Source organism: Candidatus Ishikawaella capsulata Mpkobe (assembly GCF_000828515.1).
In the GTDB taxonomy this organism is placed as follows: Bacteria; Pseudomonadota; Gammaproteobacteria; order Enterobacterales; family Enterobacteriaceae; genus Ishikawella; species Ishikawella capsulata.
The window spans coordinates 554,043-611,713 of the sequence record NZ_AP010872.1 but is presented as its reverse complement, the minus strand read 5'-3'; the positions used below and the strand labels follow the sequence as shown (position 1 = coordinate 611,713).

Here is a 57,671-nt window from a genome sequence, read left to right as displayed (position 1 = left end):
ATAAATAATTTGGTGTTTCCATGTCTCTATAGAAGTATCCTTGTTAACTCCTTACTCTAAAAATTAATAGGAGATAATATTGCTTATAAACAGTGTTACTCATAATTTCAAAAAATTATTTTTAAAGCACTGATCAATTATTTGTTAAGGCCTTACACATAAGGTATTATGCTATATTGCAACAAAATAATGGATACTATTGTAAATAGTTATCTACTATAGAAATAAATATTGAAAAATATGCAATAACATTAAGATTACACATATCTAATGTACCTATAGTCTAAGAAAACACAGTAATATTGAATTTTTTGCATTATTTAATATTTATGTGAAAAATATTAAATATGCTATCAGTAATTTATACGGAGGATCAAAAGTGCAGGATCAATCTGCTGAAAATAATCAGCAATATTTAAAAAAATATACCATAGATCTAACCGAACAGGCAGAACAAGGAAAACTAGATCCAGTAATAGGCAGAGATGAAGAAATCCGTCGTACTATTCAAGTTTTACAAAGACGGACTAAAAATAATCCCGTATTAATTGGTGAGCCAGGAGTAGGTAAAACTGCTATAGTAGAAGGTTTAGCACAACGAATCATTAATAATGAAGTACCAGAAGGATTAAAAAATAATCGAGTATTATCATTGGATTTAGCAAGTTTAGTAGCTGGTGCAAAATTTCGTGGTGAATTTGAAGAACGGTTAAAAAATCTTCTTAATGATTTATCGAAACAAGATGGAAACGTCATTTTGTTTGTAGATGAGTTACATAATATGGTTGGCACAGGCAAAGTAGATGGGTCAATGGATGCTGGAAATATGTTAAAACCAGCTTTAGCACGGGGTGAATTACATTGTATTGGTGCAACCACACTAGATGAATATAGAAATTATATTGAAAAAGATGCTGCCTTAGAACGCCGGTTTCAAAAAGTAATAATAGCAGAACCTAATATAGAAGATACTATAGCCATTTTAAGAGGTTTAAAAGAAAGATATGAAATACACCATCATGTGCAGATTACGGATCCGGCTATCGTAGCAGCCGCAACTTTATCGCATCGTTATATTACTGATCGTCAACTACCTGATAAAGCAATTGATTTAATTGATGAAGCAGCATCTAATATTAGGTTACAAATTGATTCAAAACCAGAATTTTTAGATCGTCTTGAACGCCGTATTATTCAACTAAAAATAGAACATCAAGCGTTGCAAAAAGAATCTGACGAAGCTAGTGTTAAACGATTTACGATGCTAGAATCGGAACTGAAAAAAAAAGAACAGGAATATAAAAAACTTGTACAGGAGTGGCAAACAGAGAAAGAATCTCTTGATCGTGCGCAACATATTAAAGCTAAATTAGAACAAGCCCGTATATCTTTAGAACAAGCACGTCGCGTTGGCGATTTAGCAAAAATGTCCGAGTTACAGTATGGTACGATACCAACTATAAAAAAAGAGCTCGCAAGAGCAACACAAGGAAATACTATAAAGCTATTACGTAATCGTGTGACTGACGTAGAAATTGCTGAAGTATTAGCGAAATCTACAGGAATTCCCGTAGCCAGAATGATGGAAGAAGAGAAAAATAAGTTACTACGTATGGAGCAAGTATTGCATACTCGTGTGATAGGTCAAAATGGAGCAGTAGAAGCCATTTCTAATGCTATACGTCGAAGTCGTACTGGATTAGCTGATCCTAAGCGTCCCGTAGGGTCATTTTTATTTTTAGGTCCTACTGGGGTAGGTAAAACAGAACTTTGCAAAGCTTTAGCCAATTTTCTCTTTGATAATGATGATGCTATGGTACGTATTGATATGTCAGAATTTATGGAAAAGCATTCTGTGGCGCGCTTAATAGGAGCCCCTCCCGGATATATTGGCTATGAAAAAGGAGGTTACTTAACTGAAGCTATCCGTCGTCATCCTTATTCCGTCGTATTATTAGATGAAATTGAAAAAGCACATTTCGATGTATTTAATATCTTATTACAAGTGTTAGATGACGGTAGATTGACAGACAGTCATGGTAGAACTATAGATTTCCGTAATACAGTTGTTATAATGACTTCTAATATTGGTTCAGAAGTTATAAGAGATAAATTCAATAAATTACATTATGAAGAAATTAAAAAATTAATAATGGATATGTTAAAAAATTTTTTTCGTCCAGAATTTATTAATCGGGTTGATGAAGTTATTGTATTTCATCCATTAAGTGAGCAGCATATCAAGGATATTGTTAAGATACAATTACAAAAATTGTCCAAAAGATTAGAAAAAAGTGGCTATAAAATACATATTTTTGACAACGTAATAGAATTTTTAGCCAAACAAGGTTACGATCCTATATATGGTGCACGTCCTCTCAAAAGAATTATACAGCAAAAAATAGAGAATCTACTATCAACAAAAATTCTTTCAGGTATTGTTTTACCTCAAGCAACTATTGAAATTAAAGAAGAAAGAGGCAATATTATTATTAGTACATAAACAAGATGTAGGTATCAAGCAATATATCTATCAAATAACAAATAATGGTATAAATTTTTACAGCTAACTTTTATGGTTATGCATAAAATATCCTCAACTTAAAGCAAAGATTATAGATAATTATGCTCAATAAAATAATCTTACTGAGCACTTATAACAGATAACTATATATGTATGCTAAAGTGTTTACTTATAATATTAAAATTACTATTTTAATAACATATCTTGTTAAGAAAATAGTTTTTATCTATTAAATCAGTATTTTATTTAGAAGCAGAACTATTCATAATCTCTAAATATTAGAGTTATTAATAATTGTGTCTAGGAATTTGTGCTACCTATATATTTCTGATATTAATGGGTCCGTTGAGGTTATAGAATGTTCACTTTTTCTTTAAAAGATTTTAATACATTTAAATTGAATATTTTTGCAGAATTATTAATTCTAGCTAAAACTCCAGAAATAGTTTTAAATGCTTGGCAATTCAGTCAGTTAACCAATAAGCCATTTTTATTATTAGGTAATGGGAGCAATATTTTATTTTTAAATAATTTTTCTGGTACCGTTGTTATTAATAGGATTAAGGGGATAGAATACAAAGAAACATTAGAATATTGGTATATTCACGTTGGGGCTGGAGAAAATTGGCATGAGTTAATTAAACAAACATTAAGAAAAGGTATTTTTGGGCTAGAAAATCTCGCAATGATTCCAGGTCTTACAGGAGCAGCACCTATACAAAATATTGGAGCTTATGGATTAGAATTCCAGGATGTATGTAACTATGTCGATCTTTTAAATCTTCAAAGAGGCAAAATTAAGCGAATATATTGTAATGAATGTGACTTTCATTATCGTTCTAGTATTTTTAAAAACATCTGTAAAAAAAATTTTTTAGTGACATCTGTTGGTTTAAAATTAAAAAAAAAATGGAAACCTATTTTATCCTATGAAAGCTTGAATTATCTTTGTAGTAAAACTGTAACAGCTCATGATATATATCAAAAAATATGTCAAATAAGAAATAAGAAACTACCAGATTACCGGTTCATAGGTAATGTAGGTAGTTTTTTTAAAAATCCTTTAGTAAACACAGATACATTTAAGTCTTTATCTGCCTTATGGCCTGAAATTCCTTATTGGTTGATCAGGGATAATTTTGCCAAAATTAAGATTAGTGCTGCTTGGCTAATTGAACAATGCAATCTTAAAGGCTTTAGTTATGGTGATGCAGAAGTTTATAAACATCAAGCTTTAGTATTGATTAATAAAAATAATGCGACACCTAAAGATATTATTAAATTAGCACAACATGTGCGTCAGACTGTAGGTAATAGATTCAATATATGGTTAGAACCAGAAGTAACCTTCATCGGTATGAAAGGTGAAGTAAACGCACTTGAGGTACTTTGTGATAGATTGTAGCATCAAACTTAAATTAATTACTTTTCTATCTGATGGAAATATGTATTCTGGAGAAAAATTAGGCAGAATATTAGGTATAAGTCGAGCGGCCGTCAATAAGCATATTTCTCAATTAAAAGAATGGGGTTTAAATATTCATAGTATGCCTAGTCAAGGGTATATTTTATTAACTCCTATACAATTACTTGATTCTGTTATGATTTTATCTAAATTAAATAACCCGAGTATATCAATTATTAATATTGTCGATTCTACAAATCAATATTTATTAGAAAGAATAGATATTCTTCAGTCCGGAGATACTTGTATAGCTGAATACCAACAAGCAGGGCGGGGGCGGAGAGGTAGACAATGGTTTTCACCATTTGGCGCTAATTTATATCTTTCCATGTACTGGCGCCTAGATCAAGGACCAGAATCTGTTGTAGGATTAAGTTTGGTTGTTAGTGTTATTTTAGCAGAGGTTTTATGGAAAATAGGAATAACAGATATCAGAGTAAAATGGCCAAATGACATTTATTTATATGATCGTAAAGTAGGAGGTATTTTAGTTGAGCTTATAGGAGCAACAGGAGATACAGCTAAAATTGTTATTGGCATAGGTATTAATATTTCAATGTATACTTCAAATAACTTACTTATTAATCAAAATTGGATCAATCTAGATGCAGCGGGTATTCAGATTAATCGTAATGAACTAGCGGCCCAGCTAATTAATCATTTACGTTATTCATTGTATCAATTTGAACAGCAAGGTTTTAACGCGTTTATTAAACGTTGGTTGAAATTAGATAATTTTATTAACAGACCTGTTAAATTATTGTTAGCTAATCAAGAAGTATATGGAATATCACGTGGTATCGATAGGCAAGGACGTCTATTGTTAGAACAGGCAAATGGAAAGATTAAATCTTGGGTTAGTGGTGATATTTCATTACGTATACAACAAAAAGATTAAATAAGAATAAGATTGAGCTTACTGAAAATATTTAACCTTAATTATTAATTTATTAGAAATAAATAGTTTTATCTCGACAAAGTTTATATTTTGTGCTTCAATTTTGTTATAATGATGATCTTTCCAAGAAAGATGCAAAAATTATCAATTACTAATTAAATGGACATACTTAATACTATTTATTTTTAATATTTTGAAATAAAATAATTTGTTGTATTTTCATTTGATATGGAAGCAAAAAGTAATTAATGATACCTAGGATTGAGTAGGAAATGTTTTTATTATTTTATTTTCACTAAAAGCCGACTTAGCTCAGTTGGTAGAGCGACTGACTTGTAATCAGTAGGTCACCAGTTCGATTCCGGTAGTCGGCATCAGGTGGGATTCCCGAGTGGTTAAAGGGAGCAGACTGTAAATCTGTCGTCATAGACTTCGAAGGTTCGAATCCTTCTCCCACCACCATCTCTGTTATTCTATTGTTATAAAGTTAGGTAAAACCTGTTCTTATAAAAGAAAAAATTTCTTTTATAAGAAATTGGTAACGATTAGACAATTTATAAATTTATTAAAACTATGCACAAGACAAGTAGCCAATTCCTCAGATGCGAGCATCGTATAATGGTTATTACCTCAGCCTTCCAAGCTGATGATACGGGTTCGATTCCCGTTGTTCGCTCCATACCTGCTGATATAGCTCAGTAGGTAGAGCACACCCTTGGTAAGGGTGAGGTCCTCAGTTCAATTCTGGGTATCAGCATCATTGTTCTTGTCTTAGAGGGACAAACGATGGCGAAAGAGCAATTTAAACGTAAAAAACTGCATGTAAATGTGGGTACTATAGGGCACGTGGACCACGGTAAAACCACATTAACTGCAGCAATAACAACTGTTCTATCCAAAAAATTTGGTGGGCAGGCGCGTGCATTCGATCAAATTGATAACACCCCTGAAGAAAAAGCTCGTGGTATCACTATTAATACTTCTCATGTAGAATATGAAACATCTATTCGTCATTATGCCCATGTTGATTGCCCAGGACACGCTGATTATGTAAAAAATATGATTACTGGTGCAGCACAAATGGATGGTGCTATATTAGTTGTTGCTGCAACTGATGGTCCAATGCCGCAAACCCGCGAACATATATTACTAGCAAGACAAGTAGGTGTACCTCATATTATAGTCTATTTAAATAAATGTGATTTAGTAGATGATGAGGAATTACTGGAGTTAGTGGAAATGGAGGTGCGTGATTTATTATCACAGTATGATTTCCCTGGAGATACAGCTCCAATTATACGGGGTTCTGCTTTGAAAGCTTTAGAAGGTAATGTAGAGTGGGAAGAAAAAATACTTGAATTAGCTAATTACTTAGACACTTACATTCCAGATCCTCTAAGAGCAATTGAAAAACCTTTCTTATTGCCTATTGAAGATGTTTTTTCAATATCAGGTCGTGGTACTGTAGTTACAGGTCGTGTGGAGCGTGGCATTATTAAAGTAGGTGATGAAGTTGAAATAGTAGGTATAAAAGATACTGTAAAATCTACTTGTACCGGAGTGGAAATGTTTCGTAAACTGCTTGATCAGGGACAAGCAGGAGAGAATGTAGGTATCTTACTGCGGGGGGTTAGAAGAGAAGACATTGAACGCGGTCAAGTATTAGCTAAACCAGGCTCTATTAAACCACATACAAAATTTGAATCAGAAGTTTATGTTCTTTCCAAAGAAGAAGGTGGACGTCATACACCCTTTTTTAAAGGTTATAGACCTCAATTTTATTTTAGAACTACAGATGTAACGGGTACAATTGAGCTTCCAGAAGGGATTGAAATGGTGATGCCGGGAGATAATATTAAAATAGTTGTTACTCTTATTAATCCAATTGCTATGGATGAGGGATTACATTTCGCGATTCGTGAAGGTGGTCGCACTGTAGGAGCAGGTGTTGTTTCTAAAATTATTGCTTAATAAGGATATGTTTAGATGTCATATTAAAAGGGCATTATTTAATGCAGTGCCCTTTGACGATATCGTAACGTAAATATTGTTCTTTTTTCATCTTAAATAGATACCACATTTTAGGTGGAATGGAAATTCAGCGTAGCATATAACAAAATTATTGCTTAATTATTATTAATAAATAAAATAATATTGATACACTAGGTGTGTTTATGAATGCTAATTCTGAAAATCAAGCAAAAGGAAATAAATTATGGTTAGAAAGAATAAAATGGATTAGTGTAGTTGGACTATTTCTTCTCGCAGTCGGAAGTAAGTATTATTTACATATTACTCATATGAGTATACTAATAACATTGTTGCTAATAATAGCAACATGTGTAATGTTATTCTTAACAACCAAAGGCAAAGCACTTTTGTTATTTGCTAATGAAGCACAAAATGAAATAGGTAAAGTCGTGTGGCCTACCTGTCAAGAAAGCATTCAAACTACATTCATTATTCTGGCGGTCACAATAGTAATGTCAATTATTATATGGGGGTTAGATAGGATGCTAGTTCGTATTTTATCTTTTATTACTGAGTTATAATTAAGGTTATAAAAATGTTGGCAAGTTCTCAAAAAAGATGGTATGTTGTACAAGCATTTTCTGGATTTGAAGGTCACATAGTTCAATCATTGCGGGAACATATAAAACTCCATAAGATGGAACAGTTTTTTGGTGAAGTTATAGTCCCCACCGAAGAAATTATTGAAATACGTAGTGGTCACCGTCGCAAAACTGAAAGGAAGTTTTTCCCAGGATACGTTTTGGTACAAATGATAATGAATGAGGATAGTTGGCATTTAGTTCGTCATGTACCACGTGTTCTAGGTTTTATTGGGGGTAGTCCTGATAAACCATTACCTCTTAGTGATAAAGAAGCAAATGTGATTCTAACTCGTCTACAAAAAATAGCTGAGAAACCTAGGCCAAAAACTATATTTGAACCAGGAGAAGTAGTTCGTGTTAAAGAAGGCCCTTTTTCGGATTTTAATGGAGTAGTAGAAGAAGTAGATTATGAAAAAAGTCGTTTAAAGCTTGCTGTATCTATTTTTGGACGTACCACACCTTTTGAATTAAATTTTTCTCAAGTAGAAAAATTTAATTAATGATTTATTTTCATGAATATCTAATTTTAAATATTTGCCTTAGAAGAAGGAAATTGAATGGCTAAAAAAGTACAAGCTTGTGTCAAACTGCAAGTTGCAGCAGGAATGGCTAACCCTAGTCCACCTGTAGGTCCAGCTTTAGGACAACAAGGCGTTAATATTATGGAATTTTGCAAGGCATTTAATGCGCAAACTGCTGTTTTAGAAAAAGGCCTGCCTATTCCGGTGATTATAACTGTGTATTCTGACCGCTCATTTACATTTGTGACAAAGACGCCCCCCGCAGCGGTTTTATTGAAAAAAGCTGCCGGTATTAATACTGGATCTAGCCAGCCGAACAAAGATAAAGTTGGTACAATAACTAGTATTCAATTGCGTGAAATTGCACAAACTAAATCAGCCGATATGACAGGTGCAAATATTGAAGCTATGATAAAATCGATAGAAGGTACAGCTCGTTCTATAGGCTTAATGGTAGAGGGTTGAATATGTCTAAATTAAGTAAGCGTAGGCGTGCTATGCGTAGTAAAATTGACGTTACTAAAGCATATGATGTAAATGAAGCTATTATTCTATTAAAAGAACTGAAAAGTCCCAATTTTATAGAAAGTATAGATGTATCGGTAAATCTTGGTATTAACCCTAAGAAATCTGATCAAAATATTCGTGGAGCGACTATTTTACCCCATGGTACGGGAAAATTAACACGTATAGCAGTGTTCGCTCAGGGAATTAGTGCCCGAGAAGCTGAAGATGCTGGTGCTGATTTGGTAGGGATGGATGATTTAGTAGAAAAAATTAAGCAAGGTGAAATAAACTTTGATGTTGCAATTGCTGCTCCAGATGCTATGACCATTGTAAGCCAAATTGGTCAAATTTTAGGACCCCGGGGATTAATGCCAAATCCTAAAATGGGTACTATAACATCTAATATTGCTGAAGCAGTTAGAAAGGCAAAATCAGGTCAAGTGCGTTATCGTAATGATAAAAATGGAATAATTCATACAAGTATTGGTAAAGTAAATTTTGAAGTTATACAATTAATAGAAAATTTAGATGCCTTATTAAAAAATTTACAAACAGTAAAACCTGTGCACACAAAAGGGATATACTTTAAAAAAGTTAGTCTGTCAACTACTATGGGTCCTGCTATTAACATTGATAGAACTAGCTTAAATGTATTATCAAATTAAATATTCTTGAAAATAGTAAATATTATATTTAAACTATAGCTATTTGTATAGCTTAACAAATAAGTGCACAAGTGAAATGTGCTACTACGCATATAAAAAAAACAAAATATTCAAAATTTTTATATTCAGATAAAGTAATAATATAAATTAATATTTTGAGCAAGCTTTTTACTTATTCAAAAGTAATTTTAAAAATTAGTTGGCAAATAAAATTTAATTTTGGAGATACATATTCTAATAAGTAATAAGATTCCAGGAGCAAAAGCTAATGGTATTAAATCTTAAAGAGAAACAATCTATTGTTGCTGAAGTTAGCGAAGTAGTTAAAACAGCACTATCTGCTGTTATTATAGATAGCAAAGGTGTTACTTCAGATAAGATGACTGAACTACGTCAATTAGCCCGGAATGTAGGTGTTTACATGAAAGTAGTACGTAATACATTATTACGTCAAGCTATTATGGGTTCTCAATTTGAATGCTTAAAAGATATATTTATTGGACCAAGTTTAATTGCATGCTCTATGGAACATCCAGGGGCTGCTGCTCGTCTTTTTAAAGAATTTTCTCAAAAAAATCCAAATTTAAAAATTAAGGCAGCAGCGTTTGAAGGTAACTTAATCTCAGCTACACAAATTGATTTTTTAGCAAATTTACCGACTTATAAAGAAGCTCTAGCACGTTTAATTGCGACTCTGAAAGAGGCCATCGCAGGCAGAATGGTCCGTACTTTAAGTGCTATTCGTGATGCAAAAGCAATGGTATCAACTTGATATTATAGTTTTATCATGTATTTTTTTTGATTCTTAGGGATAATTTCATGTCTATCACTAAAGACAATATTTTAGAAGCTATTGCTAATATGTCCGTTATGCAAGTAGCAGAATTAATTTCGGCTATGGAAGAAAAATTTGGCGTTTCTGCTGCTGTTGCTGTAGCTAGTGCTCCAGATGCTGAAGTTGTTGAAGAAAAAACAGAATTTGATGTTATACTCAAGTCCATTGGTCCGAACAAAGTAGCTGTAATTAAAGCTGTACGTAGTGCAATTGGATTAGGACTAAAAGAAGCTAAAGATCTAGTTGAATCTGCTCCAGTTGTCATTAAAGAAGGCATTAGTAAAACAGATGCCTCAGCTTTAGAAGCAACTATAAAAGATACTGGCGCGGAGGTAGAAGTTAAATAAAATTTATTTTGCTGTTCATAAATAATTGTGGGCTGGTGGGTGAAATATCCATCGGTCTACTTATGTAAGATAAGATAATATGAAATTTATTATTTACGATGTTTTTATTTGCATATATTTTATAAAAGGGTAATTAAATTGTTAGTATTTAATTACTTAATGAGTAAGTATTAAATAATTTTTTAGAGAAAATTTATATAATTAAGCATTATTTTTAAGAAAAATTAAAAATAGATCTACTTGTCAGCCAGCTGAGGAACCCTATGGTTTACTCCTATACCGAAAAACAACGTATCCGTAAATCTTTTGGTAAGCGTCCGAAGGTATTAGATGTACCTTATCTACTTTCTGTACCACTTGATTCATTTCAAAAATTTATTGAACACGATCCAAAAGGTCAATATGGTTTGGAAGCTGCTTTGCGGTCCATATTTCCTATAAAAAGTTACAACGATAACGCTGAACTACAATATGTAAGTTATCGCTTGGGTGAAGCCTTATTTGATGTACAAGAATGCCATATGCGAGGAATAACCTATTCTGTTCCCCTTCGTGTGAAATTGCGTTTGGTAATTTACGATCCAGATGCATTAGAAATTACTGTAAAACATATTAAAGAACAAGAAGTATATATGGGTGAAATACCTCTTATGACAGAACACGGCACTTTTATCATTAATGGTATTGAACGTGTTATAGTGTCTCAGTTACATCGTAGTCCTGGTGTATTTTTTGATAGTGATAAAGGAAAAACTCATGCTTCAGGCAAAGTACTTTACCATGCACGTATAATTCCTTATAGAGGTTCATGGCTTGATTTTGAATTTGATTCTAAAGATCATCTTTTTGTTCGTATAGATCGTCGTCGCAAGCTACCAGCTACTATTCTTCTCAGAGCATTAAATTATTCTGTAAAGCAAATTTTAAATATTTTTTTTGAAAAAGTCTGTTTTAAGAGATATGAAAATAAATTCAAAATGGAGCTCATACCTGAACGTCTAAGAGGAGAAACGGCTTCTTTTGATATTGAATATAATGGTACTACATATATATCACAAGGCCAACGTATAACCAGTAGACATATACGTCAATTAGAACAAAATAATATCCAATATATTGAAGTACCAAATGAATATTTGTTAGGTAAAGTGGTAGCTAAAGACTACATAGCGAATGGTGAATGTCTAGTAGCAGCTAACATGCCATTATCATCAGAGATATTAGATAATCTAAAAAGATATGGATTCAATACTATTGAAACCATATTTACTAACGATCTTGATAATGGTCCTTATATTTCAGAAACCTTAAGTATTGATCCAAGTCATGATAGATTGAGTGCTATAGTAGAAATTTATCGCATAATGCGTCCTGGAGAACCACCTACTCGTGAAGCAGCTGAACAGCTATTCGAAAATATCTTTTCCTTAGAAGAAAGATATGATCTTTCAGTAGTTGGTCGTATGAAATTAAATAAATCACTACTTCGTGATGAAGTGGATGGTCCTTCCACCTTAAGCAAAAATGATATTATAAGTGTAATGAAAAAACTTATTGATATCCGGAATGGTAAAGCAGAAATTGACGATATTGACCATCTGGGTAACCGTCGTATACGTTCTGTTGGGGAAATGACTGAAAATCAATTACGACTTGGTTTGATTCGTGTGGAGCGTGCGGTAAAAGAACGTTTATCATTGGGTGAATTAGATAACATTATGCCTCAAGATATGATTAATGCTAAACCTATTTCAGCCGCAATAAAAGAATTTTTTAGTTCTAGTCCACTTTCACAATTTATGGATCAAAATAATCCTCTCTCTGAAATTACACATAAACGTCGTATTTCTGCTTTAGGACCTGGTGGATTAACTCGAGAAAGAGCTGGATTTGAAGTAAGAGATGTTCATCCGACTCATTATGGAAGAGTGTGTCCTATTGAAACACCAGAAGGTCCTAATATTGGTTTAATAAATTCTTTATCTGTGTATGCGCGTACTAATGAGTATGGATTTTTAGAAACTCCTTATCGTCTGGTTGTTAATGGTGTCGTTTCTGCTGAAGACATTCATTATCTTTCTGCTATTGAAGAGAGTAATTACGTTATAGCTCAAGCTAATGCCCAAGTAGACGATAACGGACATTTTCTAGATGATTTAATAACTTGTAGAAATAAAGGTGAATCTAGTTTATTTCCTCCTGAACAAATTCATTACATGGATGTATCTACTCAGCAAATAGTTTCTGTAGGTGCTTCTTTAATTCCTTTTTTAGAACATGATGATGCTAATCGTGCCCTAATGGGCGCAAATATGCAACGTCAAGCCATACCAACTTTACGTGCTGATAAGCCATTAGTAGGAACCGGTATGGAAAGGGTTGTAGCAATTGATTCTGGAGTAACTGTGATTGCAAAACGTAGTGGTTTAGTTGAGTATGTCGATGCAGCACGTATTGTTGTTAAAGCAAATGAAAAGGAACGATTTTTAGGAGAAGCAGGTATTGATATTTATAATTTAACTAAATATATTCGTTCGAATCAAAATACTTGTATTAATCAAATGCCCTGTGTTCGTTTAGGAGAAATCATTGAGAGAGGTGATGTTTTAGCAGATGGATCCTCTACTGATCTTGGTGAATTAGCCTTAGGACAAAATATGCGAGTTGCTTTTATGCCTTGGAATGGTTACAATTTTGAAGATTCTATCTTAATTTCTGAAAGAGTAGTACAAGAAGATAGGTTTACTACTATTCATATCCAAGAATTGTCTTGCTTGTCTAGGGATACTAAATTAGGAGCAGAAGAAATTACTGCTGACATTCCTAATATAGGAGAAGCAGCTCTTGCGAAATTAGATGAATCTGGCATTGTGTATATCGGAGCGGAAGTTACTGAGGGAGATATATTAGTCGGTAAAGTAACTCCAAAAGGTGAAACTCAACTAACACCCGAGGAGAAACTTTTAAGAGCCATTTTCGGTGAAAAAGCTTCAGATGTAAAAGATTCATCTCTTCGAGTACCAAATGGATTATCTGGAACTGTTATTGATGTTCAAATGTTTACGAGAGATGGTATAGAAAAAGATCAACGTGGACTTGCAATGGGAACCATGCAAGTTAAACCAAACAAAGATTTATTTGAAGAATTTAACATTATGGAGGCTGGGTTACTTCGTCGTATTAAAGATATTCTAATTGTTAATAAAATAGAAATTAATAAAATAGAAAGTTTATCGCCGGAAAAGTTGATGAAATTCAAATTAACGGATAAAGATAAGCAAAATGAATTATCACAATTAGTTACACAATATAAGTTATTAAAAAATGAATTTGATAAAAAGACTAAGACTAATACTAAACAATATAAAATAACTCAAGGTGATGAGTTAGCTCCTGGAGTAATGAAAGTTGTTAAGGTTTATTTAGCCGTTAAAAGGCAGATACAAACTGGTGATAAAATGGCTGGACGTCACGGAAATAAAGGAGTGATATCTAAGATAAATCCTATTGAAGATATGCCTTATGATGAGCATGGCGTACCTGTAGATATTGTGTTAAATCCTTTAGGTGTTCCATCGCGCATGAACATAGGTCAAATATTAGAAACTCATTTAGGAATGGCAGCCAAGGGCATTGGTAACAAAATTAATGAGATGTTAAAAAAACAAGAAAAAGTTTCTAAATTACGAGAATTCATGCAGAAGGCTTACAATATCGGTAATAATATCCAACAAAAAGTAGATTTAAGTAATTTTTCTGATAATGAAATATTACGTTTGGCAAAAAATTTAAAAGCAGGAATGCCAATTGCTACACCTGTATTTGATGGTGCAGAAGAAGAAGAAATTAAAAATTTGCTTGAATTAGGTGATTTGCCTCAGTCTGGTCAAATAAAACTTTTTGATGGGCAAACTGGTGAACAATTTGAACGACCTGTTACTGTTGGTTATATGTATATGTTAAAACTCAATCATTTAGTAGATGATAAAATGCATGCCCGTTCTACAGGATCTTATAGTCTTGTTACCCAGCAACCATTAGGTGGTAAAGCTCAATTTGGAGGACAGCGTTTTGGAGAGATGGAAGTATGGGCACTAGAAGCTTATGGTGCATCTTACACTTTACAAGAAATGCTGACTGTGAAATCTGATGATGTAAATGGACGGACTACAATGTATAAGAATATTGTTGATGGGAATCATCGGATGGACCCTGGAATGCCTGAATCATTCAATGTATTATTGAAAGAAATAAGATCATTAGGTATCAATATAGAACTAGAAGAGCAAGAAAATCTTGTTACTTAATAAGAGTACTTATATCCTGAATACTGGCATATTTTCGGTGCAAGTCGCTTATGTATGTTAAAAGCAATAGTTTGGGAATACTAACTCCGATGGGAGCTCATCTGTGAATGATATACTTGATTTTTTTAAAAAAAACAACAAAATACAAGAATTTGATAATATTAAAATATCTTTAGCTTCACCAGAAATTATTCGTTCTTGGTCTTTTGGAGAAGTAAAAAAACCAGAAACGATTAACTACCGTACTTTTAAACCTGAACGTGATGGTTTGTTTTGTTCACGTATTTTTGGTCCGGTAAAAGATTATGAATGTTTATGTGGTAAATATAAGCGTTTAAAACACCGTGGAGTGATTTGTGAAAAATGTGGTGTCGAAGTCACTCAAACTAAAGTACGTCGTGAACGTATGGGACATATTGAATTAGCCTCACCAATTGCACATATTTGGTTTCTAAAATCATTACCTTCTCGTATAAGTTTATTATTAGATATACCGTTAAGAGATATAGAGCGCATATTGTATTTTGAGTGTTATGTGGTTATTGAAGCAGGTATGACTAATCTGGAAAGATGCCAAATTTTAACTGAAGATCAGTATTTAGATTCTTTAGAAGAATTTGGTGATGAATTTGAGGCCAAAATGGGAGCTGAAGCGATTCAAGATTTACTAAAAAGTATGGATTTATCTAAGGAATTTTCTCAATTACATGAAGATTTAAATGACACTAATTCTGAAACTAAACGTAAAAAAATTAGTAAGCGCATCAAATTAGTAGAATCTTTTGTTCATTCTGGTAATAAACCAGAATGGATGATCTTAAATGTTCTTCCGGTACTCCCACCAGATTTGCGTCCTCTGGTGCCACTAGAAGGTGGTCGATTTGCTACTTCTGATCTAAATGATCTTTACCGTCGAGTAATTAATCGTAATAATCGTTTAAAAAGATTATTAGATTTATCTGCTCCTGATATTATTATACGTAACGAAAAACGTATGCTTCAAGAAGCAGTTGATGCACTGTTAGATAATGGGCGTCGTGGTCGTGCCGTTACAGGATCAAATAAACGTCCGTTAAAATCACTAGCAGATATGATAAAGGGTAAACAAGGAAGATTCCGTCAAAATCTATTAGGTAAGCGAGTTGATTATTCAGGTCGCTCTGTCATTACTGTAGGTCCATACTTACGTTTACACCAATGTGGACTACCTAAAAAAATGGCTATAGAATTATTTAAACCTTTTATTTATGGTAAGCTTGAATTACAGGGTTTAGCTACTACAATTAAAGCAGCTAAAAAACTGGTAGAAGATGAAGAATCAATAGTATGGGATATACTTGATGAAGTAATTCGTGAACACCCTATTTTATTAAATCGTGCCCCAACTTTACATCGTTTAGGTATTCAAGCATTTGAACCGATTTTAATTGAAGGAAAGGCAATTCAGTTACATCCATTAGTATGTGCAGCCTATAATGCAGATTTTGATGGTGATCAAATGGCGGTTCATATACCATTAACATTAGAAGCACAATTAGAAGCACGTGCGTTAATGATGTCTACTAATAATATCCTCTCTCCTGCAAATGGCGAACCCATAATTGTTCCTTCTCAAGATGTTGTGCTCGGTCTTTATTACATGACCAGAGATAAGATTAATGCACAAGGAGAAGGCATGATATTAAAAGATGCAAAAGAAGCAGAAAATTTATATCATTCTGGTTTAGCTGCCTTACATGCTCGCATTAAAGTTCGTATTACCGAGTATACTAAAATTAACGAAGAAGAATTTACTCAAAAGACTAGTATAATTGATACTACAATTGGTCGTGCCATCTTATGGACAATAGTACCTAAAGGTTTACCTTATTCAATAGTTAATAATGTTATAGGGAAAAGATCTATTTCTACCATGCTGAATAGATGCTATAGACTCTTAGGCTTGAGATCCACTGTTATTTTTGCTGACAAAATTATGTATACTGGATTTGCTTATGCAGCACGTTCAGGTGCCTCAGTTGGTATTGATGATATGGTGATTCCCCCGAAAAAATACGATATTATTTCCGAAGCTGAATCAGAGGTTTCATATATTCAGGAACAGTTTCAGTCAGGTTTAGTTACTGCTGGAGAACGTTACAACAAAGTTATTGATATATGGGCCGCAGCCAATGAAAGAATTGCCAAAGCTATGATGGAAAATCTTTCTCTTGATACGGTTATTAATCGGGAAGGCAATCAAGAGCAACAAATATCATTTAACAGTATTTTTATGATGGCGGATTCGGGTGCACGGGGTTCAGCCGCTCAAATTCGTCAATTAGCTGGTATGCGTGGTCTTATGGCAAAACCAGACGGTTCAATTATTGAAACCCCTATAACGGCAAATTTTCGTGAAGGTCTAAATGTACTTCAATATTTTATTTCCACTCATGGAGCACGTAAAGGTCTAGCTGATACTGCATTAAAAACAGCAAATTCTGGCTATTTAACCCGTCGTTTAGTTGATGTAGCTCAAGATTTAGTGGTAATTGAATACGATTGTAATACCAAAGAAGGTCTTTTGATGACTTCTGTCATGGAAGGGGGGGATATCAAAGAACCATTATGTGAACGTGTATTAGGTAGAGTTACAGCTCAAGATATATTAAAACCAGGTACTAATGAAGTTTTAATACCTCAAAATACTCTTTTAGATGAATCTTTGTGTTCTATTTTAGAAGAACATTCTGTTGATACATTAAAAGTACGTTCGGTAGTAACATGTGAAACAAACTTCGGTGTTTGTGCTCGATGCTATGGAAGAGATTTAGCTCGGGGTCACCTTATCAATAAAGGTGAAGCGATTGGAGTAATAGCGGCACAATCTATTGGTGAACCCGGAACGCAATTAACTATGCGGACGTTTCATATAGGTGGAGCAGCATCGCGTATGGCAACTGAATCGAGTATTCAGATCAAAAATCCCGGTAAAATCAAATTAGAGAATGCTAAATTAGTAGTAAATTATGCTAATAAAAAAATAATTATTTCTCGCAATGTAGAATTGAAAATAATTGATAATTTTGGTCGTATACAAGAAAACCATAAAGTTCCTTATGGGGCTATTCTAGCTAAAAGTGACAATGAACAAGTAAATGCTGGAGAAGTAGTAGCACATTGGGATCCCCATACTATACCTATAATAACTGAAGTAAAAGGTTGTATTCGTTTTGTAGATATGGTTGAGGGACAAACAATTACACGTCAAACAGATGAGTTAACCGGTATTTCTTCTATAATAGTTCTAGATAGTTCAGAACGTACGACAATAGGCAAAGATTTACGTCCTACATTAAAAATAGTTGATATGTATGGTCATGATGTATTAGTTCCTGGCACTGAGATACCAGCTCAATATTTTTTACCTGGAGGTGCTATTCTTCAATTAGAAGATGGAGTTAACATTAATTCAGGTGACATATTAGCACGTGTTCCCCAGGAATCTGGGGGTACCAAAGATATTACAGGAGGTTTACCACGAGTAGCTGATTTATTCGAAGCTAGGTGTCCAAAAGAAGCTGCTATTCTAGCAGAGATGAGTGGTATTGTTGCTTTTGGTAAAGAAACTAAAGGAAAACGGCGTTTGCTGATTACCCCTATTAATGATGCTAATAATCCGTATGAAGACATGATTCCTAAATGCAGGCAGTTGAATATTTTTGAAGGTGAATATGTTGAAAAAGGTGATGTTATATCGGATGGACCTGAATCACCACATGATATTTTGCGTTTACGTGGTATTCAGGAGGTAACACATTATATAGTTAATGAAGTACAAGGTGTCTATCGTTTACAGGGTGTAAAAATTAATGATAAACACATTGAAATTATTATTCGCCAAATGTTACGTAAAGCTACTATTTTAACACCAGGCGATTCAAACTTTCTGGAAGGAGAACAAGTAGAATACTCTCGTATCAAAATATCTAATAGTAAACTAAAAGCTAATGGTAAGGTTGGAGCTACTTACAGAAGAGATTTACTCGGGATTACTAAAGCATCTTTGGCTACCGAATCGTTTATTTCTGCAGCTTCTTTTCAAGAAACCACACGTGTATTAACAGAAGCCTCAGTTGCAGGAAAATACGATGAGTTACGTGGTCTGAAAGAAAACGTTATTGTAGGTCGTTTAATTCCTGCGGGTACTGGTTATTCTTATCATCAATCCCGTATAATGCGTAAACGTAAAAAAGCATTATCTAGGTCTAGGTTAATAACTACAGGGTCAGGGTCGATAACTGCAAATGAAGCTTCAGCTAATTTAACAGCATTATTAAATGCTAATGTTGATGATAAAAATATTAAATAATTATATATAAATATAATATACCGTTATTAATATACATTCCAATATTTATTGGATATTTGTCTATACAAGTTAACATAATGTATCAATTAAAAAATTGTCGTTATTTACATGCTCTATTGCGTCTACCAGTAGATGTTACTCCTGTATGGATAATGAGACAAGCTGGACGTTATTTACCTGAATATAAAAATATAAGAAAAAAAGCTGGTGGTTTTATGTCACTTTATAAAAATTCAGATTTAGCAAGTGAAGTATCACTTCAACCACTTCGACGCTATCCTTTAGATGCAGCTATTATATTTAGTGATATTTTAACTATTCCAGATGCAATGGGATTAGGACTATCTTATCAAGATAACTCTGGTCCCTACTTTAACTATCCAATTACTTGTCAAGCAGATGTAGACAACTTGATAATTCCTGATCCTGAAGAAGATATTGGTTATGTAATAAACACTGTACGTACCACTAATAGGGCATTAGCCGGTGAAGTACCGTTGATTGGTTTTTCTGGTAGTCCATGGACATTAGCTACTTATATGGTAGAAGGAAGAAGTAGTAGGGTATTTACTAAAATAAAAAAAATGATATACACTGTTCCACAAACTTTACATAAAATGCTACATAAGCTTACACAGGCTATTATACTTTATTTAAATGCCCAAATTTATGCTGGAGTAAATGCAGTAATAATATTTGATACGTTAGGAGGAATCCTAAGTGATTCTGATTATCCGATATTTTCATTATTTTATCTGAATCAGATTCTAGATGGTCTGTTACGTAAAATTAATGGTTATCGTATTCCAATTACTTTGTTTACTAAAGGCGGCGGCCGTTGGTTAGAGAAAATGGTAGATACTGGCTGTGATGCGTTAGGATTAGATTATACTACTAATCTAGGAGAGGCACGTAAGCGTGTCGGAAGTAAAGTTGCATTGCAAGGAAATATGGACCCATCTATCCTTTATGGAAGTCCTGATCGCATTAAACAAGAAGTAAATAATATTTTATGTGATTATGGTCAAGGAAGTGGCCACATATTTAATTTAGGTGACGGTATTTATCAAGATATTGCTCCAGAAAATGTTGGTGTGTTGATTGAATCTGTCCATAAACAATCAATTTCGTATCATGCAAAATGCAACTTACATTTTTAAAAATATGTAAAGGTCCAATTTAATTTTTATCAAAAGTATCTTGTAGTTAATTAAATTAATATTTAAAGGTAATTATTATGAATAAAACTCAACTAATCAATGTTATTGCAGAAAAATCTGGTTTATCAAAAATTAAAGCTAAAGCCGCTCTAGAATCGACTTTATCAGCTATTACAGCATCTTTAAAAGCAGGTGAGACAGTACAATTGATTGGTTTTGGTACTTTTAAAATTAATCATCGTAATGAGCGTAATGGACGTAATCCGCAAAATGGTCAAATTATTAAAATTGCAGCAGTAAATGTTCCAGCATTTATATCTGGTAAATCTTTAAAAGAAGCTGTTAATTAATTTCCCCTTATGCCAGCCAGGGAGCTGTTTGCTTCTTGGCTATGATTTTTATCAAACGTAATTTAATGGCGGAAATGTCTCATCTTTGTAAATATCATGCTAATTTTATGTTCATTAGCAGCATCAATAACCTGATTATCGCGAATAGAACCACCTGGTTGCACTATACAAGTTATACCTAGAGCAGCAGCAGCATCTACACTATCTCTAAAAGGAAAAAAAGCATCTGAAGCCATCACAGCACCTTCAACTACTAGACCTGCATCAGCAGCTTTTAAAGCAGCTATTTTTGCCGAAAATATTCTACTCATTTGACCAGCACCTATTCCAATGGTAGTTTTTTTGCGAGCATATACAATAGCATTAGATTTTACAAATTTCGTTATTTTCCAGCAAAAGATAGCATCGTCAAGTTCTTGTTGAGTTGGTTTACGTTGGCTGACAACGTGACACTGTTGTAATTTTATTACACTCATATCCTTTTCTTGTACTAATAAACCACCAATTACTGTTTTAAAGTCTAATTTATAAATACATTTCAATTGCTTATATTCATCACTCACTATTAAAACACGTATATTAGGTTTTTTATGAAGAATATTTAAAACAGAATCACTAGCAGATGGTATTACAATAACTTCAATGAATTGATGAGATATAATATATCTTGCGGTTTCGGAATTTAAATCACGATTAAGAGCAATAACACCTCCAAATGCTGAAACCGGATCACTATTATAAGCTTTTATATAAGCATCAAGGGTATTCTTACATAGAGAAACACCACATGGATTACCATGTTTTACAATTACACACGCCGGTTCATCAAATTGATTAATACAGTTTATAGCTGTATCAACATCTAGTATGTTATTATAAGAAAGTAATTTTCCTTGTACTTGATTTGATATATCAAGTAAATTTTGTTTACTGTTTTCTTCTATATAAAAAGCAGCTTGTTGATGATTATTTTCACCATACCTTAGATCTTGTCTTTTTATGAAATTAATTTCAAGTTTTTTGGGAAGAAAAATATCTTCTACCTTATGATCTTGATCATGAAGGTACGACTTGCTAAATAAATAACTGCTAATTAAATTATCGTATTTTGCAGTATACTTAAATGCCTTAATAGCCAATGCAAATCTTGTCTTTTGTGTTAATGAATTTTTATTCAGATCCATCTCTTTAATAATATTATTATAGTCAGTATGATATACTACAATTGCTACATTTGTATAATTCTTCGCTGCAGCACGTATCATAGCTGGTCCACCAATATCTATATTTTCAATTGCATCATCTAGTAAACAATCCTTATTAGCTATAGTTTTAGCAAAAGGGTAAAGATTAACTACAACTATATCAATAAACTCTATTGAATATTTTGACATTATAGTGTCATCTTCTCCACGACATCCCAAAATACCGCCATGTATTTTAGGATGTAATGTCTTAACACGACCTTTCAGAATTTCCGGAAAGCAAGTATAATCAGATACTTTTATTGCTGATAACCCAGCGTCAGCAAGTAAATTAGCAGTACCACCAGTAGAAATTATCTCAAAATTTCTCTTAGAAAGTTCACTAGCAAATTCAACAATGCCTAATTTGTCAGAAACACTAATTAATGCACGACGTACCTGACTAATTTTTAACATATCATATTTATCCTATTATTTTTATATAAAATTGTTTATACCATATGTATATAAATTTTTATTATTATTTAAGTTATAATAAAATAGTGAGAACCATACCTAACTATTAAAATGATCTTTTAAGTATCGCAAATGAGCAAATGTTGTAATTTCATCTTCATACTTTATAAAGAGAGTATTTAATCTAATGTCCTTGATACGGAAGAAGATATTTATTTTCTTTTCTTGATATAATCTTGTGGGTACACTCTTAGCACCCTTAGCTATTAATTTACTGACTTGTTCATAATATTTAATAAGTTCTTGATCTTGAGGGAGAATACCCATAGCGAATTCTATGTTAGATAGAGTATACTCATGAGCGCAATATAATAATGTTTCATCAGGTAACTGACGTATTTTTTCTAAAGATTTGTACATTTCTTGTACTGTGCCTTCACAAATACGCCCACAACCTCCGGAAAATATTGTATCCCCACAAAAAAGAAAAGGATGACTATAATATGATATATGTCCTAACGTATGACCAGGAGTTAAAAGCACCGTAAATTCGTATCCTAAAATTTGTAATTTTCTTCCTTCAGTAACGATGTTAATAGATTTATTGCTTTTTTGTGTTTCTTGGGGTCCATAAACTATGATATTTGGATAAATTTTACAAATTTTTTTTACACCACCTACATGATCTTGATGATGGTGAGTTAAAAAAATAGCTTTTGGTTTCCAATAATACTGTTTTATTTGTTCTAAAACTGGTTGTGATTCACCAGGATCCACAATAATACAATTATTGTATTTATCTATAATAAACCAAATATAATTATCATTTAAAGCGCTAATACCAGTTACTTTCATAAATTTGACTTTTAAATAAAATTTAATTCACATTAAATTAAAACTTTTAAGTATTTTTTAATGATATATTTCGTAATAGGAATAATATAAATCCACTTGAATGATTACCAGATTATTATACTGATATTTGATATAAATAAAGATATACTTAACATTGATTTGCTAGATTATTCTGATAATATAAAATATATTGTAACTACAAAATATTTGTAATATCTATATATTACATTATTTATAACCCTTATCTTCAAAGGTTGGATGTGTAGCAGCAAAACGTGCTAATTTATCACAACGTTCATTTTCTGGATGACCAATATGACTTTTTATCCATTGCCAAATTATTTGATGTTGATGAATATTTTTATCTAGGCGTTGCCACAAATCCATATTTTTAATGGGTTTTTTATTAGCTTTCTGCCATCCAGATTTCTTCCAGATATGGATCCAAGATTTAATACCTTGAAGTAGATACTTACTATCTGTTCTTAATATAATTTTGCAAGGTTGATTTAATGATTCTAAACCTGTTATAGCGGCCATCAATTCCATGCGATTGTTAGTAGTTAAATAATATCCAGCACTCAGTTCTTTTTCATGAGAATGATAACGAACGATAGTACTGTAGCCTCCGGGCCCAGGATTACCAATACAAGAACCATCAGTAAATATTTCTACCAGTTTATTATTATACATTATATTTTTGGTAGACTTGTAATTTAACATATTTTAATAATAGATTCATTGTATGAGTACTTTAGATAATCGTCAAATTATTCTTGATACTGAAACCACTGGTATAAATACCATGGGTATTCATTATGAAGGTCATCGTATCATTGAAATAGCTGCGGTTGAAATAATTAATAGAAAAATAACAGGCAATAGCTTTCATACCTATGTAAATCCCAATAGATCTGTAGATAGTGAAGCTTTTCACATACACGGAATTTCGGATAAATTTCTAGCTGATAAACCAACTTTTAGCGAAATAGCTGATAAATTTATTAAATATATTAAAGGAACAGAGTTAATCATTCATAATGCCTCCTTTGATATTGGATTTATAAACAATGAATTTACAATTTTGAATCTGGCGGTAGGTAAGATAGAAAATCTTTGTAAAATAATTGATAGTTTAATCTTAGCAAGAAAGATATTTCCAGGGAAACGTAATAGTTTAGATGCGTTATGTTCTCGCTATAAAATAGATAATAAACAACGAGAACTACATGGAGCACTCATAGATGCTAAAATACTTGCAAAAGTTTACTTAGCTATGACTAGTGGACAAACATTAATAGATTTTTCTTCACACAATGAATTAAATTCATTTACAAATAATAATAAAACCATTATTCCTCAATTATCATCCTTAATTGTAATTAAAGCTAATGAAAAAGAACTTTTAGCTCATGAATCTCAACTAGATATTATTACTCAAAGCAGTGGTAATTGCCTTTGGCGAAAATAAGGATTAAAATGCATTTAATACAAGTAATTAACCCCAATACAAGTGTAAATATTACAAATGTTATTCAAAAAGCTGCTTGTGCTGTTGCGTTTGCAGGCACAAAAATTATTGCGGTATCACCATGTCAAGGTATTTCGTCTATTGAAGGTCATTTCGATGAAGCGATCGCGACTATGTGCGTGTTGGAACAAATAAAACAGGGAAAAGAAAGAGGTGTTCATGGTCATATTATCGCTTGTTTTGGAGATCCTGGGCTTTTAGCTGCGCGTGAATTTGCTGATGGGCCAGTTATTGGCATTGCTGAAGCAGCTATGCATATAGCAAGTTTAATTGCTACAAGATTTTCTATTATTACTACACTTCCTCGTACGTTTAATATCATTCGCAATTTATTACAAAGATATGGTTTTATTTCTCAATGTGTAGCATTACACGCTATTAATATGCCAGTATTATCATTAGAGGATGATTCAGTATATCAAAAAGTTTATGAACTCTGCCTAAAAGTAAAACAAAAAGATGGTAGTGGTGCAATAGTACTTGGTTGCAGTGGAATGGCAAATTTAGCAAGCAAATTAACAAAAGTACTAGGAGTACCAGTAATTGATGGTGTTAGTTCTGCCGTAAAATTAGTAGAATCTGTGTTATCTCTTGGTATTAGTACAAGTAAACATGGTGATTTAGCATATCCATTGCCAAAAAAAATAACAGGTTATTTTGAAGCTCTTAATTAATAAATGTAAAAAAATAAATGAACAAAATAAAATATAATGAAACATATTCGCGAGATATGGTTGGATATAGTAAAAATCCACCACATGCTTCTTGGCCTAATAATGCAAATGTAGCTTTACAATTTGTATTAAATTATGAAGAAGGCGCTGAAAGTAATATACTACATGGGGATACTGGTTCAGAACATTTTCTTTCAGAAATTATTAATTGCATGAGCTATGCGGATAGACACATGTCTATGGAATCAATTTATGAATATGGTTCTAGAGTGGGATTTTGGCGAATTTATAAAGAATTTTATAAACGACAATTACCTTTAACTATATTTGGAGTAGCAATGGCTTTAGCACGTAATCGTGACATTGTAGATGCCATCAAAGAAGCTAAATATGATGTAGTAAGTCATGGATGGCGATGGATTAATTATCAAAAAGTCGATGTAGTAACAGAAAAGCAGCATATAGATCAGGCTGTTAATGTACTTACCGAACTGTTTGGTAAAGTTCCTACTGGTTGGTATACGGGACGAGATAGTCCAAATACTCGTCGCCTAATAGTAGAACAGGGTAATTTCTTATATGATAGCGATTATTATGGAGACGATTTGCCTTTTTGGATGAAAGTAGCATGTCATGACAACACAGAAAAACTACATCTAATTATTCCTTATACATTAGAATGTAATGATATGAGATTTGTAACATCATCTGGTTTTAATACATCTGAACAATTCTTCAACTATCTGCGGGATACTTTTGATGTATTTTATGCAGAAGGTGAAACATGTCCCAAAATGATGTCAATAGGAATGCATTGTAGGTTGCTTGGAAGACCAGGACGCTTCCGTGCTTTACAACGTTTCTTGGATTATATTCAGAAGTATGACAAAATTTGGGTTTGTACTAGACAACAAATAGCAGATCATTGGATGTGCATGCATCCTTATAATATTAACTAAAAAGTAGTGATTATTTTTATTGCGGATTTTTAATTTTTTCTTTTATATTCATGGGTGCTAAAGTTAGTCCTTGATCTTCAAGGATTCGAGAAGCTCTTAATACAAGATCTTCTCTAAAATGTTTTCCTATTAATTGGATCCCTATAGGTAAACCAATAGGAGTATTAAATGGTACAATACACACTGGTAAGCCTATAAATGATATTGGTTGAGTTAGCATTCCCATACTTACTCTGGGAGAGATTTCATATCCATTAATAGATATTTTAGTCTGACCAATAGTTGTAGCACAGCAAGGAGTAGCAGGAGCGATTAATATATCAAATTTTTTCATTAAACACGATACACGTTGGTAAAAATAGCGACGAAAACGTTGAGCTTGTAAATACCATCTAGTAGGTATCATAGCTCCTGCTAGTAATCTTTCTCGTGAAAGCGGTTCAAAATATTCTGGAGACTTACATAAGTCAGGTAGATAATGATGACCTCCTTCCGTAGCAGTTATAATAAAAGCTGCTGAACGTGCTAAACCTGCTTCAGGTATGATAATTTCTTCTTCGGTATTTAAACTATTAGCAGCTTTAAATAGAGTGTTACGAGTTAGATGATCACACCAATCAGTGAAAAAACCAGTTAGCAATGCACAACGAAGTTTGTTATAATTTTTATTAATTATAGGAAATGTAGGCTTATTAATACGATTAATCTGAAAAATATCCTTGCTATCTCGTCCTTGCAAAACATCATATACTAAAGCTAAATCTTCCGTATTACGAGCAAAATGTCCTACATGATCGAGACTGGTTACAAAAGGATAAACACCTCTTCTTGATAAACGACCGAAAGTGGGTTTTAATGCAAAAGTTCCGCATAGTGATGCTGGTACCCTAATAGATCCATTAGTATCAGTTCCCAAAGAAAAATGAACTAAACCTGAAGCTACCGCTGCTGCAGATCCTCCTGAAGAACCTCCAGCTATACGTGATATATCATGGGGATTATGTGTAGCTCCATAATAACTATTCTCCGTTGTGAAACCATAAGCATAAGCATCCATATTAAGCATACCAGACAGAATGGCACCTGCTCTCTTCAATTTATGAATTACCCAAGCATCTTGATATGCAACAGGACGGTTAGCAAATAATTTAGAACCTACTAAAGTAGTGTGACCAGATACATCAAATAAATTTTTTACTGCATATGGAATACCTGCTAAAATAGGTAGAGTCTCTTTATTACGATATTTTTGATCTATTTTTTCAGCTTCTGTTATCATGCGTTGATAAGTTACTTCCGTCCAAGCATTTAATATCGGATTATAATATGCAATATCTTGCAAAGTCTGTTTTGCTATGTCAAGTGCGCTGATTTTACCTGTTATAATTAACTTTCTAAGTTGATTTATACTTAAGGTAGAAAATGTCATTATCCATTACCTTATAAATAATTTTCTAAAGGAAAATTTATTAGTGGTTCAGCTATTTCTGCTATATACATGAACTGTTCAACTAATTGAGAAAAGCGTTTTTCATCTACTTCTACATTAAATAATTTATTCATTTGTCTTAGATAATTTTGATATTCTATTTGATTTTTCATGGTTTCCTTAAAACCCTGCAGCACTACCGTTGCTACGTGGATCATATGCTCCTTCAATCATGCCATTAACATGACGAACAATAGCTCCAGCATGACCAACTAGTTCACTAAAATTCGGTAATATTTCGATACTATGTCCAAGTTTACGTAAAATGTCTATAGTTCCAGTGGTAAAACGTCCTTCTAACTTCAAAGTATTAGAAGATTTTCCCCAATGGCGTCCTATCAACCATCTGGGCGCGCTTATTGCTTCTTGTAATGACATTTTTTGAATAACATATCGATTAAAAATAGCTGCTTGTGTTTGTGGTTGCCCATCACCACCCATAGAACCATAAACCAGAACACGTCCATCTTTTAAACAGGCTAAGGCTGGATTAAGAGTATGAAACGGTTTTTTCCGCGGAGCAAGAGTCAGCAAATTGTTATGCCGTAAATTAAAAGAAGCACCACGATTATGCCAAATAATTCCTGTCTCAGGAATTACTACACCACTACCAAATTCATGATAAATACTTTGAATAAAAGAAATCGCCATACCAGTTTTATCTATGATACCCATCCAAACAGTGTCTCCACTTTTACACATAGTATTTACTGAAGTAGCAAATTGATCACTGATTTTTTTAGCAATATTTTTCATGTAATTGCTAAGTAGTAATTTTTGTAAATTTTCAGTCATATATTGATTATCAATAATATATTTGTCTCTTACCGCAAAAGCTTCTTTAGTAGCCTCAACTATACGATGTATAGTTTGTATCTCATTAGCATGTACCATATCCAAATTATCAATAATACTGAGTATTGCTAATGATACTATTCCTTGCGTAGGAGGTGCCATATTCCATATATCGCCTTGACTATGTTTTAAATGAAGAGGGTCAGAGCAACGTGCATAATGTGTTTGCAAATCTTGTATAGTTAAGGGAATACCAATTTTTTTTATATTTTTAATCAATTTCTGAGAGAAATTTCCTCTATAAAAACTATCTAATCCTTCTTCTGCTAGTTGTTTTAAAGTATTGGCTAAATCCTTTTGTATAAAACGATCTCCTGGACACGGGATATTACCATCTGGTATAAATGTAGCAGCAAAACCAGGTAAGGAAACGAGCTCATGCAATTTAGATTTAATCGCTGATACTTGAGAAACTGTCACAGGAATGCCATCAGTAGCATATTGAATAGCATCTCTCAGTAGACGTGATAGGGGAATAGATTTTTTGTGGACTATTTCTTTGGATATCTGCAATGCTTCAATCCATCCACTAACTGTACCTGCTACAGTTATAGCGGATTTATTACCACGATAAGGAATATGACTATTACCATGATAATAATTAATACATGCTAAAGAACCGGAAGCACCACTAGCATCAATTGCAATAGGCTTACAATCTGTAGGTAATAATATCAGCCAAAAACCATCGCCTCCTAAACCACTCATATGAGGATATACTACACTAATAGTAGCTGCTGCTGAAATCATTGCTTCTATAGCATTACCACCTTCACGTAATATTGCTAATGCACTTTCAGTAGCAAGATGATGAGGAGTAACGACCATACTAGATGGTGCTATATTGCTATATATCATTATATGCTCATATTTTTTATATATTAATATAAATAAAACTTGAATTTTAATAAAATCGATTTTTATAATAACAATCAATTATCTTGAAATCAATAATTATTTATTATACTTAGGATAAAGTATATATAATGAAATTGTTTTTAATGTTACATTAATAGTTACATTATGTTACCTAAAATTGCACATAGCAGAAACTACTAATCCATCTTTAATAAACAGGAATAATATCATAAGGATATGTTTTAATGGATATTAATCGATACTCACAAATTAATCCTCCTCAACGTTTGTTAATGGGACCTGGACCTATTAATGCTGATCCTCGAGTACTTCGCGCTATGTCGACACAGCTGATTGGCCAATATGATCCAGTAATGACACATTATATGAATGAGGTAATGGAATTATATCGCAAAATTTTTTGTACAGATAATTATTGGACCATGCTCATTAATGGTACTTCAAGAGCAGGTATTGAGGCTATATTATTATCAGCTATTTGTCCAGGAGATAAGGTACTAGTTCCTGTATTTGGAAGATTTGGATACTTATTGTGTGAAATTGCACACCGTTGTCGAGCAAAAGTAAATTTACTGGAAACTCAATGGGGCACTGTATTTACACCTGATCAAATAGAAGATGAAATAAAAAAAATAAAACCAAAATTTTTACTAATTGTACATGGTGATACTTCTACTACTATGATACAACCTTTAAAAGATATTGGAGAAATTTGTAAAAAATACCATGTAATTTTTTATACCGATGCTACAGCTTCTATAGGTGGTAACGAATTAGAAACTGATCTCTGGGGACTAGATGCAGTATCTGCTGGAATGCAAAAATGTTTAGGTGGCCCTTCGGGTACAGCGCCAATTACTATTAGTCATCAAATGAAAGAAATAATCAGACACCGTAAATGTGTAGAAAAGGGAATTCGTACGGTAGAGCATAAAGATGGTGATGGAGAAATAATTTATTCTAATTACTTTGATATTAGCATGATTATGGATTATTGGGGTCCAGAGCGCTTAAATCATCATACTGAAGCTACAACAGCTTTATTTGGGGCTCGTGAATGTGCACGTGTGATTTTAAAAGATGGTCTTAAAAAAAATATTGCACGTCATAAATTACATGGTGATGCAATGTTAAAAGGCATTCAGGGAATGGGATTAAAATTATTTGGTAATATTGAGCACAAAATGCACAATATACTTGGTGTGATAATTCCTAAGGGGGTTAATGGAGAGCAAGTACGAAAATTCATGTTAGAAGATTTTGGTATCGAAATTGGTACTTCTTTTGGACCTTTACATGGAAAAATATGGCGTATTGGTACTATGGGATATAATGCACGTAAAGATTGTGTATTACAAACTTTAGCTTGCTTAGAACAAGTACTTAATTTAGTTGGCTTCCCAATGATTCCTGGTGCTGCAGTAGAATCTGCTTTAGAGCATTATTCTTTGGAAAACATTCATGTATAAATGTTTGATGACTATTGAAGAAGCGCAAATAGCTGCATCTCGTGTCATGCAACGTTGTAATGAATTAGCAAAGATTAGTGAAATAGATAATGGTATAACACGAGTTTATTTGTCAGCAGAGCATTTACGTGCTAACACTTTAGTTGGAGAGTGGATGGTAGTAGCTGGACTGCAAATTTGGCAAGATGCAGTTGGCAATATATGTGGACGCTATGAAGGAGAGAAGGTAGCAGCATCAGCTATTTTGCTGGGTTCTCATCTTGATACAGTTCATAATGCTGGGCGGTATGATGGTATACTTGGTGTATTAAGTGCTATTGAAATAGTTTCTTGGTTAAATAAACATAAATTGCATTTACCTTTAGCAATAGAGGTTATTGGTTTTTGTGATGAAGAAGGTATAAGATTTAGTATTACTTTACTAGGCAGTCGTGCACTGACAGGAACTTGGGAGGAAAGTTGGATTACATGTAAAGATAGTTCTGGTATTACAATCGCAGAAGCCATGAAAAATGTAGGTTTAGATGCAAGTAACATTAGTGCAGCTAAACGCAATATTAAAGATATTACGGCATATTTAGAACTGCATATAGAACAAGGACCTTGTCTGTATAAAGAAAATATTGCACTTGGTGTAGTAACGGGAATAAATGGAGCTCGTCGTTTAAACTGTTCTTTTATTGGTAAATCTGGACATGCTGGAACATTACCGATGCATTATAGAAAAGATGCCTTATCGGCCGCTGCCGAATGGATTGTATTCGTGGAACATACCACTAAAAGGTATAATTCTTACTTGGTAGCTACAGTAGGAAAATTGCATTGTTCTCCTGGCTCAGTTAACGTAATACCTGGAGAAGTACATTTAACTTTAGATATACGTGGTCCCGAAGATGTATTGATAGAAAAATTGTTATCTATATTATTAGATCAAGCACATATAATATCACTAAATAGAGGATTACGTTTTTATTCAAATCAATATTATCGTATTGACTCTACAGTTTGTGATGATAACCTAAAACGGATTATTGAACATTCTGTAAAATTTGTACAAAATCGTAGTATAACTTTATCTAGTGGTGCTGGTCATGATGCTGTAGCTATAGCAGAACGCTGGCCAGTAGCTATGCTATTTGTACGTTGCGATCGTGGTATTAGTCATCACCCCAAAGAATTAGTAACAGAAAATGATGTAGCATTAGGCATACAAGCATATATGCAAGCTATTTATTGGATTGCTAAAAAAAAATAATTTGAGAAGCTTTATTAGCTAAAATGATTTTTTATCAATAAATTTTTATTTCCTCCGTACACGAACATTTTGGAAATAAAAAAATTATATTTTTTTTAAATCATGCTGGACAAATGTTACAGTAACTGCTGTACTATTCATCGACACATTTCAGTGTTTATTTTCATGTAAAAATAATAGGTAATATAGATGTCTTCTTCTAAGAAAAAAGGTAATGTTAAGTGGTTTAATGAATCTAAAGGATTCGGTTTTATTACACCTGAAGATGGTAGTAAAGATGTTTTCGTACATTTTTCTGCTATTCAAGGTCAAGGATTTAAAACTCTTGCTGAGGGTCAGTCAGTAGAGTTTGAAATTACCGAAGGTGCCAAAGGTCCTTCTGCTGCTAATGTTACCAGCCTGAATTAATAATCAGGCAGAAAAACCCGCTGAAAGCGGGTTTTTTGTTTTCTATATTCAACTTGATATTTATTACTTTACTTCTAAGCCCATAGCTTGAAGATTTGCATGGTAGGAAGAGCGAACAAGAGGACCACAAGCCACATGAGTAAATCCTAATTTTAATGCGGTTTCTTTAATAATTTGGAATTCTACTGGACTAACATAACGTTTAACTGGCAAATGATAACGACTAGGTTGTAAATATTGACCTAATGTCAACATGGTAACATTATGATCACGTAGATCTTGTATAACAGAAAAAACTTCTTGATTGTTTTCTCCTAAACCTAACATCAAACCAGATTTTGTAGGAACATTGGGATTCATTTGATTAAAATTTTTTAATAATTTAAGAGAATTTTTATAATTAGCACCAGGACGTATTGTTTTATAAAGTCGCGGAACATTTTCCAAATTATGATTAAAAATATCCGGTGTTGTCTTAGTAAAGATACTCAGTGCTTGATCCATACATCCACGAAAATCTGGTACTAAAATTTCTATTTTTATATTAATATTTTTTTCACGAATAGCCTTGATACATTGTACAAAGTGTTGTGCACCTCCATCGTGTAAATCGTCGCGGTTTACTGATGTGATCACTACATAATTTAATGCTAATTCATGAATAGTTGCCGCAAGATTAAGTGGTTCTTTTATATTAGGTCTATATGGACGACCATATGCTACATTACAAAATGGACAACGCCGTGTACAAATATCTCCTAATATCATAAAAGTAGCGGTACCATTGTTAAAACATTCTGTTAAATTCGGACAAGCTGCTTCTTCACAAACAGAGTAAAGACCATTGTTGCGAATGATATTTTTAATATTTTTCACACGACTATTATCTGCAGGTAGTTTAATCCTTACCCATGGGGGTTTACATATTGGTTTTTGATTGTCATGAAATATTTCTTTAGTAGGGATGATATTTTTAATCTTTTCATTGCCACGATATTTAGCATGGCTTATTATTTGACTAGATTTGCTCATAAAATTACATGCTCAAATAGATTTTTTTATAAGAATATGGTATATTGATATGATCAATAATAACTATTATTGATCATATCAATATACCTACGTCTATTTAATTTTAAGTTAAATAAGTAATTTTTTCATATCCTGCAAGGCGAGCAAAAACATCAGCTAATTTAAACCCTACTTCTTTCACAGTAATTTCAGGTTTAAATTCACTTAATTGTGTCATTTGCATACCTACATAACCACAAGGATTAATCGATAAAAAGGGATTTAAGTCCATTGCTACATTTACCGCCAAACCATGCAAGGAACAACCTTTTTGGATACGCAAACCAAGAGAACAAATTTTTTTTTTGTTAACATAAACTCCAGGTGCTTCAGGATAAGAGTAAGAGTTTATTCCATAATATTGTAAAGTAGTAATTACTGTTTTTTCCAGTAATAAAACTAGTTTGCTTACATTAAGCTTACGTCGTTTAATATCAATAAGTACATACATAATTTGTTGACCTGGGCCATGATATGTAGTCTGTCCACCACGATCACTATGAACAATTGGAATATTATTTAGCATAAATAAATTGTTTTTCTTACATGATTTACCTTGTGTAAAAATCGGTGGGTGCTCAACTAACCAAAGTTCATCATTGCTATATTCATTACGCTGATTTGTAAACAAATGCATGGCATCCGACGTAATTTCCCAATTAAGCAAACCAAGTTTACGTACTAAAATAATATTTGATAACAAAATCAGATCTAATTATATATAATAAGTTTGAGTTGACATATTAAAATAATATTTGCTAGTTATTAATACTACAAATATTACAATATGTTTCTTAATTAAAGAATTAATATTTTTGTATATATTATTTTGCAATATAATCCTATCATTATCATGAATGAGTATCTATAGAAATAATCATTCCAAAACCAGCCATTAGAATAACTAAAGCCGAACCACCATAACTTATTAATGGCAAAGGTATACCGACAACAGGTATAATTCCGCTTACCATACTAATATTTATAACAATATAGCAGAATAACATCATAATCAATTCGCTAGCTATAATACGCTCAAACATAGAATATGCTTTTGATGCTATTATTAAACCACGTATAATTAATAATATATAAAGTAAAAGCAACAATGATATACCTATCATTCCTAACTCTTCAGCTAATACTGAAAATATAAAATCAGTAGTAGTCTCCGGTATAAAATTTAGTTGAGATTGTGTTCCATGCAAAAAACCCTTACCCCAAATACCTCCAGACCCTATAGCAATTTTAGATTGAATAATGTTATAACCTGCATTAAGTCGATATAATTCAGGATTAAACATTGTACGAATACGCCTTCGTTGATAATCATGCATTAAACAAAACCAAAATATTGGACCCAAAACAATAATTAAAAACATTACTATACTAATTAGTATCCAACTTATACCAGATAAAAACAAGACTAATATACCAGAAAAGGCAATTAAAACAGAGGTACCAAGATCAGGTTGTATAGCAACTAAAATTGTTGGTATTATAATTATTATTAGAGCAATGCCCGTACTTTTCAAAGTAGGAGGATAGACGTCCCGATTAAGATAAGAAGCCACCATTAATGGTATCGCTATTTTTGCCATTTCAGATGGTTGAAAATGTAATAACCATAAATTCATCCAACGATGAGATCCTTTAGTGAGATGTCCAAATATATCTACAATCATTAATAATAAAATACACAATCCGTAAATATAAGGGGCTGATTTTTGATAAATATAAGGTGGATACTGAGCTATAAATAGCATTATCAACAAGCCAATTATTATCTGAAATAATCTAAGCTCCATCATATTAATATTTTGATTACTAGCACTCCACAAGATCATAAAACCATATATTAATAAACCAAAAATGATAATCACTAGATGATCAATATGAATACGCATCCAAATGGAATTTTTATTGTTCATATAAACTATTCTTGATATATACTCTCCGTACCGTAGGATCTTTTATGCAAAATAACTATGCATTATTTACCTAAAATAATATGATCTAATATATTTCGCATGATATGTCCTATTTTTTGCTTACCACAACCTCCATTTTCTAATATTAGAGTAATAGCTATGGTAGGTTTATCATAAGGTGCAAAAGCGTTCATTAATTTATGATCACGCATATTTATAGCTATAGTCTTTAAATTATACTTATCACGTTTTTTTATACTAAAAAGTTGAGCAGTACCAGATTTTGCAGCAATTTTATAAGTAGTCTTATTAAATACAGAAAATGCTGTTCCATTTTTACTATTTGCCACTCCATACATACCATCTTTAACAATCTTCCAAGTGGAAGATTTAATCTCTTTAATAACATTATCGGGAAAATTATGATAATATATCTTTTTATTATTTACACATATATAGCGTAATAAGTGAGGTATTTTTATTAAACCGTTACTAATTAATGTAATTAAAGCCTTATGTATTTGTAAGGGAGTAGTACTAAAATAACCCTGACCTATACCCAAAGGGATAGTATCCCCTGTATACCAATAATTATGTAAAGTATGTTTTTTCCATTCCCGTGTTGGCACATTTGCGGGATTTTCCTTTGGTAAATCGATACCTGTAAGTATGCCGAACCCAAATTTCTGCATCCATTCAGATATGCGATGTATTCCCAAGTTATATGCGACTTGATAAAAAAACGTGTCAGATGATTCTTCTAAAGCTTTTCTGATAGTTATATAGCTAAGTCCCTTTTTTTTCCAGTCATAGTAACGTGTCTTGGATCCTGGTAATTTCCACAACCTTGCATCTAATAGTTTAGTATTCTCATAAAGAATACCCGTGCTTAATGCGGCAATTGCCATATATGGTTTAATTGTAGAAGCCGGTGGATAAACAGCTTGGGTCCCCCGATTATATAAGGGTTTATTATTCTCTTCTGATAACTTTTCATAAGTTTTTTGTGATACCCCATTGACGAATAAATTAGGATTATAACTAGGAGTAGATACGAATGCTACAATTTCACCGGTATTTGGATCACTAACGATAACTATAGCGCGTTCACCAGCTAAAATATTATAAATGTATTGCTGAAGTTCAAGATCTATAGTTAACCATATATCTTTTCCAACTTCAGGATATTTGTAGTCTAATTGACGCACTACTCTACTAGTGTTATTCACTTGTAATTTCTTATAGCCATCTATTCCATAAAGTAATTTGTTGTAATAATTTTCAATACCTGACATACCAATTGGTTTATAAACACAAGTTTGATATTTATCATCTTTGTTAATATCTCCCTCAGGAGAAACATAACCAATTACATGTGCCAAGATTGAACCATATGGATAATATCTTTGTGAAGATGTTGTTATTTTAATATCAGGAAAAAGGTAATGACTAACTGATAATCTGACAATTTGATTATAATTGAGATTATTCTTTAATACAATGGGATTCCATTTACCATCATGCTCTTCTTTTTCTTTAAAAAGATTTATCTCCTCATCCGTAAGATCAATAATCGGTTTCAGTTGGTATAGTGTTTTTTCTATATTATTAACCTTTTCAGGTATTAATTCTAATTGATATATAATACGATCCCATGCCAATAATATTCCATTACGGTCATAAATGTTACCTCTATTAGGGTTTATAGATAAAAACTGTATATGATTCAAAGTAGCAAGAATATTATTCTCTTTAAATTGCAGGATTTGTAAATAGTAGATTTTTATTAATACAATGCACATTATAAAAATAATCAAGCAAATACATACACTTATTCTGCGAATAAATATTTCTTTTCCTAGGCAATTATTTAACTTTTCAATAGCAATTTTCCTTTGTTAGTTTAAAGCTATGTTAATTTTATTAATCAAAACAATTACTCTATACACCATAAGTATTTGTATTAGTTTTCACAGAGCTAATATATGTATTTTCCATAGATAGTAAATCAAATTGAAGTACAACTAATATGCTTATAGCAAATATCATTTAATTATTTATGATATAATTAATAAAATTATTTAACATTGCTCGAAACTATTACGAATCTCTGTTGCTGATATTTAATAAATAAGTATTATCTTTAATCCGGCAGAAACATTATATAATTTGTTAACCATTTTTTTATTTATTTTTTCTATAAATTGAAATCCTGGATATTTACCACTGAACAAATGATTAAAAATATTGCCTGCAATGCCCATGTCTTAAATTAAATAATGTCATCCATAAAACTAATTGTTTATTACAACCTAATAATATTATTAAAATTATTAAGTTATCAATTGTAACCGTCTTGGATATTATTTCACTTTGATCAATTTTAAATATTGTAATATTAATAATAGCTAATTGAATTATTCAATAAATTGGACATTCGTAATATTCACTATTATTAGAGAGATTGTTTCTAATGCTGACCAAAATGAATAATTGTAGTTTTGCTTGAAAGATAATTCCACTTTAGTCAGTAAATGTAAAATATAATTCAATCTAGATAGGTTAATTCTTTTACAAGCAGTCAAATAAATTTGACGGCGATTCTTCCAAAAGCAATATTTATTTATTAAAACATTTAAAGGTAACTTATTATTTGTCCGATGTATTTTCAATAATTGCAAGAGATCATATTGTAAAATTCTTAACAATACTAGTCTTTCTACATCTGATTTAGCTAAACTTTGCAAAATATATAAAGAACGTTCAGCCTTTCCTTCTAGCAGCGCATCTATCCAATGATAAGGACTAAAACAAGCAGAATAATTTATAATTTTATCTATACAATCGTTTGTTAATTCATTAGTAAGAGAAAGTAACCGAAGCAATTCTAGTATTTGAGTTAACGCCAATAAATTGCCTTCATAATAGTAACAAATTTTTTCAATAGCTTGATTATTAAGTGCTAGTTGAATGGATTTAGCTCGTTGCTTGACCCAATAAGGCAGCTGCCTTTGATTTGGAGTTAAGCAAACGACCATTATAATTTTTTTTGCCAAAAATTTTAACAAATATTTATTTTCATATGTTTTTGTTTTTTGTTCGTTTTTTAATATGACTAAAATATCTTTAGGTAATACATTTAACAATTTAATTAAAGCACGATAATTTAAAGCTATGAAATTTTTTTCAGACAATATTAGTGTTAATATTTTGCGTTTATTGAATAAACCACCAGACTGACATTTAGTGTATATCTCATTCCAATTGGTATGCAAATTTAACACAATACTATTGTGTTCGCTAAATCCTTGATTTAATGCAGTGCTACGAAGAATTAAATAACTTTCTTCAAGTAAGAAAGGATCGTTACCGTATAGCCAATAAGCATTATTTAATCCTTTGTTAAGATGTTCTTGTAGTTGTTCAGCATAAATTTCAATCATAGTAATATGAATTGCTCAAAAATCATTAATTATTTAATAAGCTAAATTTAGGTTTAGCATTTGCTAATTTATATATATATTGATAATATCAAAATTATTTTTATGAATTGCTTTTCACGACGATATTCAGTAATTTACCATTGACATAAATTACTTTTTGGATCTTACCATTAGTAAGATATTTTTTTATAACTGCTTGTTGCAAGGCGATTAATTCTACTTCTTCAGCATTAGTTTTCGGAGAAATAAAAATTTTTGTTCGAGTTTTACCATTAATTTGTACTATTATCATTAATAAATCATCTTTGATTGCTTTATCATCTGCAATAGGCCAAGAAGCATTGTCAATTATTGAATTACCATCTAAAGCTTGCCATAGTACATAACTTATATGAGGAGTAAAGGGATAAAGTAAACGAATTATAGCTAGCAAACATTCTTGAATTAAAGCACGATCTTGTTCAGTTTTTTTAGAGGCACGAGTAAGTTTATTGGTAAATTCCATGATAGATGCAATTGCAGTATTAAAAGTTTGACGTCTGCCGATATCATCAGATACTTTCTTTATAGTTTTGTGTAGATCTCTGCGGAGATTTTTCTGTTCATTATTTAAGCTAAGTATATTAAGCTCCTTAGTTACACCACTTTTTACATGTTCATAAACAAGTTTCCATATTTTATTTAGAAAACGATGTATACCCTCTATTCCAAATTCTTGCCATTCTAATGTTTTCTGTACAGGAGCAGCAAACATGATAAATAAACGTACAGTATCAGCTCCGTAACGTTTTACCATTACTGCTGGATCTATACCGTTGTTTTTTGATTTGGACATTTTACTAATACCTGCATAAATTAATGCCCGTCCTGTATGCTTATCTGTTGCTTTTATTATGTGTCCTTGCTTATCACGCTTTATAGTAACATCTATTGGTGAAATCCATTTGCGTTCTCCGTTAGAGTCCAGATAATAAAAAGAATCAGCTACTACCATACCCTGACAAATAAGACGTTTTGCAGGTTCATTGCATGTAATAAATCCAGCATCTCGCAAAAGTTTATGATAAAAACGAAAATACATTAAATGCATAATAGCATGTTCAATGCCACCTATATATTGATCAATTGGTAACCAATAATTTGCTGCTTTAGTATTTATCATACCTTTATCATAGTTTACACAAGTATAACGTGCATAATACCATGATGACTCCATAAAGGTATCAAACGTGTCAGTTTCACGTAAAGCTAATTGACCATTATTAAGTCTGATGTTTGCCCATTCTAAATCCGATTTAAGCGGATTACTGGTTCCATCTATTATGACATTTTCTGGTAAGATAACTGGCAACTGATCATCAGGTGTTGGTATTATAGAACCATCGGATAGTGTTAACATCGGGATAGGAGTACCCCAATAACGTTGACGGGATACTCCCCAATCACGTAGTCTATAATGGATTTTATAAATTCCCGCACCTTTACTTATTAAGGCGTCATTTATTTTTTTAGATGCAGATTTATTATCTAATCCACTGAATATACCAGAATTACATAATATTCCTTTATTAATCATAGCACCCTTAGTTAAATCTGGTATATTGCCGTTTAATTCCAGAATAACTGGTTTAATAGGTAAACCGTATTTAATTGCAAATTCCCAATCGCGTTGATCATGAGCAGGAACTCCCATTATAGCTCCAGTACCATATTCCATTAATACGAAGTTAGAAATCCATATTGGTATTTTTTCGCCACTCAAAGGATGTAAAGCTAATAAATTACTATCAATTCCTTTTTTCTCCATTGTTAATATATCTGCTTCTGCTACTTTAAGATTACGACAGGTAATTATAAAATCAGCGATCATAGAGTTTTTAGTTGCACTGTGAATAGCTAATGGATGGTTTGCGGCTATGGATAGATAAGTTATACCCATTACAGTGTCTGGTCTAGTCGTGTATACAGTAATTTTTTTATCATCATTAATAATATTAAAAAGTATTTCTATGCCTTCAGAACGACCTATCCAATTACGTTGCATGGTTTTAACTTGTTCCGGCCATCCATCTAAATTATCTAATTCATTTAACAATTCTTCTGCATAATGGGTAATTTTTATAAACCATTGTGGAATTTCTTTATATTTTACTTTTGCATCACATCTCCAACAACATCCATTGAGTACCTGTTCATTTGCCAGTACTGTGCGATCATTTGGACACCAATTGACAGCTGCTGTTTTTTTATAAACTAATCCTTTCTTATATAATTGCGTAAAAAACCATTGTTCCCACCGATAAAATTCAGGGTGACAAGTAGTTAATTCACGACTCCAATCATAAGCAAATCCCAATTGTTTAAGCTGATTTTTCATATAAATAATATTATTATATGTCCAGATAGCAGGTGCTATATTATTGTTTATAGCTGCATTTTCTGCTGGGAGACCAAAAGCATCCCAACCAATAGGTTGCATTACGTTTTTACCAAGCATACGTTGATAACGTGCAATTACATCTCCAATAGTATAATTGCGAACATGTCCCATATGTAAACGTCCCGAAGGATATGGTAACATAGAAAGGCAATAATATTTCTCTTTTTCTAGATCTTCAGTGACTTTAAATGTGTTATTTTCCTCCCAGTAACTCTGAACATAAGACTCTACTTCTTGTGGACAATATTGGTCTTGCATATAATTTATTGATCCTTAGTAATATTAGTTTTGAATAAAATTCAATAATACTTTAATTTATATATACTCTGACCACACCTGTTTGACATTTTTAATAAATATGTATACAGCAGTACATAATATTATTATAAAAATTGGCCATTGTCCTAACTAGCAATAAGGAGTTTCTCCTCGTGTAGATGTAATTTGCCCAATAATAAGTACGTTTGGTTGAAATTGTGGCAGTATGCTTTGTATTTTACCTTTTGGAGTTATGATAGCAGTTATACCATTATCAGTATCAACAATTAAAGGACGTCCTAGTTCTAATACGCATACGAGTCATTTGAAAATGTTGCCAAACCACACATCATTAGAAACAATTAATAAAAAATAGGTATTACTTTTAAAAATTTTCTTATTTAGATCATATAATAAGGACTGTTGTTTTTTTACAAAATCACCAATAGCTGATTCTGGCCAAATAATAATTGATACTTTTCCAAATAGGGGTTTGCTAGCCGTAATGTAAATATTAAGTGCTTAAATAGTGTTTTATTTTAATTCTTAAACATATTTTTATTTTTTTATTTCGTAACGTATATCCTGTAAAGACCATATTATTGATACTGACATTATAAATAGAATAGATTGGATATGAAGTTTTAGAAATACATAAATGAGAAGTCCTAGAGTATATCCAAACAACAAGGAAAACCTGTTAAGAAATTCACTACAATGCCATAAAATGGGGGAATATAAAGTTAAGCGAAAGATTGTAGGAGTTGGACAGAAATAATTCAATACGGCGGTAAATCAAGAAGCATAAATAGAAAGATATCCTGCTGCAAGTGAATAGAATAATATTATTTCAAATACAGAAAAGAGAGTAAAATGAATTAGGCAATAAGAAATCCACTGGATACTAAGAAATAGTCCGAATCGCCAGGTAAAACAAATTGCAGCTAATTGTAAGGTGGTCCGGTTGAATGTAAAGTAAATAAAGCTAATAATAAACGCATCTATTGTTTCCGATATAAATCAGATAATAACTTTAACTTATTGATTTTCTTCAAAAGAATGGATCGATGCATTGGGAGGAATTTTTACTGTACCGTATATTGTATAATACGACTATTAGCTGTTAGCTAACGAAATATTAAATATATAAACATTAATTTCAATATCTTCATATCCTAATGCATAGCAAAACTACCTTTGGTATCAAAAGCGTCATCATTACTTTTTTATAAGTTATAATATAGGTTTATAATTTGTCCTTATCTATAAAATAAGGATCTCTATAATTTAAATCAACTAGGATTTTAGTTTCTAACTCTTCCATTATTTGTGCTTCTATATTGTTTATATGATTATATCCTAATAAATGTAAAGTACCATGTATTACTATATGCGCCCAATGCTCTTCAGATTTTTTGTTCTGCTCTTTAGCTTCTTGCTCAAGAATATCTCGACATATAATTAAATCTCCTAATAATAAGGTATCTATATTAATAGGTATTTTCAATAAAAAAGATAGTATATTAGTGGCTTTATTTATACCACGATAAGTCTTATTAAGATAAAGACTTTCTTCTTTCTCCACTAATCTAATAGTAATTTCATTATGTTTATAACATGGATTGATAATATGAAAAGTGGCACTTATCCATCTATAAAATGCTGATTCCTTAGGTAAGTTAATGGTATTTTTACAAGCTATCTGTAAATTTAAAATTAATTGCCCCATTTAATCTTCCATAATTAATAAATGATCATATTTGTTATATTAGGATTTATTTACATATTTTTTTGCCCAAGCATCATATGCCTCAACTATACGAGCGACTAAAGGATGACGTACTACATCTTCACTACTAAAAAAATTTAAACTTATATTTTTCACTTTAGCCAATACTTGTATAGCATTGTATAATCCTGATCTAGCTGACTGTGGTAGATCTACTTGAGTGATATCTCCAGTAATTACTGCTTTAGAATTGAAACCTAATCGTGTTAAAAACATTTTCATTTGTTCAATAGTAGTATTTTGAGCTTCATCCAATATGATAAAAGAATCATTTAAAGTTCTACCCCTCATATAAGCTAGAGGAGCTATTTCAATAATGTTACGTTTGAGTAATTTTTCTACTTGTTCAAATCCAATCATTTCAAATAATGCATCATAAAGCGGTCGCAAGTAAGGATCAACTTTTTGAGTAAAATCTCCTGGTAAAAATCCTAGTTTTTCTCCAGCTTCTACTACCGGACGAGTTAGTAAAATATGTCTAACTTTTTTATGATTAAGTTCATTTACAGCAACTGCAACAGCTAAATAAGTTTTTCCTGTGCCAGCAGGACCAATGCCAAAGGTAATATCATGTTTTAGAATATTGATAAGATACTTTGTTTGGTTTATAGTACGAGGTCGTACTAGTCCTCGCTTAGTAGTAATATTAATAAATTTACTATATTCTAATATTTCTTTACTTATATTTTGTAACGAATTATTTTCTTTGATAGCTAAATGAATATTCTCAGGGAGAATATCAGGAATATTTCCATTTATTGGAGCAGTATCTATGTAAAGATTACGTAGAGTATTGGCAGCTAAATTTACAAATAGAGAAAAACCGGATAGCTTGAAAATATTATTATGGTAAGTTATCTTAATACCTAAACGATGTTCCAATTGTTTTATGTTATCATCACATGGACCACATAAGCTCATCAATCTGCTTTGATCAGATGGTTCTAATCTTATTTCAACATTTTCAATATTCAAACTAATCCTTTTTTAGGTGATTCAATAAACCCAGTTAATTTTAATAAAAATGTATAGTATTTTATTAAATAAAATATATTTCAATAATATAGAATATTATTGTTTATTTAAAATATTTTAGTCAAATAACAACTCATATAATCATTATTATATTTTTTCGATCATTCCTTGTAACGAATTAAAATGTGCATTTATGATTTTTATATCAATAAATTGACCTATCATATATGGAAGGCCTTCAAAATCTACTACTCTATTATTTTCAGTGCGCCCCCGCAGATTCATGATATTTTTTTTTGAAATGCCTTCTACAAGAACTTTTTGTATACTTCCTATCATACTTTTACTCCATTCCATTGACTGTTTGTTAATATGTTCTTGTACAGTGTAAAGACGTTGTTTTTTTTCTTCTTGCGAAGTATTATCATATAAATAAGCAGCAGGAGTTCCTGGTCGAGGAGAATAAATAAAACTAAAACTCATATCAAAATTAACATCAGTAATCAATTGTACTGTGAGATCAAAATCATCTTGACTTTCGCTAGGAAATCCTATGATAAAATCTGAACTTATCTGAATATCAGGACGTGCTAATTTTAGCTTGTCGACAATTTTTTTGTAATCGAGTATAGTATAAGGACGATTCATTAATTTTAAAATACGATTAGAACCACTTTGTACTGGAAGATGTAAAAAACTGACTAACTCTGGCGTATCAGTATAAACATCAATAATATCATCGGTAAATTCAATCGGATGACTTGTAGTAAATCGAATCCTATCAATTCCATCTATTGCTGCTACTAATCGTAATAGTTCAGCAAATTTACATATTTTTCCATCAAATGTTAATCCTCTATAAGCATTAACGTTTTGACCTAATAAATTTACTTCACGTACACCTTGTTCAGCAAGTTGAGCAATTTCATATAATATATCATCACATGGTCTGCTAACTTCCTCTCCTCTTGTATAGGGTACTACACAATAGGTACAGTATTTATTACATCCTTCCATGATAGATACATAAGATGTAGGACTTATGCTATGTGGTTCCGGTACAAAATCGAATTTTTCAACCTTTGGAAAACTGATATCTATCACTGAATTTTTATTTTGATATACCTGATCAATCATATGAGGTAAGCGATGGAAAGTTTGAGGCCCAAATATAATATCAACATATTTAGCTCGCTGAAGAATCTGATGACCTTCCTGAGATGCGACACAACCTCCTACCCCAATAATTAAGTCAGGGTTATTTTCTTTTAAAGTTCTCCAACGTCCTAACTGATGAAATACTTTCTCTTGAGCTTTTTCACGAATAGAACAAGTATTCAGTATTAAAACATCTGCTTTTTTCACATCGTCAGTCAGTATGTAGTTATGATTTTTTATTAGTATATCGGCTATCTTGGAGGAGTCATATTCATTCATCTGGCATCCCCAAGTTTTAATATATATTCTTTTCATATAACTCAAAAATAAGAATAAAAAAGTTTATGCAATGATTTCAAAATGCAACCGTTAGTATTTGATGGCAAATATTTGCATGAATTGTTACGCAAAATAGATTATTTTCAGGATTTATATTTAATTATGACATATAAAATATTTATCATTAATAAATGACCATATGTATATTAATTTATATTCATTCTGAATGATTTAACTGGGGTGCAGGGATTTGAACCCCGGAATGGCGGAATCAGAATCCGCTGCCTTACCTCTTGGCGACACCCCAAATTATTTAATAAAAATATATTTTTGTCTTATGTAGCATACAAGAAACTGCTGTTTCATATTATATGAACTGATTTTAAAAATTAAATTTTATAATATTAATGTCTGGGGTACCTGGATTCGAACCAGGGAATGCCGGTATCAAAAACCGGTGCCTTACCGCTTGGCTATACCCCAAATAATGCGGGAGGCGAGACTTGAACTCGCATACTTTGCAGTGCCAAACCCTAAATCTGGTGCGTCTACCAATTTCGCCACTCCCGCAGCAGCTGCTGAAAATGGTGGCTACGACAGGAATTGAACCTGTGACCCCAGCGTTATGAGTGCTGTGCTCTAACCAACTGAGCTACGTAGCCATATTTTTTTTAATATCAATAATTCTTACGAATTTAATCTTGTGGCTTGAAAATTTTTAATTATCGATTAGCTTGTTCAATATAGTGAATAGATACCAGTTTAAAATAATCTATTATATAGATAATATTTTAAATATATATCTTCATATTAGTAATACGATTTACTAATGATTAGTGTAGCAGAAAAAATACCTTTATTGGTTTGAAAAAGTTAATAATTTCAAAATTTTCTCATTCAGTAATCATTTTTGATATTATGTATTTATAACCGATACTTTTTAAAATAAAAAAGTTATTTGTACATATTAATAAAAATATTTATTGAATTTCAACCATATAAATATGCTACTTTTAAAGTGTATTGACCATATGTAGAAATATAAATGAGTAATTTGTCATTTTCAATAATTAATTTTGGTTATTTTAAAATTACTGACAATAGATATAATTAATGAGCTTCTTTTGATAAAAAGATGGTATGATAATAAATCATACTATGCCAAATATATAGACACAAAAAGTATTTATTATATAGAGTACGTATAATGATATATTAAAGTTAATTATTCTAATAAACAAATAACTTAAATATTTTACATTTATTAAAATTTGATCTCTAATTTTTAGAAAACGTAGAGATTATATTTATGGTGAATAAACGAGTAATTCTTATTAGTTCAGGATTTAATAAATGAAGCAGACGACAACGCAAAATGCTAATTTCATTCGACAGATAATTACTGCAGATTTAGTAAGTGGTAAATGTACTAAAGTGCATACGCGTTTCCCTCCCGAACCGAATGGCTATCTGCATATTGGTCATGCAAAATCCATTTGTCTAAATTTTGGTATTGCAAAAGATTATCACGGAGAATGTAATCTAAGATTTGATGATACCAATCCAGGAAATGAAAGTAAAGATTTTGTAGAAGCCATTAAATATGATATACATTGGCTAGGATTTGACTGGACCGGTGATGTGCGATATTCTTCTGATTATTTTAATAAAATGTATCAATATGCTATACAGTTAATATATCAAGGCTTAGCTTATGTAGATGAATTATCTACTGAACAGATCCGCGAGTATCGGGGTACATTGAATGTATCAGGAAAAAATAGTCCTTTCCGTAATCGTAGTGCACATGAAAATTTCTTACTTTTTGAAAAAATGCGTAATGGTGATTTCTTAGAAGGTCAAGCTTGTCTACGAGCTAAAATTGATATGTCATCTAGTTTTATTGTCATGAGAGATCCTGTACTGTACCGTATAAAATATGTTGCACATCATCAAACAGGCCATAAATGGTATATTTATCCTATGTATGATTTTGCTCATTGTATTTCTGATGCTCTGGAAGGTATTACACATTCTCTTTGTACTTTAGAATTTCAAGATAATAGACGCCTTTATGATTGGATATTAAATCATATCAATATTAAACATCACCCACATCAATATGAGTTTTCACGACTTAATTTAGAATATTCTATCACTTCAAAGCGTAAAATGACTCAACTAATAAATGAAAAAATTGTTGATGGTTGGGATGATCCTCGTCTGGTAACTATTTCTGGCTTACGACGTCGTGGTTATACTCCTAGATCAATCCGTGAATTTTGTCAGCTTATTGGGGTTACTAAGCAAGAAAATACGATTAGTATGTCATTATTAGAATCTTGTATCAGAAATGATTTAAATAATAATGCTCCTCGATTAATGGCTGTTATTAATCCATTAAAATTAATAATTGAAAATTTACCAGATAACTATGAAGAAATTATTATTGCACCTAATCATCCTAATAATCCTGATATGGGTACTAGGAATTTGTTTTTTAGTCGTGAAATTTGGATTGATCGTACTGATTTTCGGGAACAAGCAAACAAAAACTATAAACGCTTAACATTAGGACATGAGGTTCGATTACGTTATGCTTATATTGTACGTGCTAAAAGTGTTTTAAAAGATACGTCAGGAAATATTAATTGTATTTATTGTACAGCTGATCTAGATACATTAGGGAAAACTGTGAAAAACAGACCTAAAGTTAAAGGTGTTATTCATTGGGTTTCAGCTATACATGGTATTGCTGCAGAATTTAGAGAATATAATTCTTTATTTATCAATCCCAACCCAGGATGTATAGAAGATTTAACTTCTATAATTAACAAAAATTCACTAGAAATAAAACATGGGTTTATTGAGCCTCATTTAACTATTTCAGAAGTAATACAGAATTATCAGTTTGAGAGAGAAGGGTACTTTTGTACAGACTATATACATTCATCTCCATCTAGATTAGTTTTTAACAAAACCGTTGGACTCAGGAATATCAATGAAAATAAATTTCAGTAATTTAATTAATGGCTTATGGCTTCATAATGTTTTAGTTCTCTACATATTTGTTCTACCCAAGCATCGATTCTTTTATTAGTTAGCTCGGGTTGACGATCTTCATCAAGAGCTAGTCCAACAAAATGTTCATTGTCGACTAAAGCTATAGAAGATTTAAAATAATAATCTTTTGTAGGCCAGTGCCCAATAAAAATAGCACCTCTATCTTTAATGAAATTATAAAGAATACCCATAGCATCACAAAAATATTCAGCATAATCTTCTTGATCACCACAACCAAACAAGCCAACAATTTTTCCCTTAAACTCTACGTGGCTTAATTCAATAAAAAAGTCATCCCAGTCACATTGTAACTCTCCATAATACCAAGTTGGAATTCCCAATAATACAATATTAAATGGTTCGAAAGATTTGTGATCGCATTCAGTTATATTATAAAGTGCCGCTCTTTTAGTACCCAGTTTTTTTTGAATTATTTTTGCAATATTTTCTGTATTACCCGTATCACTTCCAAAAAAAATACCTATAGTTGCCATGGGATTATTCCTCCTATTAATAAATAGTTACAAAATAGTTTCACTATGTAATTGTATATTCTTGGTTTATTATAGATATTTTGTAAACTGACTGTTTGATTTGACGAAATAATAGACATATTACCACATATATATTATATATAAGTATAATAATTTTATATGATAATGTAACATTTTAGTTATAAAAATAATATCATTAGTCATCCCCGTATCAGTTAACCTGCCCAATAAAGTGATTTAATAAATATTGATAAACTTATTTGTGAACTCCATTTATGTGCAATCCTGAACACATTATAAAAATTTGGACTTCACGTTACTGTAGCAGTTTAGAAAAAAAACTATTGCTCCAAATGTAACATAGGTAAAACATACTATATATGAACTAGCTATTATCTCTATAAGTTACTGATTTGTGATCTATACAAAAAACAGATATTAAAATCGTAGTAAGTGTTCTCTCAATATCAGGTATGTATAGCATATTGAAATGTTTGGCTGTTTATGCGTTTGGATATAGATATGTATTTTACATATGGATTGCACTGATGAATATGCGATCAGTGATTTATTATCGCTTACAAGTGAGATCTAGTAAGGATCCCAATCATGACAAACACGGTCTATTTATGAATACTAATAATTAGTTTTCGGTTGCAATTTATTAATTTTTCAAAATTGTCAATTAGGGAATAAAATACTCAACAGTACTATAATGAATTAGCTTATCGATTAGCTCAATTAGTTATAATTTTATGCAAATTATTTTCATAAAAGATACTTTATAAATTTTAACAGTAAATGATTAATATTGAAGCTATAGCTTATGATCTTATCATGGCCATGGCATGCTTAAAAAATTTATTGGTAAATCAAGCAAAGCTTGTATTGGTGGTTGAAAAATAATAATAAAGAATAGATATTTTGTTCTACATCAATCGGGTACTGAATATTTCATAAAATATTTTGCAAAAGTATAATTATCGTCTGCAAATTGAACAATAAGCTAATTAGTTAATAGATTGATAGCTACTATCTTAAATATGTCACATGTAACAATTGATAGGGAATATTATCTATATAATAGGATACAATAGGTTTACATATTTATAATAGTGTTAATATGTAGATAAAAGATCTGTTGTTTAAAGTAATTGCTTTTAATTGAACTTCCTAGATTAGTTGTGTTAATAAATTACTGATTATATCCAATACAATATAAAAATGTCTTTTTATGAAAACATTTATTTTTACAGTTATTATGATTAGCAGCATATTATGAAGTGGTTGTGTCAGTCTACACCAAGGTAACATTGTGGATAAAAAAATTAATCATCAGCAAAAACAAATAAATTCACTTGTATCTCGTTTAGAAGATGAACGTACTATTACATAATAAATCGGTATTTTGTTATTTTGATGCAAATAAATATTCGCAAGGCAGTATAGTTTCGGGAACTAGATATGATGTACAAGAAGGTATGGCCCCCATCACCACTCCAACTAGCTCAAAAAGCGCTGTATAAGCGCTTTTAATCTCTTAACGTTAAATTAAATATGTTTTAATTGTATTATTTGATTCGCACTGTATAATTTGATATAAAGAAGCCATATTTGGTGTACAACATTTTTGATCTTTTATAAGATGTAGTTTTCTTTTTAAAGTTGCCAATGCATTCACTTTAGTGACAGGAACAAGCTCCTTATTAATAGTTGATGTACAATACTATCTATAGTAGCTTTGTTAGTGCTCTGGAGGATCTATTTATTGAAAAATATCGATTGTTTGTTAATCATTATTTATAGTATATATATAATTATATGAAAGTATAATTTATTGGATAAAATTTTTACTTTATAGTAGATTAAATAAAAATATGAAATTAAGTAATTTAGAATTAGAATATATTATTAATCAGAAATTAAATAGTGATAATGTGAATGATTATGTTCCCAATGGTTTGCAAGTAGAAGGACGTTCATATATTAAAAATATAATAACAGGTGTCACTGCTTGTCAAGCACTATTAAATGAAGCAGTAAAATTGAATGCTGATGCCATAATTGTCCATCATGGATATTTCTGGAAAAATGAAGCAAAAATTATTAAAGGTATGAAACGTACTCGATTGAAGACTTTACTTTTTAATAATATCAATCTTTACAGTTGGCATCTACCTTTAGACATGCATTCCGAACTAGGCAATAATGTACAATTAGCAAAATTATTAAATATTAATATAGCAGGAGAAATTATGCCTCTAGTACTTTGGGGAGAATTAGTCCAACAATTAAAAGTTAGTGATTTTTTGCATTACATTACTCAAAACACTGGTAGTATACCCATATATTGTGGAAATAATAAATCATCATTAATTAAACGGATTGCATGGTCTTGTGGTAGTGGACAAAAATTTATTGATGATGCTGTAAATTTTGGAATAGATGCATTTTGTAGTGGTGAGATTTCTGAGCAGACAGTACATAGCGCACGTGAACAAGATATACATTACTTTGCTATTGGTCACCACAACAGTGAATGTGGTGGTATTAAAGCTTTAGGAAATTGGTTAGCAGAAAAATATCAACTTAACGTTACTTTTATTAATATTCCTAATCCAGCTTAATTGTTATATAAAATATAACTACTGATGTTTTATATTTGTTTTAAAAAAACGTTTTTTATAACCTATATATAACTGTCGTGGACGAGCAATTTTCATAATTTCATTGTGCATTTCTTTCCAATGTGCAATCCAACCTACTGTTCTTGCCATAGCGAAAATTACTGTAAACATACAGGACGGTATACCCATAGCTTTTAAAATTATACCGGAATAAAAATCTACATTTGGATAAAGTTTACGCTCAATAAAATAAGCATCATTTAATGCAATATGCTCTAATTCTAATGCCACTTCTAATAAATTATCTTTCATATTTAATTTATTGAGTAGTTCATGACAAATTTCACGCATGACTGTAGCACGTGGATCATAGTTCTTATACACACGATGCCCGAATCCCATGAGACGAAAAGAATCATTCTTGTCTTTTGCTCGTTTTATAAATTCAGGTATATGCTTCACGCTACTAATTTCTTCTAACATTCGTAGACATGCTTCATTCGCGCCACCATGTGCAGGTCCCCATAAAGAAGCTATTCCTGCTGCAATACAAGCAAATGGATTAGCTCCTGAAGAGCCAGCAGTACGTACAGTAGATGTAGATGCATTTTGTTCATGATCGGCATGTAAAATCAAAATACAATCCATTGCACGTTCTAAAATAGGATTTATCACATATTGTTCACAAGGTGTAGAAAACATCATATATAAGAAATTACCTGCATATGATAGATTATTCCTAGGATAAACAAAAGGTTGACCTAGAGAATACTTATAGCACATCGCAGCAAGAGTGGGCATTTTAGATAATAATCTGAAAGCTGCAATTTCACGATGACGCTCAATGTTAACATCTAATGAATCATGATAAAAAGCGGCTAAAGCACCTGTTACTCCACACATTACTGCCATTGGATGTGAATCTCGTCGAAAACCATGAAAGAGACGAGTAATTTGTTCATGAATCATAGTATGTCGTGTAACCGTTACGCGGAACACATCAAATTGTTCTTGAGTAGGTGCTTCTCCGTACAATAAAATATAGCATACTTCTAAATAATTAGAATATCTAGCCAGTTGATCTATAGGAAAACCGCGATGTAGTAATATACCTTCTTCACCATTAATATATGTAATTTTAGATTGGCAAGAAGCAGTAGAGTTAAATCCAGGATCAAAAGTAAATAAACCTTGTGAACTCAATAAATGAATATCAATAACATCATTGCCTAAAGTACCTGATAATACATTTAATTTTATGGGATCCTTACCTTCTAAGTTAAGTATTGCTTTTTTATTTATCATGTATTCTCCTTATAAACTACAAATACTATCCCATATATAAATAGATATATCTTAGGAAGATTAACTATAATAACATTCAATATTACTTATAGATAACATTAGTGCAAAATAATATTATTAAATAGATACTATCATATATTTTTCAATACAATTGAAATTATATACATATATATTATATTTATATAATAATTACCATCTTATTTATAAGAACGTAATTAATAATACTAATTTTGATTATATCATTTATTTATAATGTCTGAAGAAAACTTTCATATTGCTAATGAAAGATATCATATAATAAACTATTCTCAATAGTTGAATAGATAAAATTAAAAGAGTGTTGTGGCAAAAGTGAAAAAACAAAGACCAATTAATTTAGATATTAAAACCATCCACTTTCCTATTACAGCAATATTTTCTATTCTTCATAGAATTACAGGGGTTATTAATGTTTTCACTTTCGGATTCCTAATGTTGCTGTTAGATAAATCACTTTCTTCTCCGGAAAGTTTTATAAAAATTTCAGTTTTTATGAGTAATTTTTTTGTTAAAGGTGTTTTATGGAGTTTGCTGACGGCACTAATATATCATGCTATAGGTGGGATTCGTCATATGTTAATGGACTTTGGCTATTTAGAAGAAACATTACTAATGGGTAAAATTTCTGCAAACATCGTTTTTATTGTTACTTTTATATTTTCCATTATTGTGGGAATAATCATATGGTAAACAGTGTTACTGATTTAGGACGCAATGGTATTCAAGATTGGTTGATACTGCGTATTACTGCTATTTTAATTATGCTGTACATATTTTATATATTAGGTTTTATATTAATTTCAGGTAAGTTAACTTATGATACTTGGCATAATTTTTTCTCTTTGACTTTTACAAAAGTTTTTACTTTATTGACTTTATTTGCTGTTCTATTACATGGATGGATTGGTATATGGCAAGTACTCACTGATTATATCAAATATATAGCGCTACGTTTAATTGGACAAGTAGTTATTGTAATTTTTTTGTTAGCATGTGCTACATATGGAACTCTTATAGTATGGAGTGTATAACCTAATGAAATTACCAGTTAGAGAATTTGATGTGATAGTAATAGGTGCAGGTGGCGCCGGTATGCGAACAGCTATCGAACTTTCTAAGTCAGGACATACTTGTGCTTTAATTTCAAAAGTATTTCCAACTCGTTCACATACGGTTTCTGCACAAGGGGGAATTACTGTTGCTCTTGGTAATGCACATATAGATAACTGGGAATGGCATATGTATGATACTGTTAAAGGTTCTGATTACTTAGGTGATCAAGATGCTATTGAATATATGTGTAAAAATGGAGTAAATGCAATATTAGAAGTAGAACATATGGGATTACCCTTCTCTCGTTTTGACAATGGTTTAATTTATCAACGCCCGTTCGGAGGACAATCAAAAAATTTTGGTAATGAACAAGCCACACGTACAGCCGCAGCAGCTGACCGTACTGGTCATGCACTATTACATACTTTATATCAGCAAAATTTAAAGAATAATACTACGATTTTTTCTGAATGGTATGCTATAGATTTAGTAAAAAATCAAGATGACGCTATTGTGGGATGTACCACTATTTGTATTGAGACCGGTGAGATAGTATATTTTAAAGCAAAGGTGACCGTGCTAGCTACTGGTGGTGCCGGACGTATTTATCAATCTACAACCAATGCGCATATTAATACTGGTGATGGTATAGGAATGGTTTTACGGGCGGGATTAGCAGTGCAAGATATGGAAATGTGGCAGTTTCATCCTACTGGAATTGCTGGAAGTGGTATTTTGATTACTGAAGGATGTAGAGGAGAAGGGGGATATTTACTTAATAAACATAACGAACGTTTTATGGAGAGATATGCTCCAAAAGCTAAAGATTTAGCCAGTAGAGATGTAGTATCAAGAGCTATGATGATAGAAATTCTTGAAGGAAGAGGGTGTGAAGGACCATGGGGTCCTCATATTAATTTAAAGCTATCTCATTTAGGAAAAGAAGTATTAGAATCTAGATTACCAGGCATTTTAGAACTTTCTCGCACTTTTGCACATGTTGATCCAGTTAAACAAAATATTCCCGTTATTCCGACGTGTCATTATATGATGGGTGGTATTCCTACTAAAATTACTGGTCAAGTAATACGTATTAATCCAAATGGAACAGAAGAAATAATTCTTGGATTATTTGCTGTAGGAGAAGTAGCATGTGTATCTGTGCATGGAGCTAATCGTTTAGGAGGTAATTCTTTACTTGATCTAATTGTTTTCGGACGAGCAACTGGTTTATATCTGCGCGAACATATCACACATCAAGATGAACTAAAAGAGGCTAACAATGATGAAATTGAAATGGCTATGATGCGTTTTAATCGTTGGCAAAATAACAGAAAAGGTGAAGATCCTGTAAAAATTCGTAAAGCATTGCAGCAATGCATGCAAAATCACTTTTCTGTATTTCGGGAAGGTAATAAGATGCAAAAAGGATTGCAGGAATTAAAAGCAATTCGTGAATCCTTAAAAAAGGCTAGATTAGATGATCATTCACTTATTTTTAATACCCAACTCATTGAATGTTTAGAATTAGATAATCTCATGGAAACAGCTTATGCGACTGCTATATCAGCTAAATTTCGTACTGAAAGCCGGGGAGCACATAGTCGTTCGGATTATCCAATTCGAGATGATAAAAACTGGTTATGTCATAGCATTTACCTGCCTCAAATAGAAGGTATGCTGTGTCGTGAAGTTAATATGCAAACAATATCACGGCCACCGTTTTTACCTCAAGTACGGACTTATTAAAGTTCAGGGATGTGAGAAAATGATTATTGAATTTTCTATATATCGTTATAATCCAGATATTCATAATATGCCATATATGCAGGATTTCATTTTAGAATTAAAAGGAAATCATGATCTAATGTTATTAGATGCACTAATACTACTTAAACAACAAGATCCTAGTTTAGCCTTTCGCAAATCATGTCGCGAGGGTGTATGTGGTTCTGATGGGCTTAATATTAACGGTCAAAACGGACTAGCATGTATTACACCTATATCTCGTTTACAAAAAAGCAGAAAAAAAATTATAATTCGTCCATTGCCAGGCTTACCTATTATTAGAGATCTAATAGTAGATATGGGACAATTTTACGCACAATATGAAAAAATTAAACCTTACTTATTAAATAATAACAAATATCTCCCTGTTCGTGAATATCTACAAACACCAAAGGAACGTGCTCTTCTTGATGGAGTATACGAATGTGTTCTTTGTGCTTGTTGTTCAACAAACTGTCCTTCATTTTGGTGGAATCCAGATAAATTCATTGGTCCAGCTGGATTGTTAACAGCTTATCGTTTTTTAATAGATACCAGAGATACAGAAACTGAATCACGTCTCGATGCCCTGAGTGATCCTTATAGCGTATTTCGCTGTCACAGTATTATGAATTGTGTGAACGTATGTCCAAAAGGACTAAATCCCACACGTGCCATTAGTCATATAAAATCTATGCTATTAAAAAAAGAGACATAAATGTTTATAACAAACTGCCGAATGTAAATATTCTATTAGTATTAATAAGAGGAATAATTCATGATTTGTGGCAATTTTGGCAAAATAATTAAAATAACTTCAGTTAAGGGATTGCTATGCAAAATAGTGCTATTGATTATTGGTTGAACTCATCTTGGCTAGTAGGAGAAAACTATTCCTACCTAGAACAATTATATGATAAGTTCATAACTGATCCACATTCAGTAGATACTGGATGGTGTTCTACATTTGAAAAGTTTGTAACTGATAATTCGATAAATGCATCAGATTCTATAACTACTCAAAGTTCAATACCATATACAAACGTTAAAATTTATCAATTGATTAATGCTTTTCGCTGTTGGGGACATCGTTATGCTAATTTAGATCCACTCGGGATGTCTAAAAAAATAAATATTACTGAATTAGATCCCGCTTACTACAACTTAAATAAAAATTCTTGGCAAGAAGAAATATCTGTTAGTTTATCTCCATCGGATAAAAAGATCCTTAAGTTTAACGAATTTTATAAAATACTCAATCAAATTTATTGTGGAACTATTGGTATAGAGTATATGCACATTACTAATCTTGAAGAAAGAGATTGGATTCAGCAACGGATTGAATATCCTGAAAAATACAATCAATTTAGTAATGAAGAAAAAAAAATTTTTTTAAAGG

The 57,671-nt window shown here is 31.7% G+C and carries 42 protein-coding genes, 8 tRNA genes and 3 pseudogenes (1 of these 53 only partly in view); 32 read left to right on the top strand and 21 right to left on the bottom strand.

Annotation, left to right across the window (positions count from 1 at the left end):
• Positions 1-337: 337 nt before the first annotated feature.
• The 18 genes and pseudogenes from clpB to ICMP_RS02570 form a co-directional block, all read left to right on the top strand.
• A pseudogene (gene clpB, locus ICMP_RS02655) lies at positions 338-2,503 on the top strand (ATP-dependent chaperone ClpB); the annotation flags it as partial.
• A gap of 379 nt (positions 2,504-2,882) precedes the next feature.
• Positions 2,883-3,929 carry a UDP-N-acetylmuramate dehydrogenase gene (gene murB / locus ICMP_RS02650; protein ID WP_041069699.1) on the top strand — a complete coding sequence of 349 codons (1,047 nt, stop codon included), beginning with the start codon at positions 2,883-2,885 and terminating at the stop codon, positions 3,927-3,929.
• Complete coding sequence (birA, locus tag ICMP_RS02645; protein ID WP_041069696.1) at positions 3,916-4,887, top strand: bifunctional biotin--[acetyl-CoA-carboxylase] ligase/biotin operon repressor BirA; 972 nt, start codon at positions 3,916-3,918, stop codon at positions 4,885-4,887. Before murB ends, birA begins: the two co-directional genes overlap by 14 nt.
• A gap of 301 nt (positions 4,888-5,188) precedes the next feature.
• A tRNA-Thr gene (locus ICMP_RS02640) sits at positions 5,189-5,261 on the top strand.
• 3 nt (positions 5,262-5,264) lie between these two features.
• Positions 5,265-5,349: transfer RNA gene (locus ICMP_RS02635), tRNA-Tyr, on the top strand.
• A 142-nt stretch (positions 5,350-5,491) separates the two neighbouring features.
• Positions 5,492-5,566 (top strand) — tRNA-Gly (locus ICMP_RS02630).
• 5 nt (positions 5,567-5,571) lie between these two features.
• Positions 5,572-5,644 (top strand) — tRNA-Thr (locus ICMP_RS02625).
• Positions 5,645-5,673: 29 nt separating this feature from the next.
• Positions 5,674-6,858 (top strand): elongation factor Tu, encoded by a 1,185-nt coding sequence (gene tuf, locus ICMP_RS02620; protein ID WP_041069693.1) that lies wholly within the window; start codon positions 5,674-5,676, stop codon positions 6,856-6,858.
• 203 nt (positions 6,859-7,061) lie between these two features.
• Positions 7,062-7,439, top strand: coding sequence for a preprotein translocase subunit SecE (gene secE / locus ICMP_RS02615; protein WP_041069690.1), 378 nt, complete (start codon positions 7,062-7,064; stop codon positions 7,437-7,439).
• Between the two features lie 14 nt (positions 7,440-7,453).
• On the top strand, positions 7,454-8,002 hold the full coding sequence (gene nusG / locus ICMP_RS02610) for a transcription termination/antitermination protein NusG (protein WP_041069687.1): 549 nt from the start codon (positions 7,454-7,456) through the stop codon (positions 8,000-8,002).
• Positions 8,003-8,059: 57 nt separating this feature from the next.
• The gene (gene rplK, locus ICMP_RS02605; protein ID WP_041069684.1) at positions 8,060-8,488 is read left to right on the top strand and encodes a 50S ribosomal protein L11; all 429 of its coding nucleotides are present in this window, start codon (positions 8,060-8,062) and stop codon (positions 8,486-8,488) included.
• Positions 8,489-8,490: 2 nt separating this feature from the next.
• Positions 8,491-9,195, top strand: a complete 705-nt coding sequence (rplA, locus tag ICMP_RS02600) for a 50S ribosomal protein L1 (RefSeq protein ID WP_041069681.1) — start codon at positions 8,491-8,493, stop codon at positions 9,193-9,195.
• A 268-nt stretch (positions 9,196-9,463) separates the two neighbouring features.
• The gene (gene rplJ / locus ICMP_RS02595; RefSeq protein WP_041069677.1) at positions 9,464-9,967 is read left to right on the top strand and encodes a 50S ribosomal protein L10; all 504 of its coding nucleotides are present in this window, start codon (positions 9,464-9,466) and stop codon (positions 9,965-9,967) included.
• Between the two features lie 47 nt (positions 9,968-10,014).
• Positions 10,015-10,377, top strand: coding sequence for a 50S ribosomal protein L7/L12 (gene rplL / locus ICMP_RS02590; RefSeq protein WP_041069674.1), 363 nt, complete (start codon positions 10,015-10,017; stop codon positions 10,375-10,377).
• A gap of 263 nt (positions 10,378-10,640) precedes the next feature.
• Positions 10,641-14,684: a DNA-directed RNA polymerase subunit beta gene (gene rpoB / locus ICMP_RS02585; protein WP_041069671.1), complete on the top strand. Its 4,044-nt coding sequence runs from the start codon at positions 10,641-10,643 to the stop codon at positions 14,682-14,684.
• Positions 14,685-14,787: 103 nt separating this feature from the next.
• Positions 14,788-19,035: a DNA-directed RNA polymerase subunit beta' gene (rpoC, locus tag ICMP_RS02580; protein ID WP_041069669.1), complete on the top strand. Its 4,248-nt coding sequence runs from the start codon at positions 14,788-14,790 to the stop codon at positions 19,033-19,035.
• A gap of 77 nt (positions 19,036-19,112) precedes the next feature.
• Positions 19,113-20,195, top strand: coding sequence for a uroporphyrinogen decarboxylase (gene hemE, locus ICMP_RS02575; RefSeq protein ID WP_041069666.1), 1,083 nt, complete (start codon positions 19,113-19,115; stop codon positions 20,193-20,195).
• A 77-nt stretch (positions 20,196-20,272) separates the two neighbouring features.
• A complete protein-coding gene (locus tag ICMP_RS02570) occupies positions 20,273-20,545 on the top strand; it encodes an HU family DNA-binding protein (RefSeq protein WP_041069663.1) in 273 nt (90 codons plus the stop codon).
• A 62-nt stretch (positions 20,546-20,607) separates the two neighbouring features.
• On the opposite strand, the gene purH is transcribed toward ICMP_RS02570, so the two are convergent.
• The 3 genes from purH to rnhA all read right to left on the bottom strand — a co-directional run bounded on the left by purH (position 20,608) and on the right by rnhA (position 23,754).
• Positions 20,608-22,206 carry a bifunctional phosphoribosylaminoimidazolecarboxamide formyltransferase/IMP cyclohydrolase gene (gene purH / locus ICMP_RS02565; protein WP_041069660.1) on the bottom strand — a complete coding sequence of 533 codons (1,599 nt, stop codon included), beginning with the start codon at positions 22,204-22,206 and terminating at the stop codon, positions 20,608-20,610.
• Positions 22,207-22,305: 99 nt separating this feature from the next.
• Positions 22,306-23,061, bottom strand: a complete 756-nt coding sequence (gene gloB / locus ICMP_RS02560; protein ID WP_041069657.1) for a hydroxyacylglutathione hydrolase — start codon at positions 23,059-23,061, stop codon at positions 22,306-22,308.
• Positions 23,062-23,289: 228 nt separating this feature from the next.
• Positions 23,290-23,754 carry a ribonuclease HI gene (gene rnhA / locus ICMP_RS02555; protein ID WP_041070178.1) on the bottom strand — a complete coding sequence of 155 codons (465 nt, stop codon included), beginning with the start codon at positions 23,752-23,754 and terminating at the stop codon, positions 23,290-23,292.
• Between the two features lie 52 nt (positions 23,755-23,806).
• Between rnhA and dnaQ the strand changes: the two genes are divergently transcribed.
• Genes dnaQ through puuE form a run of 3 tightly spaced genes read left to right on the top strand, consistent with a single transcriptional unit; the run spans position 23,807 to position 26,225 of the window.
• Positions 23,807-24,532: a DNA polymerase III subunit epsilon gene (gene dnaQ, locus ICMP_RS02550; RefSeq protein WP_041069654.1), complete on the top strand. Its 726-nt coding sequence runs from the start codon at positions 23,807-23,809 to the stop codon at positions 24,530-24,532.
• 8 nt (positions 24,533-24,540) lie between these two features.
• Positions 24,541-25,266: an aspartate/glutamate racemase family protein gene (locus ICMP_RS02545; protein WP_041069651.1), complete on the top strand. Its 726-nt coding sequence runs from the start codon at positions 24,541-24,543 to the stop codon at positions 25,264-25,266.
• Positions 25,267-25,283: 17 nt separating this feature from the next.
• The gene (puuE, locus tag ICMP_RS02540) at positions 25,284-26,225 is read left to right on the top strand and encodes an allantoinase PuuE (protein ID WP_041069649.1); all 942 of its coding nucleotides are present in this window, start codon (positions 25,284-25,286) and stop codon (positions 26,223-26,225) included.
• 16 nt (positions 26,226-26,241) lie between these two features.
• On the opposite strand, the gene ICMP_RS02535 is transcribed toward puuE, so the two are convergent.
• Genes ICMP_RS02535 through ICMP_RS02530 form a run of 3 tightly spaced genes read right to left on the bottom strand, consistent with a single transcriptional unit; the run spans position 26,242 to position 29,427 of the window.
• Positions 26,242-27,654 carry an AtzE family amidohydrolase gene (locus ICMP_RS02535; protein ID WP_041069645.1) on the bottom strand — a complete coding sequence of 471 codons (1,413 nt, stop codon included), beginning with the start codon at positions 27,652-27,654 and terminating at the stop codon, positions 26,242-26,244.
• An 11-nt stretch (positions 27,655-27,665) separates the two neighbouring features.
• On the bottom strand, positions 27,666-27,827 hold the full coding sequence (locus tag ICMP_RS03395; RefSeq protein WP_158386972.1) for an AtzG-like protein: 162 nt from the start codon (positions 27,825-27,827) through the stop codon (positions 27,666-27,668).
• A 7-nt stretch (positions 27,828-27,834) separates the two neighbouring features.
• A complete protein-coding gene (locus ICMP_RS02530) occupies positions 27,835-29,427 on the bottom strand; it encodes a gamma-glutamyltransferase family protein (RefSeq protein ID WP_041069642.1) in 1,593 nt (530 codons plus the stop codon).
• A 245-nt stretch (positions 29,428-29,672) separates the two neighbouring features.
• Between ICMP_RS02530 and ICMP_RS02525 the strand changes: the two genes are divergently transcribed.
• The 3 genes from ICMP_RS02525 to cspE all read left to right on the top strand — a co-directional run bounded on the left by ICMP_RS02525 (position 29,673) and on the right by cspE (position 32,580).
• Positions 29,673-30,917 (top strand): pyridoxal-phosphate-dependent aminotransferase family protein, encoded by a 1,245-nt coding sequence (locus ICMP_RS02525; RefSeq protein WP_041069639.1) that lies wholly within the window; start codon positions 29,673-29,675, stop codon positions 30,915-30,917.
• Positions 30,910-32,172: an allantoate amidohydrolase gene (hpxK, locus tag ICMP_RS02520; RefSeq protein ID WP_041069636.1), complete on the top strand. Its 1,263-nt coding sequence runs from the start codon at positions 30,910-30,912 to the stop codon at positions 32,170-32,172. Before ICMP_RS02525 ends, hpxK begins: the two co-directional genes overlap by 8 nt.
• A gap of 189 nt (positions 32,173-32,361) precedes the next feature.
• Complete coding sequence (gene cspE, locus ICMP_RS02515; protein ID WP_041069633.1) at positions 32,362-32,580, top strand: transcription antiterminator/RNA stability regulator CspE; 219 nt, start codon at positions 32,362-32,364, stop codon at positions 32,578-32,580.
• Between the two features lie 63 nt (positions 32,581-32,643).
• Here the strand turns inward: cspE and lipA are convergent, their stop codons facing one another.
• The 6 genes from lipA to leuS form a co-directional block, all read right to left on the bottom strand.
• Positions 32,644-33,612: a lipoyl synthase gene (gene lipA / locus ICMP_RS02510; protein WP_041069631.1), complete on the bottom strand. Its 969-nt coding sequence runs from the start codon at positions 33,610-33,612 to the stop codon at positions 32,644-32,646.
• A 103-nt stretch (positions 33,613-33,715) separates the two neighbouring features.
• A complete protein-coding gene (gene lipB, locus ICMP_RS02505; RefSeq protein ID WP_041069628.1) occupies positions 33,716-34,354 on the bottom strand; it encodes a lipoyl(octanoyl) transferase LipB in 639 nt (212 codons plus the stop codon).
• Between the two features lie 148 nt (positions 34,355-34,502).
• The gene (gene rodA / locus ICMP_RS02500) at positions 34,503-35,582 is read right to left on the bottom strand and encodes a rod shape-determining protein RodA (RefSeq protein WP_041069625.1); all 1,080 of its coding nucleotides are present in this window, start codon (positions 35,580-35,582) and stop codon (positions 34,503-34,505) included.
• A 62-nt stretch (positions 35,583-35,644) separates the two neighbouring features.
• Entirely contained in the window at positions 35,645-37,471 is a 1,827-nt protein-coding gene (gene mrdA, locus ICMP_RS02495) for a penicillin-binding protein 2 (RefSeq protein WP_052456836.1), read from the bottom strand.
• 528 nt (positions 37,472-37,999) lie between these two features.
• On the bottom strand, positions 38,000-39,025 hold the full coding sequence (gene holA, locus ICMP_RS02490) for a DNA polymerase III subunit delta (protein ID WP_041069623.1): 1,026 nt from the start codon (positions 39,023-39,025) through the stop codon (positions 38,000-38,002).
• A gap of 100 nt (positions 39,026-39,125) precedes the next feature.
• Complete coding sequence (gene leuS, locus ICMP_RS02485) at positions 39,126-41,723, bottom strand: leucine--tRNA ligase (RefSeq protein WP_041069620.1); 2,598 nt, start codon at positions 41,721-41,723, stop codon at positions 39,126-39,128.
• Positions 41,724-41,949: 226 nt separating this feature from the next.
• Between leuS and ICMP_RS03445 the strand changes: the two genes are divergently transcribed.
• The gene (locus ICMP_RS03445; RefSeq protein WP_158386970.1) at positions 41,950-42,099 is read left to right on the top strand and encodes a hypothetical protein; all 150 of its coding nucleotides are present in this window, start codon (positions 41,950-41,952) and stop codon (positions 42,097-42,099) included.
• Between the two features lie 870 nt (positions 42,100-42,969).
• Here the strand turns inward: ICMP_RS03445 and ybeY are convergent.
• The 7 genes and pseudogenes from ybeY to ICMP_RS02450 form a co-directional block, all read right to left on the bottom strand.
• Complete coding sequence (gene ybeY, locus ICMP_RS02480; protein ID WP_041069618.1) at positions 42,970-43,452, bottom strand: rRNA maturation RNase YbeY; 483 nt, start codon at positions 43,450-43,452, stop codon at positions 42,970-42,972.
• Between the two features lie 66 nt (positions 43,453-43,518).
• A pseudogene (locus tag ICMP_RS02475) lies at positions 43,519-44,487 on the bottom strand (PhoH family protein); the annotation flags it as partial.
• Between the two features lie 159 nt (positions 44,488-44,646).
• Positions 44,647-45,960, bottom strand: a pseudogene (gene miaB / locus ICMP_RS02470) (tRNA (N6-isopentenyl adenosine(37)-C2)-methylthiotransferase MiaB); the annotation flags it as partial.
• A gap of 199 nt (positions 45,961-46,159) precedes the next feature.
• Positions 46,160-46,231: transfer RNA gene (locus ICMP_RS02465), tRNA-Gln, on the bottom strand.
• Positions 46,232-46,335: 104 nt separating this feature from the next.
• A tRNA-Gln gene (locus ICMP_RS02460) sits at positions 46,336-46,407 on the bottom strand.
• 5 nt (positions 46,408-46,412) lie between these two features.
• Positions 46,413-46,494: transfer RNA gene (locus ICMP_RS02455), tRNA-Leu, on the bottom strand.
• 15 nt (positions 46,495-46,509) lie between these two features.
• Positions 46,510-46,586, bottom strand: a tRNA-Met gene (locus ICMP_RS02450).
• 691 nt (positions 46,587-47,277) lie between these two features.
• Here ICMP_RS02450 and glnS point away from each other — a divergent pair.
• Positions 47,278-48,945, top strand: coding sequence for a glutamine--tRNA ligase (glnS, locus tag ICMP_RS02445; RefSeq protein ID WP_041069614.1), 1,668 nt, complete (start codon positions 47,278-47,280; stop codon positions 48,943-48,945).
• A gap of 5 nt (positions 48,946-48,950) precedes the next feature.
• Here glnS and fldA read toward each other — a convergent pair whose 3' ends face one another.
• On the bottom strand, positions 48,951-49,481 hold the full coding sequence (fldA, locus tag ICMP_RS02440; RefSeq protein ID WP_041069611.1) for a flavodoxin FldA: 531 nt from the start codon (positions 49,479-49,481) through the stop codon (positions 48,951-48,953).
• Positions 49,482-51,358: 1,877 nt separating this feature from the next.
• Here fldA and ICMP_RS02435 point away from each other — a divergent pair.
• On the top strand, positions 51,359-52,108 hold the full coding sequence (locus ICMP_RS02435; protein ID WP_041069608.1) for a Nif3-like dinuclear metal center hexameric protein: 750 nt from the start codon (positions 51,359-51,361) through the stop codon (positions 52,106-52,108).
• Positions 52,109-52,126: 18 nt separating this feature from the next.
• Here the strand turns inward: ICMP_RS02435 and ICMP_RS02430 are convergent, their stop codons facing one another.
• Positions 52,127-53,413, bottom strand: coding sequence for a citrate synthase (locus tag ICMP_RS02430; protein WP_041069605.1), 1,287 nt, complete (start codon positions 53,411-53,413; stop codon positions 52,127-52,129).
• Between the two features lie 342 nt (positions 53,414-53,755).
• On the opposite strand from ICMP_RS02430, the gene sdhC reads away from it, so the two are divergent.
• From sdhC to ICMP_RS02405, 5 genes are all read left to right on the top strand, one after another.
• Entirely contained in the window at positions 53,756-54,142 is a 387-nt protein-coding gene (gene sdhC / locus ICMP_RS02425) for a succinate dehydrogenase, cytochrome b556 subunit (RefSeq protein WP_041069602.1), read from the top strand.
• Positions 54,136-54,483: a succinate dehydrogenase, hydrophobic membrane anchor protein gene (sdhD, locus tag ICMP_RS02420; protein WP_041069600.1), complete on the top strand. Its 348-nt coding sequence runs from the start codon at positions 54,136-54,138 to the stop codon at positions 54,481-54,483. The genes sdhC and sdhD overlap by 7 nt, the downstream gene beginning before the upstream one ends.
• Before the next feature lie 4 nt (positions 54,484-54,487).
• Complete coding sequence (gene sdhA, locus ICMP_RS02415) at positions 54,488-56,254, top strand: succinate dehydrogenase flavoprotein subunit (RefSeq protein WP_041069598.1); 1,767 nt, start codon at positions 54,488-54,490, stop codon at positions 56,252-56,254.
• A gap of 19 nt (positions 56,255-56,273) precedes the next feature.
• Positions 56,274-56,990: a succinate dehydrogenase iron-sulfur subunit gene (locus ICMP_RS02410; protein ID WP_041069596.1), complete on the top strand. Its 717-nt coding sequence runs from the start codon at positions 56,274-56,276 to the stop codon at positions 56,988-56,990.
• Positions 56,991-57,106: 116 nt separating this feature from the next.
• On the top strand, positions 57,107-57,671 hold the 5' end (the start) of the coding sequence (locus tag ICMP_RS02405; protein ID WP_041069594.1) for a 2-oxoglutarate dehydrogenase E1 component. It continues 2,183 nt past the right edge of the window; 565 of the gene's 2,748 nt are visible here — the first part of the coding sequence; its start codon is at positions 57,107-57,109; the stop codon falls past the right edge of the window.

Bases quoted from the DNA above. Each gene is read 5' to 3' on its own strand.
- secE (WP_041069690.1), top strand. From the start codon at position 7,062: ATGAATGCTAATTCTGAAAATCAAGCAAAAGGAAATAAATTATGGTTA.
- ICMP_RS02535 (WP_041069645.1), bottom strand. From the start codon at position 27,654: ATGACATTTTCTACCTTAAGTATAAATCAACTTAGAAAGTTAATTATA.
- rplA (WP_041069681.1), top strand. From the start codon at position 8,491: ATGTCTAAATTAAGTAAGCGTAGGCGTGCTATGCGTAGTAAAATTGAC.
- holA (WP_041069623.1), bottom strand. From the start codon at position 39,025: ATGATTGAAATTTATGCTGAACAACTACAAGAACATCTTAACAAAGGA.
- purH (WP_041069660.1), bottom strand. From the start codon at position 22,206: ATGTTAAAAATTAGTCAGGTACGTCGTGCATTAATTAGTGTTTCTGAC.
- tuf (WP_041069693.1), top strand. From the start codon at position 5,674: ATGGCGAAAGAGCAATTTAAACGTAAAAAACTGCATGTAAATGTGGGT.
- rnhA (WP_041070178.1), bottom strand. From the start codon at position 23,754: ATGTATAATAATAAACTGGTAGAAATATTTACTGATGGTTCTTGTATT.
- murB (WP_041069699.1), top strand. From the start codon at position 2,883: ATGTTCACTTTTTCTTTAAAAGATTTTAATACATTTAAATTGAATATT.
- ICMP_RS02545 (WP_041069651.1), top strand. From the start codon at position 24,541: ATGCATTTAATACAAGTAATTAACCCCAATACAAGTGTAAATATTACA.
- ICMP_RS02410 (WP_041069596.1), top strand. From the start codon at position 56,274: ATGATTATTGAATTTTCTATATATCGTTATAATCCAGATATTCATAAT.
- sdhA (WP_041069598.1), top strand. From the start codon at position 54,488: ATGAAATTACCAGTTAGAGAATTTGATGTGATAGTAATAGGTGCAGGT.
- gloB (WP_041069657.1), bottom strand. From the start codon at position 23,061: ATGAAAGTAACTGGTATTAGCGCTTTAAATGATAATTATATTTGGTTT.
- hpxK (WP_041069636.1), top strand. From the start codon at position 30,910: ATGTATAAATGTTTGATGACTATTGAAGAAGCGCAAATAGCTGCATCT.
- ICMP_RS02430 (WP_041069605.1), bottom strand. From the start codon at position 53,413: ATGATAAATAAAAAAGCAATACTTAACTTAGAAGGTAAGGATCCCATA.
- sdhD (WP_041069600.1), top strand. From the start codon at position 54,136: ATGGTAAACAGTGTTACTGATTTAGGACGCAATGGTATTCAAGATTGG.
- rodA (WP_041069625.1), bottom strand. From the start codon at position 35,582: ATGAACAATAAAAATTCCATTTGGATGCGTATTCATATTGATCATCTA.
- ybeY (WP_041069618.1), bottom strand. From the start codon at position 43,452: ATGGGGCAATTAATTTTAAATTTACAGATAGCTTGTAAAAATACCATT.
- ICMP_RS03395 (WP_158386972.1), bottom strand. From the start codon at position 27,827: ATGAAAAATCAAATAGAATATCAAAATTATCTAAGACAAATGAATAAA.
- rpoB (WP_041069671.1), top strand. From the start codon at position 10,641: ATGGTTTACTCCTATACCGAAAAACAACGTATCCGTAAATCTTTTGGT.
- rplK (WP_041069684.1), top strand. From the start codon at position 8,060: ATGGCTAAAAAAGTACAAGCTTGTGTCAAACTGCAAGTTGCAGCAGGA.
- rplJ (WP_041069677.1), top strand. From the start codon at position 9,464: ATGGTATTAAATCTTAAAGAGAAACAATCTATTGTTGCTGAAGTTAGC.
- ICMP_RS02525 (WP_041069639.1), top strand. From the start codon at position 29,673: ATGGATATTAATCGATACTCACAAATTAATCCTCCTCAACGTTTGTTA.
- hemE (WP_041069666.1), top strand. From the start codon at position 19,113: ATGTATCAATTAAAAAATTGTCGTTATTTACATGCTCTATTGCGTCTA.
- glnS (WP_041069614.1), top strand. From the start codon at position 47,278: ATGAAGCAGACGACAACGCAAAATGCTAATTTCATTCGACAGATAATT.
- ICMP_RS02570 (WP_041069663.1), top strand. From the start codon at position 20,273: ATGAATAAAACTCAACTAATCAATGTTATTGCAGAAAAATCTGGTTTA.
- leuS (WP_041069620.1), bottom strand. From the start codon at position 41,723: ATGCAAGACCAATATTGTCCACAAGAAGTAGAGTCTTATGTTCAGAGT.
- cspE (WP_041069633.1), top strand. From the start codon at position 32,362: ATGTCTTCTTCTAAGAAAAAAGGTAATGTTAAGTGGTTTAATGAATCT.
- lipA (WP_041069631.1), bottom strand. From the start codon at position 33,612: ATGAGCAAATCTAGTCAAATAATAAGCCATGCTAAATATCGTGGCAAT.
- ICMP_RS02435 (WP_041069608.1), top strand. From the start codon at position 51,359: ATGAAATTAAGTAATTTAGAATTAGAATATATTATTAATCAGAAATTA.
- fldA (WP_041069611.1), bottom strand. From the start codon at position 49,481: ATGGCAACTATAGGTATTTTTTTTGGAAGTGATACGGGTAATACAGAA.
- ICMP_RS03445 (WP_158386970.1), top strand. From the start codon at position 41,950: ATGCTTTGTATTTTACCTTTTGGAGTTATGATAGCAGTTATACCATTA.
- puuE (WP_041069649.1), top strand. From the start codon at position 25,284: ATGAACAAAATAAAATATAATGAAACATATTCGCGAGATATGGTTGGA.
- nusG (WP_041069687.1), top strand. From the start codon at position 7,454: ATGTTGGCAAGTTCTCAAAAAAGATGGTATGTTGTACAAGCATTTTCT.
- rplL (WP_041069674.1), top strand. From the start codon at position 10,015: ATGTCTATCACTAAAGACAATATTTTAGAAGCTATTGCTAATATGTCC.
- ICMP_RS02530 (WP_041069642.1), bottom strand. From the start codon at position 29,427: ATGATATATAGCAATATAGCACCATCTAGTATGGTCGTTACTCCTCAT.
- dnaQ (WP_041069654.1), top strand. From the start codon at position 23,807: ATGAGTACTTTAGATAATCGTCAAATTATTCTTGATACTGAAACCACT.